The following is a 56,910-nucleotide window of genomic DNA, read 5'->3' on the forward strand; positions in this document are numbered from 1 at the left end:
CAGGTCGACCGGCTGGTGAGCGAGGGCTACGCGAAGGTCTTCGAACGCGACGGCTACGTGGTGCTGCGCCGGTGACCGGCCGCCGGGCCGATCCGGCGTACCCGGCCTACCTGCTCCCGCGAGACCGCTGGGCCGCCTCGGCGTAGGCGCGGTCGAATCCGGCCAGCACCGTCGACCACGAGCCGGTGGTCGGCGCGTCGGCCCGGTTGTGGGCAGTGATGCGCTCACGCAACTCGTGATCGGCGCACAGCCGGGCCAGCGAGTCGGCCAGCTCGCCGAGGTCACGCCCGAGCAGCCCCTCGGTGCCCTGCCGGACGAAGTCGGCCACACCGCTCTGCGCCCGCGCCACCACCGGCAGCCCGGCGGCGCGGGCCTCCAGCGCCGCGATGCCGAACGACTCGCGCGGCGCCGGCGCCACGAACACGTCGGCCGACTCGAGGACCTTGGCGATCTGCTCACGGGTGTGCCGGCCGGGCAGCGACACCCAGCCGGACATGCCATGCCTGGCCAGGTAGCGCTCCATCGACGCGCGGGCCGGCCCGTCGCCCACCACGGTGGCGCGCAGTCGGATGGACGCGGGGACCCGGGCGCGCACCATGCCGAGCAGCCGCAGCAGGCGCACCGGCTGCTTGCGGGGCGCGAGCCGGCCGACGGCCACGATGTGCACCTCCGCCCGCCGAGGCTCCTCCCCCCGGCCCGCCGCGCCGGTGGACGGTGAGGGCCGCCAGCCCGACAGGTCGAGGCCGTTGGACACGACGTGCACCGGCACCCGCGGGCCGGCGACCGCGCGGATCGGCGCCGCCGCCGCGTTGCTCACCGTGGTGGCCACCAGGCCCCAGCGCTGCCAGCCGTACACCAGGCGCAGCAGCCGGTAAGCGCCGCGCGTGACCGGGTCCCACATGCTGTGCACGGTCACCACGCACGGCACCCCGGCTCGTACGGCGGCGCGCACCCCCATCCAGGCGAACGGCGAGACCGCCCCCGCGTGCACGTGGACCACGTCGGGCCGCGACGCGGTCATCCGCCGGGTGAGGTGACCCACTCCTAAGGGGTGCACCGGCAGATCGAACGGCATCCTCGCGACGATCCGGTGCACCCCCGGCCGTGCCTCGCCACGTGTCGCGGTGGCCACCTCGACTTCGTGGCCGGCCTCTCGCTGGGTGCGCACGAGATCGGCCACCTGCACCTCGATACCGCCGAGTCGTGGCAGGTAACAGTCGCTCACGTGAAAGATCCGCACCCTTCCCAGACTAATCTGGGCATGTGCCTCCACGTACCGCTGTGTTCTTCCACGCTCATCCCGACGACGAGGCCCTGCTCACGGCGGGCACCATGGCGATGCTCGCGGCCGAGGGGCATCGCGTGGTGCTCGTGGTGGCCACGGCGGGCGAGCGCGGTCTGGCCGCCATGGAGCCGGGCGACGAGCTCGGCCGCACCAGGCTCGAGGAGCTGTACGAGTCGGCCGCCCTGCTGGGGTGCGCCCGCGTGGAGTGCCTGGGCTACGGCGACTCGGGGCTGAGCCCCGCGGGGGGCGTCGCCGACGAGCGGCCCGACAACGCCTTCATCGACGCCGACACCGAGGAGGCGGCCGGCAGGCTGGCCGCGATCCTGCGGGAGGAGCAGGCCGACCTGCTGTCGATCTACGACCCGGCGGGCGGCTACGGGCACCCCGACCACGTGCAGGTGCACCGGGTGGGCAGGCGGGCCGCGGAGATCGCCGGCACGGAGATCGTCCTGGAGGCGACCGTCAACCGCGATCCGCTGCTCAAGCTGCTGCGGATGGCGGGCAAGGTCTACAGATTCCCGCCGGAGTTCGACGTGCGCACGTTCGAGAGCGCCTACTCGCCGGGCGAGACCATCACCCACCGGGTCAACGTCCGCAGATTCGCGAAGCAGAAGCGGGCCTCGATGTCGGCGCACGCCTCCCAGGCCAGCGGCGGCGAGAGCGACCGCACGCTCGCGGTCATGCTGAAGGTGCCCTATCCGCTCTACCGGCTGGTCTTCGGCACCGAGTGGTTCGTCCGGCGCGATGTCCCGCCCGGCACCCGCCTGCGTCATCCTCTGGACCCGGGGCCGAAATGACACCCCAGGACGATCCGGACCGGCGCGCGGGCGGGCAGACTGGTGGGCCGATGAAGAACAAATGGCTCCAGATCACCTTGTCCGCCCTGTCGCTCGCGCTGGCGGTGGCGCTGGTCGTCTACCTGCCGCAGATCGTCCAGTCGCTCACCGGCAAACCGGTCTCCTGGCAGCAGATCGGCCAGGTGTTCGGCGGACTGGGCGCCGGCATGATCGCGTTGATGGCCGTGGTCTGGCTGCTCAGCCTGCTCGCCTACACGTTCGTGCTCACCGGGTCGCTGCCGGGGCTGACCCACCTGCAGGCCCTCACGCTCAACGCGGCGGGCAGCGCGGTCAGCAACCTGCTGCCGTTCGGCGGTGCGGCGGGGGTGGCGCTGACCTTCGGGATGACCAGGGGCTGGGGGTTCGCCAACCGCCCGATCGTGGTCATGACGCTGGTGAGCGGCATCTGGAACACCTTGTTCAGGTTCATCCTGCCGGCCGTCGGCATCGTCGCGCTGCTGATGGCGGGCGAGGTGCCCAATCCGGACGTGGCCAAGGCCGGATGGGTGGGCGCGGGGTCGATCCTGGCACTGTGCGCGGTCGTCGCGGCCGCGCTCTACTGGGACCGCGCCGCCGTGCTCCTCGGCCGGGCGCTCGACTTCCTGGCCCGCCTGGTGCGCCTCAGGGTGCACGCCTCCGAGGCGCTTCACCGGCTGCGCAAGGACACCGCCGAGATCCTGCGCACCAGATGGCTCGGCCTGTCGCTGGGCATGGTGTTCTTCCTGGGCTTCCAGTGGGCGATCATGGTGATCTGCATGAAGGCCGCCGGGGCCTATCCCGGCCTGGCCCAGTCGATCGCGGTCTTCGCCCTGTCACGCGTGCTGACCAGCGCACTCGTCACGCCCAGCGGCGCGGGGATCATGGAGACCGGGGTGGCGGCGCTGCTGCTCGCGTTCGGGGTCGACGCTCCGCAGGCCACGGCCACCGCACTGCTCTTCGGCTTCTGGACTTACACTATCGAGATCCCGTTCGGCGGCCTCGCGTTGGGTGCGTGGGCGCTCCTGCGCAGACGCAACGGCCGGAGTGCCGCCGCGGAGCCCCCGTCAGCGATCTCGAAGGCCTCCCCGTGACGATCCGAAACAGAACATGTGTCAATCATCCACGGGCCTTGTGCGTGATTCGGAAGCCCGCATAGCGTGGCGGCTGACATGGTGGCGTTCCGGGTTCTGGGGCCAGTCGAGGCGTACGAAAACGACGAACTCGACCTCGGCGGGTTGCGGCAACGGGCCGTCCTCGCCCGACTTCTCGTGGCCAGAGGTCAGGTCGTGCCGGTCGACACGCTCCTCTACGACCTGTGGGACGACGACGCGGCCAAGGGCGCCCAGTCGGGCCTGCAGGTCTACATCTCGCGGCTGCGCCGGGTCCTGGAGCCGGGCCGGCCGCGCGGCGGCCCCAACCGGCTGCTGGTGACGGTCGCCTCCGGCTACGCGCTGCGGGTGGCGGCCGACCAGGTCGACGCGCTCCGGTTCGAGCAGCTCGTCCGGGCGGCCGGCGAGCATCTGGAGGAGGGCGACCCGCCGTCGGCGCGCGGCCGGCTGGAGAAGGCGCTCGGCCTGTGGCGCGGCACCCCCTACTCCGACTTCGCCGACCAGCAGTGGGCCGAGGCCGAGGTCAACAGGCTGACAGAGCTGCGGTTAGTGGCCCGCGAGCGCCACGCCGACACCGGGCTGCGCCTCGGCCTGCCCGCCGAGACCGTGCCCGACCTCGAGGCGCTGACCACCGAGCACCCGTTGCGCGAGGAGGGCTGGCGGCTGCTCGCGCTCGGCCTCTACCGCTGCGGCCGGCAGGGCGACGCGCTCGCCGCGCTGCGCCGGGCCAGGGGCATCCTGGCCGACGAGCTGGGCATCGATCCCGGTCCCGCGCTGCGCAAGCTCGAGTCCGACATCCTGGCCCAGTCGCCCGAGCTGGAGCTGGCGGTGACGCCCCGCTCGACCAGGCCGGTGCCGGTCACCGACACCTGGCCGCCCCGGCCCGCCACGCCCGTGGAGCCGCCGCCGCTGGAGCCCGAGCCGTTCGTCGGCCGCGACGCCGAGCTGGCCCGGCTGACCACCGCCGCCAGCCGCACCGGCAGACTCCAGGTCGCGATCGTCACGGGCGTCGCGGGCGCGGGCAAGACCACGCTGCTGCGCCAGCTGGAGAGCAGGCTCAGCGGTGACGGCTGGATCACCGCGTCGGGCGCCTGCCCCGACTCCAGCGCCACCCCGCCCGGCTGGGCCTGGGTCGAGATCCTGCGCTCGCTCGTCGGGCGCACCGGCGCGGGCGAGTACGCCCACCTGCTGGCTCCCCTGCTCGACGACGCCGACCCCGATCCCGACGACGACGAGGCGTCCGGCGGCTTCCGGCTGCACCGCGCGGTCGGCGGCTATCTGGCCGGGGTGTCGCACCGCGCTCCCGTGCTGATCACGCTCGAAGACCTGCACTGGGCCGACGACCAGACCCTCGCCCTGCTCCGGGCGCTGCCCAGCCTGCTCGCCACCAGCCGGGTGCTGCTCGTGGTGACCTGCAGGGAGAGCGAGCTCGACGACCGCCAGTCCGACGTGCTGGCCGCGCTGGCCCGCCTCGGCCCGCTGCGGGTGGGCCTGAGCGGGCTCGACCCCAAGGCCGTGGCCGAGCTGGTCAGGGCGACGTGCGTGCGCGAGATCGACGAGGACGCGGTCGAGTCGATCGTCGAGCGCACCGGCGGCAACCCGTTCTTCGTCCGCGAGACGGTGCGCCTGCTCGACTCCGAGGCCGCCGCCGACCGGGCCAGCGCCACCGAGGTGCTGTCGCGCGTGCCCTCGGGCGTGCGCGACGTGCTGCGGCGGCGCATCTCGCGGCTGCCCGCCGGGGCGCAGCAGATCCTGCTGCAGGCCGCGGTGATCGGCCGCGACGTCGACGTCGACGTGCTCGTCGACGTCGCCGGCGAGGAGGACACGGTGGTGGAGGCGGTCGAGGCCGCGCTGCTGGCCGGGCTGGTGACCGAGCCGGGCCCCGGGCTGCTCAGGTTCGACCACGACCTCGTGCGCGACACGATCTACTCCGACGCCTCGCGGCTGCGCCGCACCCGGCTGCACGCGGCCGTGGCGGCGGCCATCGAGCGGCGGGCGCCCTCCGACGTGGCGGCGCTGGCCCACCACTACTTCCTCGCCGACGCCGCCGAGAAGGCCGTGCACTACGCCAGGCTCGCCGCCGAGCAGGCCGAGCGGCGTTTCGCGCACCGCGAGGCGGCCACGCTGTGGGAGCAGGCCATCGCGGCGTTCGAGCGCCGGAGCGCGCGCCGGGAGAGCGACGACGGCCACGACCGCGCGAGCGCCGACACCCGCGAACGCCTGCAGCTGATGCTGCGCCAGATCCGGGCGCTCGCGCTGTGCGGCGACATGTCCGCGGCCCGGCTGCTGCGGCGCCAGGCCATGGACGCCGCGCTGCCGCTGGGCGACCTGGAGATCACGGCGCGGGTGGCGGCGTCCCTGGCCGTGCCGCACAAGGGCATGGCGCGCGACTTCACCCGCACCGCGTGGGAGATCGTCGACGTCACCGAGCAGGCGCTGATGGCGCTGCCCGAGGGAGAGCAGACGCTGCGTGCGAGCCTGCTCACCACCCTGGCCCTGGAGCTGGAGGGCTCCTCCTCGCCCGAACGTGGCCGGCAGGCGTCGCTGGAGGCGCTGGAGCTGGCCCGGCAGAGCGGCGACCCGGTGCTGCTCGCCGCCGCGCTCAGCGGCCGGCTCCGCCAGTCCTACGACATCCCGGCGGTCGACACCCGCGAGAGCATCGGCCGCGAGTTGCTGGAGGTCGCGCAGCGCTCCGGGCAGATGGCCACCCAGGCGCTGGCCCACCTGGTGCTGCTGGAGTGCGCCGCCGCCCGCGGTGAGTTCGCGGTGGCCGACGAACACGCCGCCGCCGCCAACGGGCTGGCCAGACAGTATGACCTGTCGGCGCCGGCCGCCGTCTGCGCCTGGTATTCCGGGCAGCGGCTGATGATCGCCGGCGACTACCAGGGCGCCGAGCGGGCCTACCGTGACGCCGCCCGGATGACCGCGCGGGCCGGCATGCTGGAGGGCCGCCAGGACCTCCCGCTGATCGCCAGATTCTGCCTGCACCTGGTCGACGGCCGGGCGGCCGAGACGGTCGACCTGCTCGCCGAGGCCCACCAGCGCGGCGCCAAGTGGACCCTCGACGCCTACGCGCTGGCGCTCGCCTCCGCGGGCCACCTGGCCGACGCCAACGCCGTGGCCGCGACCCGGCCGCCCGTGCGGCCCGACTTCCTCTACGAGCTGGCGATGACGTGGCGGGCGCTGGCCGGGATGCTGCTCGACGACCGGGAGCGGATGGTCGACTGCTACGACAAGCTCAAGCCGTTCGCCGACCGCGTCGCGGGCGCCGGCACCGGGGTGGTGGCGCTGTGGCCGGTGGCGCTGACGCTGGGAGATCTCGCCATCCGGCTGGGCCAGCCCGACGCCGCGCGCGACCACTACACGAAGGCTCTGGAGGTGGCCGAACGGGTCGGTGTGCCCCGCTGGGTGGAGGCGGCGCGCCGGTCGGTCAGCAACTCACCTGGAAACGCCGGCTCTTGACGGTCTTGGCGCCGTCCACGGTCAGCTCGACGCGATACCAGCCCGGGTTGCCGGTGAGCCTGGGGTGCCAGGCGACGGTATCCTGCGACCCGGCGAACCCGGAGTAGTCGACCAGGTAGGCGTCCCAGGTGTTGGTGCCGGGGTGCCAGCGGGACAGCTTCCAGCCGTAGAGCACGGTCCGGTCGGGCGCCGGGTTGACCACGAGGGTGCGGGCCTCGTACGTCTTGACGCATCCCGCCCCGGCCTGCTGCTGGCTGACGCTGATCCGGCCGGCGGCGGCCGGGGCGGCCTCGTAGGAGGCGGGCGCCGTGATGGGCACCGCGCGGGCCGACAGGGTGACGGTCTGCGTAGGCTGAGGAGCGGAGTTGGCGGTGTCGTAGGCGGACAGTCCCACGTAGGCACCGGTGAAGGCGAGGGCCGCCACGAACAGCTTGGCTGTGCTCGCCGAGCCGGTGGCCAGGACCGCGGTGCTTCTCGTCGCCATGATCAACTCTCCTCTTTGTTCATCTATAGAGATAAGCGAGGGTGGTTGAGGTCCGCTTGTCGGCTGCTTGCACCCTTTGCGGCCCGCTCGCGGGCGGGTGTGGCGGCCGGGTAACCGGTGAACTAAGGTAAGGCTGACCTTTGTACAAGAAGGGGGGCGATGTCGTTCATGCGATCGTTCGCGCTGGCTGTACCCGCCCCCACCGAGCCCTTCTGGCTCGGCCTGCCGTACTGGCTCGTGGGTGTCGTCCTGATGATCGCGCTCTTCGGCGTGTTCCAGGTCTACTACTGGGTCGGCCGCAGGCTCGGCGAGCGCCTCTACGACTCGCGCATGGGCGTCAAGCTCGGCCGTGAGCGGATCGCGAAGGTGGAGCGGATCGTCGGCCGGTGGGGGGCGCTGGCCGTCTACGGGTGCTTCTGGGTGCCGATGCTCCGCCACACGCTGCCGTGGGTCGCGGGAGCGCTGCGCGTCTCCTATCCGTGGTACATCGTGGCCAGCGCGCTGGGCTGCGTGACGTGGGCGCCGCTGTGGTGGTTCGGCCTGACCGCGCTGGTGTGGGGCTGGCTGCAACTGGCGGCGCGCTCGCCGGCCGGCGCGGCGGTCGTGGCCGTCGCGGCCGTCGCCGCGGTCGTCGCCTTCTTCGTCTGGCGCAGGAGGCGGCGCACCGAGAAGGCCTTCGTCGCCTGAGGGCCCTGGCCCGATCCGGCCGGTTTTCCGCGGCTTCGGCGCGTGGTGGCGCGTGGTTCGGCCGATCGATCACCGATGACCTGTCACCATGTCGGGCATGCGTATTGGGGGTTTCATCGGCTCTGCCATCCTTGCCCTGGTCCTGTGGATCCCGTCGCCCGCCGTGGCGGCGGACACGCCCGCGGTGGGCGCCGGGGTGGCGTACGTGATCGATTCGGCGGGAACGATCCACTACGGCAAGCGGCAGACCCGCCGGGTGCCGGTCGCCAGCCTGGTCAAGGTGATGACGGCGTACGTGGTGCTCAACGAGGCCAAACTGGGCGACCGGATCACCGTGACCTCGGCCGACGTCCGCCACGCGGTCGCCAACGGGGCCACCACCGCCGCGCTCGCCAAGGGTGAGCGGCTGACGGTCAGGGATTTGTTGTACGGGCTCATGCTGCCGTCGGGCGGCGACGCCGCCAACGCGCTGGCCAGGACGTACGGACCGGGCAAGCCCGCGTTCGTGGCCAAGATGAACGCGGCGGCCAGGCGACTGGGCCTGCGCGACACCCGCTACACCAACGCCGACGGTCTGCCGGCGCCCGCCGGTGGCTACTCGACGGCCGTCGACCAGGTCAGGCTGGCCAAGACGGCCCTGGCGAATCCGGCGTTCCGCACGATCGTGTCGCGCGAGAAGCACGTCGTCCCCCGGACGTCGCTGCACCGCGCGCACACCTGGCGCAACACCAACAAGCTGCTCCAGAGGACCGAGGGCGTGCTCGGCGTCAAGACCGGCTACACGCGGGAGGCGGGTTTCTGCCTGCTGTTCGCGGGCGAGCGGGGTGGCCGCCAGGTGATCGGCGTGCTCCTCGGCGACCAGGACGCCCGGCGCTTCACCACAGCGGAGAAGCTGCTCGACTACGCGGACGACCGGATCTCCCGCGGCTGACCGAGGTCAGGAGCCCGCGACGAGCGGGTCGAGACGGTCGGCCGTCCAGCGCAGCGTGCACGCGAGCCGCATGCGGACCCGCGTCCGCTCGCGCGACGGCCGCACCGGCGCGCCCGGAAGCGCCTCGTGAACCGTCTCCTGGTGGCCCATCGCCGTCTGGTGAGCGAGAACCTGCATGGCTTCCATATCTCCTCCTTAATCCATTAAGAGCTTAATCCATTAAGAACCGCTCGGCAAGGGTTCGATACGGTGGACGGATGGCCAGAGTCACGCTGCAGACGATCGCCGACAGGCTGGGCGTGTCCCGGGCCACCGTCTCCTACGCCTTCTCCCGGCCCGACCAGCTCAGCGACGGCCTGCGACGGCGGATCATGGAGGTGGCCGACGAGCTCGGCTACGGCGGCCCCAACCCCACCGCGCGCTCGCTGCGCCTCGGACGGGCCGGCGCGCTCGGGCTGCTGTTCAGCGAGACCCTGCCCTACGCCTTCGCCGACCCCTACGCCATCGGGTTCTTCCAGGGCATCGCCACGGCTGCCGAGGACGCCGGCGTCGGGCTGCTCATCCTGCCGCTGCCGCACGGCGACCGCCGCAGCGACACCGTGCGCGACGCGGTGGTCGACGCCTTCTGCGTGGTCTCGCTGCCCGACGGGCATCCGGCGCTCGCCGAGGTGTTCGCCCGCAAGGTGCCCGTCGTCGTGGTCGACGAACCGTACGTGCCCGGCCACCCGTTCCTGGGCATCGACGAGCCCGTCGCGGGGGCGCTGGCCGCGCGGGGGTGGCCATGGTGGGCCTGCACGACGACGGCCACACCGGCTGGGCGGGCGTCGCCCGGCAACAGGGCGCGGTCTTCGAGGCCATGCGCCGCCGCCGGAGCGGCTACCAGGCGGCCTGCGAGGAAGCCGGGCTCGACTGGGGGGACGTGCCGTTCTTCGAGGTGGCCCGCAACTCCCGCGAGGCCGGCCGCAAGGCGGGGCACGCGCTGCTCGGCCGCGAGCCGCGCCCGACCGCGATCCTCACCAACACCGACGTGCTGGCGCTCGGCGTCCTCGACGCGGCGGGCGACCTCGGTCTGACCGTGCCGGCCGACCTGTCCGTGGTGGGTTTCTCCGACAGCGCCGCCGAGGAGGCCGGCCTCACCACGATCAGGCAGGCCAAGCAGCAGATCGGCGAAGCGGCGGGCCGTTTGCTCCTGTCACCGCCCGGCGACGCGCCCGAGCGGACGATCTTCCCGCACGAGCTGATCGTCCGCGGCTCCACCGCTCCCCCGCCCGCCTAGTCTCCCGGCGTCCCGTGCCGGAAGGTCTGCGTGCCCGCGCGGTGCACGGCCGCCTTGACCAGGCCGAAGATCGCTCCCTGGATCGCGGCCGCCACGAGGACCTCCGTCCACCCCCGGCCCAGGTCGTCGGCGTCCGGCGCGTCCTCCTCACCGGACACCAGCTTCCACACCTGCTTGAACATCGAGGCCGCCAAGGCGCCGCTCAGCATGCCCATTCCCAGTGACGTGACCTTCTCTACAGACCGCATCTCGCCTCCTTACGACGGCTCTGCCCGTGCCCCGTGTCAGCCTGCTAAACCCCCGTCCGCGACGGCCCTGTCTTCAGACCCGGGGAAGAATCCGCCCTGACGCTGGTTCGTGATCTTTCCCTCAGATACTGGTCTCGCTCGTACGGCGCAGTCAGCCAAGGAGGAACCCAGGTGGAGGCCAAGGGGCCCACGGCCGAGATCATGATCGCTGAGGCCCGCAAGGCGTTGTGGGTGATGGTCGGCTTCCTGGTCGTCATCTGGACCGCGCAGATCGCCAACTGGGCGTCCGGCTACGCGCTGAGCTACCACTACGGTGTGCAGGCGTGGAACCCCGGGAGCCTGCCGGGCATCGTGTCGTCACCGTTCCTGCACTGGAGCTGGGAGCACATCCAGGCCAACTCGGGTCCGCTGTTCATCTTCGGATTCCTGTCCGCGTATCGGGGCGTCACCAAGTTCCTCAGCGTTACGGGACTCATCATCCTGGTCAGCGGCCTCGGCGCCTGGTTCACCTCCGCCCCCGACGGGATAGGAGCGGGCGCGAGCGGCGTGGTCTTCGGCTACTTCGGCTACGTACTGGTGCGCGGCGCGTTCGACCGGCATCTGATCGACATCGTGGTCGGCCTGGTCATGGGCCTGTGCTTCTCCTATCAATTCACCGGCCTGCTTCCCCAGGAGGGCATCGGCTGGCAGGCCCACCTCTTCGGCTTCCTCGCCGGGGTGCTGGGCGGTTGGGTGTTCCGCGACCGTGGCAGAGGTCCGCGGCCGACCGCGGCCTCCCCACGACAGAACCCCAGGGCGGCGCTGCTGAAGGAGCTCGACGATCTCGGCCTCTGACAGAGCTACGACTCGCGCCCTCCACCGGTAGGCGCCGAGCGAGGGCCGCCTCCTCGACGCCGAAAGGAGGCGTCACCTCTGGACCACTTCGTCGTTGGACAGATCGTGTCATCAAACGGATCTTCAGCGAACGCGAGGAGGACCACGATGCCCAAGATCAGGCTGACAGGACGAGCCGTGGCTCTGGTGACGGCGAGCGTGCTGGCCGGCGGGATGCTCACGATCGGCGGAGCGGCCTTGGCGACCGCCATGAACGAGGAGCCGATCAACGCCTGCGTCACCACCGCGACCGGCGCCCTGCGGGTCGTCCCGACGGGAACGGTGTGCGGCGAGGGCGAAACCGCGCTGGACTGGAACCGGCAGGGCCCGCCTGGACAACTCGGCGTATTCACGATCAAGGGGCCGGGCACCAGGATCGCGCCCGGGGAGACAGCTCACCTGCGGGCCGACTGCGGCGGCGCGAACTACGCGATCTCCGGCGGATACCTGGGCGAGCGACCGACAGCGCCGGTGAGCGTGTTCGTCAACACCATCGACCACCAGGACACCAGCGCGTGGCGAGTCGGCATCATGAACCACAGCGAGACGACGACCTACTTCTTCGGGACATACGCGTCATGCGTGCCACTTCCAGCTGCTCAATAAGGATATCGGCCACTCGCCGACGAGCCCGTCCACATATTCGCGCGGAGGTGCCCACGACGGTTGTGTCGTGGGCGCTTCGTTCCACGTCTCCATGTCGTACGCGGCGCCGGCGGTCACCGAGCCCGCCTTCGCGTCCATCCCGCGCCGGCCGTCGAAGGAAGAGCCCTGAGCGGGCGATGGCGTTGCTGCGCCACCAACTCGACCGCCTCCGCCCGTGGCACCGTCACTCTCCGTCGCTCGCATGCTGGTTCAGTCGCTGGTTCAGTCGCTTCGCAGGCATCGTTCGAGGGTCTCGATCGAGAGCGGCCTTGACCCACCGGGCGGCCTGCAGCGCTCCTTGCCGGATGTGCTGGTCGTTCTCCGAACCGTCGACCACGATGTAGCACACGTCGATAACGAGGTTGTCCAGGCGGAACATCACGGTCGTATAGTGCAAGCCTCTCCATTCGGAGCCCGCGTCGTAGGCGAAGGCACCCTGGCCCAGGCTGGAGACGTTCCGCTGTCCCGACACCACGGACTCGAACACCCGATCGACTCCGATGTCCGCCCTGCTCCAGAGAATCTCAGCGCCATCCGCCCGCGCTCGCTTCCAGTCGCGTAACGCCTTTTTCGCCGCCTTGGTGCTGGGGAACCATCGAGACGGTGCCACCTCAAGAGCCCTGCCGTGTGCCGCCCAGTTGCATCTGCCGCTGGCGGTGTCCGCCCGCGCACGGGCTTTCGGGACGAGTTCCTTTACCTGACTGGCTTTGAGCAGGGCGCAATAGTCGATGGGCGAGGAGAACCGGATCTCGGCCGGGGCCTTGGTCGGCGGAACCTTGGACCCCGGGGCCGCCGACTTCGTCGCCCGCGGTTGCTCGGGCGATTCGGAGGTCGGCGTGACGGTGGGCCAGGAGGTATCAGGACTCTCCCCGATGGCCAGCAGGAAGCCCAGCAACACCGCGGGGCTCAGCACTGTGACCACGACGAGCGACCGCTCACGGATCGCGCGCATGCCTGAGCCGATGGCCCTGCCCCAGGAGCGCGGCCCGGCATCCGGCGCGCGCGAGGATGAGGACGTCATGTCCTGTTTCGCGGGCGGCGCTAGGGACGCGGTGCGTTCGATCAGCGTGGACGGCCGGCTTGTGCCGTCGATGAGCGTCCGCTGATCAGGGCCGCCGGAAGCGAGTGGCCGGTCAGCCTCGCCAGGTTCCGGTCTTTCGACGACCCGGGTGAGATCCGGATCGTCCAGACCGACCGGCCGGACGACTCCGGCCCCTTCGACGACCCGGGTGGGATCCGGATCGTCCGGGCCGAGTGTCCGCACCACGTCACCGTGCTCTGGCGCTTCGGCCGGCGGCGTCGGCGGGGCGTCCCGGGAAGGGTGAGCCTCAAGAAGAGCGGAGTCGGCGGCGTCTCGGAGCCCGGCGTCGGCGGATTCCGCGACGGTGGCCGGGGGCGGGGGTGCGAGGTCGCCTGGATTCGCCGGCGGCCGGGTGGCGGGTGTGGCGACGAGGGTGCGCACGACGTGGGCGACGGGTTCGGGCAGCCACCTGGACTCGGCGTAGAGCTCGACGAGCGTGCCACCGTCCGTGGCGCTGTCGGCCAGCTCGTCCAGCAGGCCGGCCGCGCTAGGCCGCCGCTCAGGACTCTTGTCCAGGCACCGGCTCACGATGGAACGCAACCCGGGCGGGAGCGCAGCCAGATCAGGCTCCGCGTGCACGGTGCGATACCACAGCCCCTGCCACGAACCACCACCGAACGGCCCGCTCGCGGAGGCGGTGAACGCCAGCACCGCCCCCAGACAGAACACGTCACTGGCCGGCCCCACCGGATCCCCGGTCAACTGCTCAGGAGAGATGAAACCCGGCGTCCCCACCGCCATACCGGTCCGGGTCAGCTTGCTGCCCTCGACCGCCACAGAAATCCCGAAGTCGATCACCCTGGGCCCGTCCGCGGCCAGCAGCACGTTGGAGGGCTTCAGGTCCCTGTGCACCACCCCCACCGCGTGAATGGACTCCAGCGCTTCGGCGAGCCCGGCCCCCAGCGTGAGCACGGCCTGCTCTTGCCATGGACCATGCTCGGCAACCGCCTGATCCAGGGACAGACCCGGCACGTACGCCGTCGCCAGCCACGGCGGGTCCCCTTCCGGATCGGCGTCCACCACCCCGGCGGTGAAGAACCCGCTCACCGTACGAGCCAGGGCGATCTCACGAGCGAACCGGTGCCGGAACTCCCGATCGCCGGCCAGCTCCGGGTGGACCACCTTCACCGCCACCGCGCGCCCGCTCCGCGACCGACCCAGGAAAACGCGGCCCATCCCACCCGCGCCCAGCCGAGCCTCGATCCGATAGGGCCCCACCCTCCGTAAGTCCTGCGGCTGTAACTCCTCGAACACGGCCACGCGCGCCTCCCCAAGGTTCGCGATCAGCTTGCCTGGAACACCAGGCCGTTCAGATAACCGGGAGAATAACGATCACCAACGCGAAATACCGCAAAGTTCACGTTCGCCGCCGAAAGCCCGGCACTGCGAGGATCAGCGCATCAGGCCGTGGCAGGCGATGGCGGCTGCGGCCACCACGTTGAGCGAGTCGACTCCCGCCTCCATCGCGGCCGGGCTCATCGGGATGCAGACCGGCTCGTCGGCCTCGTGCAGCCACCGCGACGACAGCCCGTCGCCCTCGGAGCCGAGCAGCAGCGCGACCCGGTCCGTGAGCTTGACGGCGTCGAGGGAGGTGGCCGTCTGCTCGGGCGTCAGGGCCAGGCTCCGGTATCCGGCCTCCCGCAGCCGGGCCAGACCGTCGTACCAGTTGTCCATCCGCGCGTACGGGATCGAGAACACCGCCCCCATCGACACCTTCACCGCCCGCCGGTAGAGCGGGTCGGCGCACCGGGGCGACAGCACGACGCCGTGCACGCCCAGCGCGGCGGCGCACCTGAAGATCGCGCCGACGTTGCCGTGGTCGACCAGGTCCTCCAGCACCAAGACGCGCCGGGGCCCCGGCGCGGAGCCGGACAGCACGGAGGTGAGCGAGGGCAGCGGGAGGCGTTCCATCGAGGCCAGCGCCCCCCGATGCACCGGGAACCCGGCGATGCCCGTCATGACGTCGTCACCGGCCACGTACACCTGGGCGTCGCCGAGCACGTCGGCGAGCGGCTCCAGCCAGCGGCCGGTGGTGAGGACCGAGCGGATGGGGTAGCCGGCGGCGACCGCGCGCCTGATCACCTTCTCGCCCTCGGCGATGAACAGCCCGCGCTCGGCTTCGAGGCTCTTGCGCAGCTCGACGTCGCGGAGCCGGGTGTAGTCGGTGAGGCGAGGGTCGCTCGCGTCGGTTACGTACTCAGGCACCTTCAGATACTGCCACGAGCCGCCTGACCTGCCAGCCGAGCGCGTAGCAGCAGAGCACCAGGCAGAGCCCCACCACCGTGCCCGCACCCACCTTGGTGAGCACGCCGGGCAGGCCGAACTCCGGCGCGGGCGGATAGAGCACCGGCCAGAGGAGCGCTCCGGCGACCACGCCGATGTAGGAGGCCGTGAGAACCGTCAGCCGGGCGCGAGGGGAGATCCGCAGGTGGCCGGGCACTCCGCAGGCGGCCATCCGCGACAGCCGGCGCCACGCCCACCAGACCACGAGGGCCAGACCCACCACCGAGGAGCCGTACTGCAGCAGACGGAACAGCCTGATCACACCGAAGACCGAGTAGGACAGCCACTCGCCCCATTCCGCCGGACCGGTGGAGTGGGTGAAGGAGTCCCACAGGACGTGGCTCGCGGCCCCGATCAGCGCGCCGGCGACGATCGGCAGCGGCCGGACCCGGCGCCAGGAGGGCAGCAGGGTCGCGGCGCGGCCCGCGAGCGAGGGCGGCAGGAGCGAGATCAGCGGATCCCTGAGCACCAGGTGGAACAGGGCGAGCAGCACCAGGACCGACAGCAGGTCAATGGTGAGCACACCACGCCAGGCGTGCCAGTCGGAGTAGTCGGGCAGGAACGGCAGGAAGATCGGCAGATCGGGCACCATCGCGCCGATCGCCAGCGCCCACGGGTCGACCAGCCTGCGGATCCGGGACGACGACGCGAGCGGCAGCACGGCGGCGATGTGGGCGGGCGTGAACGGCACGAAACGGCTCCTCCCCCGAAACGATCATTACAGATTACCCTGTCAATCTTTGCCCCTCGCCACTAAAGTCACGCTAAGTAGCGGGTATGGTACGTAACGCTGTCGGCGGCCGGACGCCGCGGATTCGGAGGTTCATGGTGCCTGACCAGCGGGTTCACGCGCATCCGGCCGCGTCAGCCGACTGGCTCCGGGCGGCGCGCACGGCGCGCGCACTGTCGATCGTCACGCTCGTGTGGCTCGGGCTGGAGAGCTCCCTCGGCCTGGCGGCCGGGCTGGCCGCGCACTCGGTGGCGCTGATCGGCTGGGGGCTGGCGGCCCTCGTGGAGGCGGCGGCGAGCCTGATCGTGGTGTGGCGGTTCACCGGCTCGCGCACTCTGTCGGCGAGCGCGGAGCTCAAGGCGCGGCGCGCGGTCGCCGTGAGCTTCTGGGTGCTCGCCCCCTATCTGGTCCTGCACGTCGCGCACGATCTCGACGCGGGCCACCGGGCGGTGCCGACCACGCTGGGCATCGTGGTGACCACGGTCAGCATGGTCAGCATGCCGGCGCTGGGGATGGCCAAGCGGCGGCTGGGGCGGCGGCTGGCCTCTCCGTCGACCGCGGGAGAGGGCACCCAGAACCTCATCTGCGCCATGATGGCGGCCGGTGTGCTCGCCGGGCTGTGGCTCAACACGCTCGGCTGGTGGTGGGTGGATCCGGCCATGGCGGTCGCCCTGGCCATCGTCGCGCTGCGTGAGGGAATGCGGGCCTGGCGCGGTCACGCATGCTGCCACTGACGGTGACTCACCGTGGTTTCTGCACCAAAAGGGCTGTTTTGCCACAGTAACCGCACCGAGTATCGTTCCGACAGTATTGCGGAGTATCTCCGGCTAGGGTCTCCGGAAGGTCATCGACACAGCTAAGAGGACATCGTGGGGCGACACCGCACAGACGAGTTCGATGGCGGCTACCAATCCCAGCAACCAGCACCCCGCAGGCGCGCCACGGGCGGCGGCCGGGGCCGGGTGCTCGTCCCGCTCGCCGGGGCCGTCGCTCTGGCCGTCCTTCTCGGTGTCGCCGCGTTCGTCATCTTCAACCGCGACCACGACTGCTCCGGCGGCAAGCTGGCGCTCCGGGTCGTCGCCACCCCTGACATCCAGCCCGCCCTGAACAAGATCGCCGGCACCTACAACAAGGCCCTGCACTCCATCGACAGCCGCTGCGTCGAGGTGTCGGTGGCCAGGGAGGCGGCGGCCAAGACCGCGAACGCCCTGACCGCGGGCAAGGCCAACGCCGACGTGTGGGTGGCCGACTCCAGCCTCGTGGTGGCCCGGCTGCGCGGTGAGCCCGCCGCCGAGGCCGCGCTGCCCGAGCCGTCCGGGTCGGTCGCCACCTCGCCCGTCGTCCTCGTGACCGCCAAGTCGGCGGCGCCCAAGCTGGCCGGCAGCCTCAAGCCCAGCTGGGTCAGCATGATCGCCGCGGCCAACGTCGCGAACCCGGACGGCCCCGGCAGGAAGGTCCGGGTGCTCGCCCTCGACCCGCAGAAGAACTCCGCCGGGATGGCCGCGCTGCTGGCCGCCGCCGGCTCGGCCAAGCAGGCCGGCCAGGGCAAGGCGCTGGTGGGCGCGTTGAAGGAGCTGTCGGGCCAGTTGGTCTCCGACCCGAACGCGCTGCTGGCCAGCCTCACCGTGAAGTCCGGCAGCAGGGTGCCCGTCGGCGTCACATCCGAGCAGACCGTCTACGTCCACAACACGAAGAAGCCGGACGCCCAGGTGGTGCCGCTCTACCCGGCCGAGGGCACGCTCAGCCTCGACTACCCGATCGTGACCATCACCAAGGACCCGGCCGTCCAGAAGGCGGCGGCGGCCTTCCAGAAGGAGCTCGCCACGGAGTCGGCCCGCAAGGTGCTGCGCGGTCAGGGCTTCCGCACCCCTGACGGGCAGGCCGGCGACGCGCTGTCCAAGGACAAGGGCTTCAACCCCGAGGCCCCGGAGGCGTTGCCCGCGCCCGACGCCAAGACCGTGGCCAGCATGACCCAGACCTGGTCGAGGCTGAACCTCGGCACCCGCATGCTCACCCTGCTCGACGTGTCCGGCACGATGGCCCTGCCCGTGCCGGGCACGAACATGACCCGTATGCAGGCGATCAGCAAGATCGCGTCCGAGGGGCTGGGCCTGTTCCCGGCCGACTCCGAGATCGGCCAGTGGGCCTTCTCCACGCACATGGACGGCCAGGGCAAGGACTGGATCGAGAACGTCTCGGTCGGCCCGCTGAGCGAGACCGTCAACGGAGTGCTGCGCAAGGAGACGCTGAACAGGACGCTGCAGCCCAAGGCCACCGGCGACACCGGGCTCAACGACACGATCAAGGCCGCCTACACGGAGATGTCCAAGACGTACGCCGAGGACAAGATCAATACGATTCTGATCCTCACCGACGGCGCCGGCAACGACGACCCCGACGGCGGCGTGAGCGACGCGCAGATCCTGTCGTTCCTCAAGAAGACGTACAACCCCAAGCGGCCGGTCGCCATCCTGCTCATCGCGTTCGGCCCGGACGCCCCCAAGGGCAAGCTGCGGATGGACGCCCTCGCCCAGGCCACCGGCGGCGAGGCCTTCATCGCCAAGGATGTCCTCCAGGTCCGCGACATCTTCCTGCAGGCCATGGAACGCCGCCTCTGCTCCCCCAAGTGCGACGGGTGACTCTGGCAACTCACATCACTTCTGACACTGTTCTCCCTGGTCATGCCGGTTGAGCATCTATGGCCAACCGGCTCTTTTCCGGCGGCGTCCTAAGCGCGTGGGGTAGCGAACCCAGCCGGGGAGGGACTGCGTGCCTGGATGGCCGAGTGTGGACCGTGCCGCCGATCAGCGGTTGGCGGAGGCGCTGCGGCGTGCCGACGCCGACGCCCCCGCCACGCTGTACGACGCCTACGGGGAGCGGCTCTACGCCTACGCGTTCATGCTGCTGGGAGAGCGGGAGACGGCCGCCGACGCCGTCCATGACGCGCTGGTCACGGCCCAGGGGGCGGTGCGGCGGCTGAAGGAGGACACCCGGCTGCGCGCCTGGCTGTACGCGCTGACGAGGTTCCAGGCCGTGGCGCGGATGGCGCACCGGGGCGGCACCTCGCCGGAGGGTCTGCCGGCTCCCGTGCTGGAGGAGACGGACGACATTGAGCTGTCCGGCCTGGTCCGCGAGACGCTGGGCGAGCTGAGCAGGAACGAGCGAGAGCTGCTGGAGCTGGCGCCGCGCCACGGCCTGACCCCGTCCGAGGCGGGCGCCGTGCTGGGGCTGACCTCACGCCAGGCCGCGAGCCGGCTCGGCAGGGCCCGCGACCATCTGGAGAACGCCGCCGCGGCCGTCATCCTGGCGCGGGTGGGACGCGCGCACTGCCCCGACCTGTCGTCGATGGTCGACTCGTGGGAGGGGCCGCTTACGCCACTGCTGCGCAGGCGGCTGTCCGGGCACATCGGCGGCTGCGAGGTGTGCACCGAGGGACGGCACCGGAAGGTCTCGGCGGGACGGCTGCTCGACCTGGTCCCGGTGGCCTTCCCGCCGATCTCGCTGCGCCACCGGGTGATCGAGACGTGCGGGAGCCCCTCCGGTGACGATACCCGCATGCTGATCATGGATCGGGGCGACGGCTTCGACCGTACGGGCTTCCCGGCGGCGGCCGAGCCCCGTTCGCGACGACGGCGCCGGCCGCGCGGGCTCGCGCCGGTCGTCCTCGCGGGGGTCTGCGTGCTCGCCGCCACCGGCGCGATGGTGATGATCGGCGGCGGCGAGCCCGGCACCGGCACGGCGCTGCACGTCATCCCCTCGCCGCCCGCGTCCTCGCCCGTGGACGGCTTCACCGATCCGTCCGCGGATCCCGAGGAGCCCGCGGCCGAGGACGACGAGCCCACGCCCGGCCCCACCCCGACGCCCTCGGCCACCGGCCCGGACCGGACGCCGGCCACGGTGCGGCCGGTCGCCACGGCGGCGACCACCCGACCGGCCACCGCGCCGCCGGCCACCCGCCGCCCCGTGGCCGGCGCCCGGCTGGGAGCCATCTGCCCCGACGGGATCGACGGCGTGGCCACCGTCCGGCTGACCGCCCGCAATGCCGCCGTGACCTGGACCGCGAGCGCCTCTGCGGGGCTCGGCGTGTACCCGGCGAGCGGTTCGATCAAGGCCGGCCGGTCGGTCTCCGTCTGGGTCACGGTCACCGACCCGGACACTCCCGGCAGCGGGACGGTGTCCTTCGGCTCGAACCGCGGCGGCGGCAGTTGCTCGCTGTCGTGGCGTGGTCATCAGCGGCAGCCCTCGGAGGGGCCGTCGGAGGAGCTGACGCCCACCCCGACCGAGACCGATCCGGTCAGCGACCCGTCGCACAGCTCGGCCGGGGATGCGCACAGTGAGACGGGAAGTCCCTCATGAGGCAACAGTTTTCCCATGAGTGACGCGCATCACCGTAGATCTTCGTTTAAGCGACATATAGGTAGGAGTCGGGCCCTGACTCGATGATCGGGCACCCAATAGGGCATCCTGGTGTACTTGGTGAACGGATCGGGCCGCGGGACGCTTGACCCTGTGTTGTAGGCCACATGGGAAATTCTCGCCTCTCGGTAAACCAATGCGGGTCACCAAGCGTCGGCATTGACGTGCCGGCAGGTGGGTTGGTCCCATGAAATGCGATCAATCGCGCCTTTAACCAGCCAGGAGCCAGGAGACACCATGATCAGGCACCGCCGAGCGCTCGCGTGGCTGCTCGGGCTCGCGTGCATCGCGGGAGCGGTGATCGCGCTCTTCGACATCGAGACGCCTCTCCGCCCTGCCTTGATCTCGCTGTTCCTTCTGGTCGTCCCCGGGGCGGCGGTGGTCGGGTTGCTGCGTGATCGTGACCCGCTGGCCGCGCTCTCCGTGGGGGCCGCCGCCAGCCTGGTGATCAACGTTCTCCTCGCCCAGGCCATGCTGCAGTTCAACGCGTGGTCGCCGCGAGCGGGAGTGGCGACGGTCGCCGTGCTCGGCGGGTTCATGTACGTGCTTCGCGTGTTGTACCGGGGGAAGAACATGCAGACCGAACAGGGGGCCAGGTCAAGGTGAAGATCACGGTGGTTCGCCCCGGAGATCTCGGAGACTCCGAACTCACCCGCTGGCGAGAGTTGCAGAAAGCGGATCCGAGCCTCGACAACCCGTTCCTGTCGGTCGAGTTCGCCGTGGCGATGGACAGGCTGCGCGACTACGTGAGGGTGGCGGTCCTCCACGACGGGTCCGGTGTCGCCGGGTTCTTCCCCTACGAGCGTCACAGCTTCGGCATCGGCAAGCCACTCGGCGGCTTCCTCACCACCTGCCACGGCCTGATCGCGGCCCCCGGGCTGGAGTTCGACGCCCGCGCCCTGCTGCGCGCCTGCAAGCTGACCGTCTTCGACTTCGACCACATGGTCGCGGGGCAGCCGACGTTCGCGCCGTACGAGGCCGACGTCCGCCCGGCGCCGGTCATGGACTTCACCGCGGGCTTCGACGCCTGGCTCGACCAGGTCAGGTCCAACTCCCCCAAGAACCTGAAGACCGTGCGCTACAAGGAGCGCAAGCTCGGCCGGGAGCAGGGCGACCTGCGCTTCGAGTACGCCTCCGCGGATCCCGAGGTGCTGCGCGTCCTGCTCGGCTGGAAGTCCGACCAGTACCGTCGCACGGGGCGGGTGGACAGGTTCGCGCAGCCGTGGATCGTCGAGTTGATCGACCTGATGCACGCCGAGCACTCCAGCGACTTCGGCGGCGTGCTGACCATGCTCTACGCCGGTGACACGCCCGTCGCCGGCCACTTCGGCCTGCGCACCGCCACCACGCTCGTCGGCTGGTTCCCCGCCTACGACACCGAGTACGCCCGCTACTCCCCCGGCATCGTGCACCACCTGCAGATGGCCGAGGCCGCCGCGACGGCCGGCCTGCAGATGGTCGACATGGGCAAGGGCGGCAAGGAGTACAAGGACTGGCTCAAGAGCGGTGTCCTCTACGTCGCCGAGGGCCGCGTGTCGAGGCCCTCCCCGACAGCGGCGGTCCACTGGATGGGCCGGACCCCGTTCAACAAGGCGCGAACAATTGTCCTGGACCGACCGTCTCTCTATAGAGCGGCCGATCGTGTCCTCAAGGGCTTCGGCCGTGTTCGCAGTTCGTTACGCCCCGAGCCAGCCAAGCAAGCAGTGAAGGAACCCACGGGAGCCAACTAGCTCCCACCCCCACCCCAACCAGCGCCACCCCCGGCACAGCAGCAGCAGCACTGAAGCACCGCCCTCACGCCACAGGACCGCTCCACGCACCGTTGGTCGATGTCGCCATTCCCGCAGCACCCGGGTGTGGCCGTCCTCGGCTCGCGTGGAGGAGGTCCCGGAAGGATTTGCCTCACCATGAGTCCCGAGACCACCAAGCACAACGGCAAGATTCAGATCACACCGTTGCGATCGATGCCACCTATTGAGCGTTTCACGCCGGTCACCCCTCACCTGGCCATTTCCCCGACGGTGAGCGTGGTCGTTCCGGCGATGAACGAGGCCGAGAACCTTCCCCACGTCTTCGCCACCCTGCCGCAGTGGATCGACGAGATCATTCTCGTCGACGGCAACTCCGTCGACGACACCGTAGCCGTCGCCAAGCGGCTGCGGCCCAATGTGAAGATCGTCACGCAGACCGGCAAGGGCAAGGGCGACGCCCTGGCCGCCGGATTCGCCGCCTGCACCGGTGACATCATCGTGATGATCGACGCCGACGGCTCCACCGACGGCCACGAGATCATCACCTTTGTCGGCGCGCTGGTGACGGGCGCCGACTTCGTCAAGGGCTCCCGCTACGCCGCGGGCGGGGGCAGCGACGATCTGACCTTCAACCGCAGGTTCGGCAACAAGGTGCTCACGAGCCTGGTCAACGTCATGTACGGCACCCAGTACACCGACCTTTGCTACGGCTACAACGCCTTCTGGGCCCGCCACCTCGACGTGCTCGACCTCGACTGCGACGGCTTCGAGGTGGAGACCCTGCTGAACGTCCGCGCCGCCAAGGGCGGGCTGAAGGTGCACGAGGTGCCGAGCCACGAGCGCTGCCGCATCCACGGCGAGAGCAACCTGCGAGCCGTGCGCGACGGCTTCCGGGTGCTCAAGACCATCCTGCGCGAGTGGCGCCGCCAGCCCACTCCCGTGCAGCCCGAGCCGGCCGCCGCTCCCGCCGCGGACCGGGGCGTCGCATAACAAAGAGGCATAGCCGTGAACACGTCCGTCGTCATCTGTGTCTACACCGAGGACCGGTGGGAGGACATCAGGGAGGCCGTCGAGTCGGTCGAGCGCCAGCGGCGCCGTCCACACGAGCTGATCCTGGTGGTCGACCACAACCCCGACCTGCACCTGAAGCTCAAGCGAGCCTATCCACAGGTCATCGTGGTGGAGAACACCCACGAGCAGGGGCTGTCCGGCGGCAAGAACACCGGCGTGGCCGCGGCCACCGGTGAGATCGTCGCCTTCCTCGACGACGACGCCGTCGCCGATCCCGGTTGGCTGGAGGCTTTGGAGGAGGGCTTCCAGGATCCGGGCGTCGTCGGCGTGGGCGGACGCACCGACCCGTTGTGGGCGTCGCGGAGCAGGCCGCGGTGGTTCCCGTACGAGTTCGACTGGACCGTCGGGTGCACCTACCGCGGCATGCCCGCGGTCCGGGCGCCGATCCGCAACGTGATGGGCGGCAACGCGGCCTTCCTGCGGGAGGTCGTGGCCGAGGTCGGCGGGTTCCACAGTGGCATCGGCCGCAGCGTGCAGGGCCGCAAGAGCCGGCCGCTGGGCTGCGAGGAGACGGAGTTCTGCATCAGGCTGAGCCAGCGCAGGCCGGGCTCGGTCATGTTGTTCGAGCCGCGCGCGGTGATCGGCCACAAGGTGTCGGCGCAGCGCGAGCGGTTCGCCTACTTCCGGTCCAGGTGCTACGCCGAGGGCCTGTCCAAGGCCCTGGTCACCAAGGAGGTCGGCACCCAGGACGGCCTGGCCAGCGAGCGGGCGCACGCGCTCAAGACCCTGCCGCTCGGCGCGCTGCGCGGCGTGGGTGAGGCGCTGCGCGGCGACCTGGGCGGGCTCGGCCGGGCCGCTGCGATCGTGATCGGCCTGGCCTGGACCACCTGGGGGTACGTGGTCGGCACCGCCCGGCTGAAGGCGGTGCGGTCATGACCCGTGTGCCGATCCTGATGTACCACTCGGTCACCGACACCCCCAACGAGGAGACCCGCCCCCATTCGGTGCGCCCCTCCGACCTGGAGGAGCAGCTCGCCTACCTGGCGGAGAGCGGCTTCACCCCGATGACGCTGGGCGACCTGGTGGCGAGCCTGAACAAGACCAGCGCCATGCCCGTCAAACCCATCGTGATCACCTTCGACGACGGCTACGCCGACTTCCACAGTCACGCGCTGCCACTGCTGGAGCGCCACCGCTTCCCGGCCACGGTCTTCCTGACCAGTGGCTGGGTGGCCGACGCGGGTCCCGACGCCGCGGGCCGGGCGCTCGACGACATGCTCAGCTGGGGTCAGGCCCGCGAGATCGCGCAGACCGGCATCGAGATCGGCGGCCACAGCCACAGCCATCCGCAGCTCGACCAGCTGCGCACCGAGGAGCTCCGCCAGGAGCTGCGCAAGAACAAGGGGCTGCTGGAGGAGAAGATCGGCGCCCCGGTCGCCACCATGGCTTACCCGTTCGGCTACTCCAGTGCCCGGGTACGCCGCGAGGTGCGCAAAGCCGGATATTTCGCTGCATGCGCCGTGAGCAACGCGATCGCCGCCGACCGGCACGACATGCTCGCCATCCCCCGGCTGACGGTCGCCGGCAACACGACCATCAGCATGTTCAGACGCGCCGTCGAAGGCAGCGCCGTGCCCCTGATCTACCTGCGCGAACGCGTCCTCACCAAGGGCTACGCGGTCGTCAGGCGGACCAGGTACGGCCTGCGCCGGGTGCGCGGAGATGTCTAGCCTCTGGCGCAAGATCGTCCATGACCTGCGCAGCCCGCTGCTGCGCAACGGCTACGCGCTGATGGCCAACACCGGCATCACCGCCGTGCTGGGCATGGGCTACTGGCTGCTCGCCGCCCACTACTACACGCCCGAGGAGTTCGGCAGGGGCCAGGCGCTGATCACCGCGATGCGGCTGTTCGCGTCGCTGACCGCGCTGGGCTTCGTAGGGGCGCTCGCCCGCTTCCTCCCGGTGGCGGGCCGCCGCACCCCCGAGCTGGTCCTGCGCGGGTACGGGCTCGCGGGGGCGACCGGTGTAGTGGCGGCGACCGGGTTCCTGCTGACGCTGCCGCTGTGGGGCAAGACCTACTCGGTGCTCGGCGGGTTCGGGCCCGGCCTGTTCTTCCTGGCGGCGGTGCTGGTCTGGGCGGTGTTCACGCTCCAGGACGTGGTGCTGACCGGCCTGCGCAAGGCCACCTGGGTGCCGCTCAACAGCCTGATCTTCGGCCTGCTCAAGATGGGCCTGCTGGTCGCCCTGGCCGGGGCGCTGCCCGAGGGCGGCATCTTCGTGTCCTGGATGGTGCCGACGGCGATCGCGCTGATCCCGATCAACTGGTTCATCTTCGCGATCGTCATCCCCCGGCACGTCAAGAGCGCCGAGGCGAGCGCCCGGCCGCCGAGGCTGCGCGACGTGGGCCGGTTCCTGGCCGGCGACTTCCCCGGCACGCTGTCGATCCTGGCGATCGTCTATCTCGTTCCGGTCATCATCGCGACGCAGGTGGGCGAGGCCACGTTCGGCCGCTTCTCGATGGCCCACACGCTGGGCTGCATGATCGAGCTGCTGGCGATGAACATGGCCGTGTCGCTGACCGTCGAGGGTTCCTTCGACCGGGCGCAACTGGCCGACAACTGCCGCAGGGCGCTGCGCCGGGCCTTCCTGATCATCGCGCCGGTGATCGCGGTGACGATCCTCGCGGCGCCGCTGATCCTGACCGTCTTCGGGTCCGAGTTCGCGGCGGAGGGGACGACGCTGCTGCGGCTGATGGCGCTGGCCGTGCTGCCCCGGGTGCTGATCGAGGTCTACCTGAGCGCGCTGCGGGCGCAGAGCCAGGCGCGCACCCTGGCGATCGTCCAGATCGGGCTGGCGGCCACGGTGCTGATCTCGATCGTCGTGCTGTTCCCCTTCGCAGGCGTGAACGCGGTCGGTTACGGCATGCTCTTCAGCCAGATTCTGGTCGCCCTTTTGATCTTCGGAAGTCTCCGCAAAATTCTTAAATTCGGCGAAATCGGGCAGCCAACCGTCGCTCAGGGGTCGCCCGGGGCCCCATGATGGTCAACGTGAGGCAACGGGACGGCGATGGCATGACAACCGGGATCACGGGTTCCTCAGAGCTCAAGGGTGAGGAGGAGCCGGAGGTGCCCTTCGATCCGGACGCCACGGGCATCATTCCCCGGATCACGCTCTCCGGGGAGTCCGGCGACCCCGCCGACGCCGCGTCACCAGACGGTCCGGCCGCCGCGGGCAGTCCGGCCGCTGCGGACGACGGCGACAACGGTTACGGCGACGGCGGCGTGGCGGACTCCGACGTGACGACGGCGATTCGCCTGCCCACCCTGCGCATCGGCGGCCCGCCCACGGTCCCCGACGTCACCGCCTCCTCTTCGACCGGCGCACCCCCCTCCACTCCGTCCGGGACCGCGAAGACGCCTTCCACTCCCCCGGCCGAGGACAAGTCCGCCACTCGCCCAGCCAAGGACAAGTCCGCCACTCCCGTGGTGGAGGACACGTCCGCCAGGTCTACGGCGGAGGGCACGTCTGGGAGCCCGTCGTCCCGCACGGCCGGCTCCCGGGGCGCGACGCCCGTCCAGGACGGCGCGCCCGGCACCTCCCAGGCCGAGGACACCGTCACGCAGGTCCTGCCCGCCACCGGCACGCCCGGCGGCGGCAGCGGGCGGCCTTCCCAGGTCGGCAAGGGCGGTCCTCCCATCCCGGACGCGCCTCCAGGCGACCCGTCACGATCAAACGACCCGTCACGGGCCGAGGACCTGCCCGGCGACACGCTTCCGGCGAGCGGGGCCCCTCGCGCCGATGCCGGGCGGTCGTCAGGTGAGGGCGAAGCCTCTGCCGCCGGCGCGGTAGGAGGCTCGGCTTCGAACGTGGGGGCCGCCTCTGGTGTGGGGGCCGCCAGGGTGGAGGATCCGCCTACGGAGGCGATGCCTGTCGTGGGCCGCCCATCGGGTGGGAGGTCGACGACGGCGCGGGGTGCCGACGCCGGTGAAGAGGACTCCGGCCCTACAGGCGCCGGGCGTAAGGATGACTTCCGCGCCGAGAGTGCGAGGATCTCGGCCGGGGACACGGGCGAGGAAGCGCCCGGAGAGAGTGGGTCCGGGCCGACGGTGGCGTTCCAGAGGGTGCCACAGGCGCCTCAGAGGACGCCTGGGCCGTCTCAGGAGCCTCCTGGCCCCGCAGAGCCTCAGCACGCGTCTCACGAGGCTCCTGCGCCCCAAGCGCCCCAGAGCGCGACGGCGGGCGGGACGGCGGGACGTCAGCGCACGGGGGGGGCGGCGCGGTTGCGGCAGTTGCTGCACAGCGCGCCCACCTGGCTCCCGGTGCTGCTCACCGTCGAGGCCCTCGTCATGTACGTCCTGGCGCTGCGCGCGTCCCCGGGGCCGTTCCGCGGGGTGGATCCGGCGGAGATCAACGGGCTGGGCCTGATCGCGGCGCTGCCGGCGAGCGCGTTCGCGGCCATCCTGATCATGCTCGTGGCGTTCTTCGTCACGGTGGCGCAGTCGACCGACCGTAAGTTCCTGCTGTTGTTCCAGATCGCGGTCATCACGTTCGCGCTGCACGGCGCGGGCGCGCTGGTGGCCGACGAGCCGCGCTTCCCCACGGCGTACATCCACGCGGGGTTCGTCGACTTCATCGGCCGCACCGGTGAGACGGCGATCAACATCGACGCCCGCATGGGCTGGCCGGGCTACTTCGCGCTCTTCGCGTTCGTGACGAAGGCCGCCGGGATCAGCGACATGACCACGATCCTGCAGTGGACGCCGCTGCTGTCCAACCTGCTCTACCTGCTGCCCTTCGTGCTCATCCTACGCCAGGTGGTGGCGACGACGCGGGCGCGCTGGTTCGCGGCGTTGCTGTTCGTGCTGGTGCAGTGGATCGGGCAGGACTACTTCTCGCCGCAGGGCTTCACGTTCGCGCTGTATCTGGCCTTCGTGGCGATCCTGCTGCGCTGGTTCGGGCGGGTGGAGCCGCGCACGAAGCCGGTGCCGCCCAAGGGGCTGCGCAAGCTGCTCGGCCGGCTCGACGCGATGACGCCCGGCGAGATCGCCAACACGGGGATGTTCCGGGCCGACAAGCTGCTGATGCTGACGCTGCTGCTGGCGCTGTTCTTCGCGTCGACGGCCTCGCACCAGATCACGCCGTTCATGATGCTCGGCGTGGTGACCGCGTTCCTGATCTTCAAGCGCACGTCGCTCACCTGGGCGCTGCCGTTCTCCCTCGGCCTGGTGGTGCTGGCCTGGATCAGCTACGAGGCCGTGGGCTTCTGGGCCGGCCAGATCGACACGATCTTCGGCGGACTGGGCAGGGTCTTCGACAACCTGCAGAGCAACACCGGCGACCGCATCGAGGGCAGCGACCCCGCGCACGCGCTGGTGCTCCAGGCACGTCTCGGCATCCTGGTCGTGATCCTCTCACTGGCCGCCACCGGCCTGCTGCGCAGGCTGCGCCGCGGGGTGTTCGACCGGGCGGCGCTGATCCTGCTCTGCGTGCCGGTGATGGCGCTGGGGCTGCAGAGCTACGGCGGCGAGATCGGGCTGCGCATCTACATGTTCGCGCTGCCCGGCGCCTGCCTGCTGGCCGCGTACGCGTTCTTCCCCAACCTGCCCGCCGACAGCGCGGACGTGCGGGAGGAGACGATCCCCATCCGCAGGCGGAACGTCCGCTTCAACCCCGAGGTGACGAGGAAGGTCACGGTCGTCCTCGCGGCGTCCGTCTCGGTCGTGCTGGCCATGGCGTTCCTCGTCGCCCGCTACGGCAACGAGAAGTTCGAACGGGTGACCTCGGGCGAGGTTGCGGCCATGCACTACGTGTACGACCACGACAAGCCGAGCGCGCGGGTGCTCTACCTGGTGCCGAAGGAGGGCCCGGAGGTCACCCCGACACTGCCCTGGGGCGAGAAGGATGTCGAGCTGGTCAACTTCAACGGCCAGGCGCTCGTTCACAAGGATCCGACGCAGATCGCCAGCGCGGTCCAGAAGCTCAAGGAGAGCCCGCGCAACACCTATCTCGTCGTCAGCCGGGGGCAGGTCAGCTACCTGCAGCTCAACGAGGGCTTCCCGGAGGACTGGCACGAGAGGTTCCGGGCCGCGCTGGACGCCTCGCCGGACCTGAAGAAGGTCTACTCCAACAAGGACGCCGCCCTCTACACCTGGAAGACGTTCGTCAGGGGCACCGAGATCCCGGATCCCCAGCCGTACAAGGGGCGGGGCGATCCCACCTCGCCCTGGACGCCGGTGGGCATCGGGGCGCTGGCGGTGACGTGGATCACGTTCTTCGCCTACGAGGTGATCCGGCTGCACGGCCCCGATCGGGCTCGCCGGGCCCGCAGGCGGCTGTTGTACCTGGCCATACCGGCGTTCCTGGTGGCAGTCGGGGTCATCATCGAGCGATTCATCTTTATCGCGATGAATAACTGAATTCACAGGAAACGCTCAGGTTTTGCGGAAGGATGTTCGCCGATGACGGCACAGCGAACACCTCCCGTCCACGTGGACGGGCCGGCGACCAGGATCACGGCCGTCGACTCGCTGCGCGGGTTCTCGCTGCTGGGGATCCTCGTGGTCAACATCGCCTTCCTGGCCTCCGGCTACCGGATGGCCGGGCTGGCGGAGCCGGCGTTCGGCTCGACGCTCGACTGGGCCGTGCGGTGGACCGTCACGATGTTCCTGGAGAACAAGTTCTATCTGCTGTTCTCGTTCCTGTTCGGCTACAGCTTCACCCTGCAGATCGACTCGGCGGCGCGGCGGGGCCTGGCGTTCACGCCGATGTTCCTGCGACGGCTGGCCGGGCTCTTCGTGCTCGGGCTGGCCCATGCCGTGCTGCTCTTCCCGGGCGACATCCTGACCACCTACGCGGTGGCCGGGCTGGCGCTCCTGCTGCTGCGCCGGATCACGCCCAGGACCGCCGTCGTGCTGGCGATCGTGCTGACCTGCGTGCTGGCGGCGGGGTTCGCGCTGCTGGCCGTACTGGCAGGGGCGGGCCTGGACCTGGCGGGGACGGTGTCGCAGGGGACCGCGGAGGCGATCAAGTCCGACGCGTCGCTGGCGGGGTCCGCCGCGCAGATCGTCGCCGAGCACCTGCGCAAGCTGTCGCTCATCGTCGTGCTGCGCGTGCTCTTCCAGGGCCCGGCGGTGCTGGCGGCGTGCCTGATCGGGCTCGCGGTGGGCAAGCTGGGCCTGCTGCGCGACCTCCGGGCGCACACCGCGGCGCTCAGGAGACTGCAGTGGATCGGCTTCACGGCCGGGCTGGGCGGCGCGTTCGTCTACACGCTGTCGGCGTGGACGGGCATGGTGCACAAGTTCGCCGGCGAGGCGGTGGACCTGCTGACCGCGCCGTTGCTGGCCGCCGCCTACGCGGCCACGTTCCTGCGGCTGCTGCCGCGCCTGCCCCGGCTCGGCCGCGCCCTGGCCGCGCCCGGCCGGATGGCGCTGTCCAACTACCTGGCGCAGTCGCTGATCTGCGCGCTCATCTTCACGGGTTACGGCCTGGCGCTGGTGGATCGGATCAGTCCGCCGCTGGAGGTGCTGATCGCGGTGGGCCTCTTCGCGGGCCAGGCGATCTACAGCCGGTGGTGGCTGCGCACGCACAGGTACGGGCCCGTGGAGTGGCTGCTGAGAAGCATCACGTACGCCCGCGCCCCCGGCAAGGCCATCACGGATCCGGCCGAGTTCCCGCCCAGGCGGGAGCGGGCCTGAGCCGGATCGAGGGAGCACGGCCCGGCGCGAGACTGCTCGCCCGACTTGATAGGCAAGTCTTCACTTGCCTATGCTGAGGGCGTGGCGGAAGACATCTTCAAGGCACTGTCCGATCCCACCCGCCGGCACATCCTTGACGAGCTGGTGGAACGGGACGGTCAGACCCTGTTCGAGATCTGCGCGCGGCTGACGGCCAAGCACGGCCTGGGGCTGTCCCGCCAGGCGGTCAGCCAGCACCTGGCCGTACTGGAATCCGCGGGTCTGATCCATGCGCGGCGTCAGGGCCGCTACAAGTTCCACGACGTGAACACCGAACCGCTTGAGCAGATCGTGACCCGATGGCTCAGGCCCGACACACCGGAAGGCACCTCATGAGAATCCACCTGTCCAGCGTCTTCGTCGATGACCAGGACAAGGCCCTGCGCTTCTACACCGACGTCCTGGGCTTCGTGAAGAAGACCGAGGTCCCGCTGGGCGAGGACCGTTGGCTGACCGTGGTCTCGCCGGACGATCCCGACGGGACCGAGCTCCTGTTGGAGCCCGACGGCCACCCGGCGGTGAATCCGTTCCGGAAAGCGCTGGTCGAGGACGGCATCCCGGCCACCGCCTTCGCCGTGGACGACGTGCACGCGGAGTTCGACCGGCTGCGCGGGCTCGGCGTGCGCTTCACCCAGGAGCCGCTGGAGATGGGCCCGGTCACCACCGCGGTCCTGGACGACACCTGCGGCAACCTGATCCAGATCGTGCACCACAAGTAGGGCCCGCTCCGGCGACCGGCGGCGGCTCCACCGTCGCCGGTCAGCCCTGGCCCCGTCCCTCCCACTTGACCTCGTACGGCTTCAAGGTCACCTGCTTGCCGTCGACGGTGGCCGTGACCTCGGCGTCGGCCGTGTTGACCATCACGACCTGACGCTCCTGGGCGAGGACCTTGATCCGCTCGTCGGAGGCCTCGACCTGCTGGAGCCGCACCCCGAGGGGGAACCACCGGGTGAACCCGCTCAGCAGGCCCGCCATGGGCATGTCGCCCTCGTCGGCGGCCGACCACAGGCAGCCCGGGCAGACGCCCTGGCCCTTGGTCTGCGGGTTCCAGTAGAGGGCCGACGTCACGCCGCTCTTCGCGAACTCCATCAGCGCCGTGGCCTGCACCGCGGTGCGCTTCTCCTCGCTCCAGCCGGAGTTGTCGGGCTCGACGTACCATTCGGCCCACCAGACCGGCATGTCGCCGCTCTTCTCGCGCAACCAGGTGGTGATCGCGCCGAACTTGGCCTGGGCGGCGAAGTCGCCGGGGATGTTGCCCTTGTCGTTGGTCATCGAGGCGCCGTCGACCACGATGAAGTCGGCGCCCTTCTTGTGCTGGATCCAGTACTCGATCGCGTCGAGGGCGCGCTGGTCGATGGTGCCCCACGGCCCGGTCAGCTCGGACGCGCCGGCGCCGGACTCGCTCCCGATCGGCACGTACGGCCCACCGACCTGGATGTCGTCGTCGACCTGCTTCAGCGCGGCGTAGACCTTGTTGTACATCTCGGTGTAGCCCTCGGCGTCCCACCGGTTGGAGGTCGTGTCCCAGAAGCCCTTGAACTCGTTCCACACCATGAAGTGCTTGACGGTCGGATACTGCCTGGCCACCTTGGCGGCGAGCTTGGCGTAGTCGTCGAAGTGCTCGCGCTTGGGGGCGACCGTGTGGTTCTTGCTCCAGTCGGTACGGCCGGCCTGCCCGCCCTTCATCCAGTCGGGGGCGCAGCAGAGCGTGATGACCGGCAGGCCACGCGACGAGGAGATGAACTTCATCCGCCGGTCGAGATCGCCCAGGTTGTACTGCCCGGGGCGCGGCTCGGGGTTGCCGACGCCCCAGCCCATGATGTGCTGGTTCTGCAGCATCGGGACCCGGCCGAGCACCCCCTTGGCCTGCTCGGAGATCTGCTTGGGCGCGGTGTCGGCGCTGTACTGGGTGTGGGTGACACCCCACCGGGGCCAGTCCTCGAGGGCGGGTGGCTGCTCCAGGGTGGGGGCCGGCTGCGAGGGCCCGGCCTCGGCCACCTCGCCGCCCCGGAACTCGTCCCTGGAACCGACCCGCATCGCGGCGTAGATCATGATGCCTGCCACGAGCACGACGGCGAGGACGCCGGCGCCCACGGCGATCGGCCACGGTGGCCGCCGCCGGGCATGCCGACCATCGGTGGGAATCACGGGAACCTCCACCCCTCGCACGTACATACAGAGAGTCGGGCGCTGCCGCGCCCGACCTTTATAACCGTATATACGAGACTTGCAAGCTGCTTGCGCTTCAGATTAGGGGGCCGGCGGCCGCTCACCACCCGCCGGGCCTGGAACACCCGCGTAACGGTAGGGCACGGGCTGCCGGCCCGGCTGAACTACCAGCAACGTACCGGGAGATTCGGCATAGAAGGCGGATTCGACCGCCGCGGCCACGTCCTCGGCCGTCAGCAGCGGGAACCCGGCGTTGACGAACAGCTCGCGCGCGTCGGCGACCAGCGGCGTGTCGGTGAAGCCTGGGCAGACCGCGCCGATCCTGACGCCGTCCCTGGCCAGGGGCGCGGCCAGGGCCCTGACCAGCCCGACCACGGCGTGCTTGGTCATCGTGTAGATCGGGTCTCCGTCGTAGCCGACCAGCCCGGCCAGCGAGGCCGTGACCACGATCGCGCCGCCGCCGGAACGCCTGAGCAGCGGGACCGCGGCCGCGACGCCGAAGACCACGCCGTCGACGTTGACGCCGACCGCCCTGCGGTACTGCGCCGCGTCGAACGCGGCGAAGTCGACCCCGCTGGTGATGCCGGCGTTGAGGTGGACCAGGTCGAGCCGGCCGTACCTCTCCTCGGCCAGCGCGACGGCCTCGCGCGACGCCTCCTCGGTGCTCACGTCGGCGGCCAGCGCGACGCCGCTCACCTCCTTGGCGAGCCGCTCGGCGCCCTCGCCGTCGCGGTCGACCAGCACGCATCGGGCGCCGCCGGCGGACAGCCGCCGCGCCACCGCGGCGCCGATGCCGCTCGCCGCTCCGGTGATCAGTGCAACAGTGCTCATCAACGCTCCTGTGGGGTGGTCACGACTGGTCGAGGATCCTGTGCGCACGGGCTACCAGAGTGGGCACGGCCGAACCGATGTGCTCGAACCCATCCCCCACGGTCTTACCCTGCCGGAAGCGGGCGTGGATACCCTCCACGATGACCGCGAGCTTGTAGTTGCCGAACGCCACGTAGAACCCGAGGTCGGAGATGTCCCGGCCGGACACCTTGGCGTAGTGGGCGGCGAACTCGGCGGCGTTGAGGAACCCGGGGGCGAGCGTCACGTCGCCCGCCACCGGGATGCCGGCCCGTTCGTCGTCGCCGGGGTCCTGCCAGTAGGTCAGCGTGAGCCCCAGGTCGGCCAGCGGGTCGCCGAGAGTGGACATCTCCCAGTCGACCACGGCCAGGATCTCGGGCGCGGGAGCCGTCCGGATCAACGTGTTGTCCAGCCGGTAGTCGCCGTGCACGAGGGTGCCGGCCGAGCCGGACGGCATCCGGTCGCGCAACCGGCCGGCGAGCCGGTCGTACTCGGGCAGGTCGGCGGTCTTCGAGCGCTCCCACTGCTGGCCCCAGCGCTGGAGCTGCCTGGCCAGGTAGCCCTCCGGACGGCCGAAGTCGCCCAGGCCCACCTCGCGGTAGTCGACGGCGTGGATGGCGGCCAGCACCTCGGCGAGCCGCTCGGACAGCCGCCTGGTCTCCTCGGGCGTGGGGTCCCCGAGCTCCGCCCTTCTTCGTACGGCCGCGCCCTCGACGTATCCCATCAGGTAGAACGGCGCCCCGATGACGTCCTCGTCCCCGCAGAACGCCACGGGTTCGGGCACCGGCACGGGGGTGGGCGCGAGGGCCGAGATGACCCGCCACTCGCGTCGCATGTCGTGGGCGGTGGGCAGGACGTGCCCGAGCGGCGGGCGGCGCAGCACCACGCGGCGCTCGCGGGCCTCGACGAGGTAGGTGAGGTTGGACTTGCCACCGGAGATGAGCGAGACGGAGAGGGGCTCGCCCGCGTCGGGGACGTTCTTGGCCATCCACGCGGACAGGCGAGGCTGGTCGATCCCGGGAACGGTCATGGACACACATTAGAACGTCACTCGGTCCTGAACGCTAGCTGAGAATTCTGTAACGTTCCGAGGCTGCGTGAACCACCGGCTGAAATACCCCTTACCCTGGGATTACACGTCTCCCCGCATGCTGACATGGGACAACGGCATGCCGACGGTAGGAGCCCATGCGCGTCACACTTGCTCGCCCCAGCGAACTGGGCGCACCCGAGCTCAACCGGTGGCGAGCCCTTCAGGAATCAGAGCCAGGTTTCGACAATCCGTTCCTGTCGCCCGAGTTCACGGTCATCGTCGGCGGGTTGCGCGACATGGTCAGGGTCGCGGTGCTCTACGACGGGCCGGAGATCGTGGGGTTCTTCCCCTTCGAGCGCCATCCGCTGGGCATCGGCAAGCCCGTCGCGGCGGGGCTGACCGACGCGCAGGGCCTGGTCCACGCCAAGGGCGTGGAGATCGACCCGCACCGGCTGATCAGGCAGTGCGGCCTCTCGGTCTACGAGTTCGACCATCTCGTCGCCTGCCAGCCGCTGCTCGACGAGCGGCACGAGCGGCATCCGTCGCCGATCATCGACCTGCGTGACGGCTACGAGAGCTACACCGGCTTCCTACGCGAGCACTCCGGCAAGACGTACAAGACCACGCTGGCCAAGTCGCGCAAGCTGCAGCGCGAGGTCGGCGAGGTCCGCCACGACTACGCGATCACCGGCGCCGAGCCACTGCACACCCTGCTCGCCTGGAAGACCGACCAGTACCGCCGCACCGGCCGCACCGACAGGTTCGCCCACCAGTGGATCGTCGAGCTGGTCGAGCGGCTGCTGGCCACCCGGACCGAGTCCTTCGCCGGTGTCCTCGACATGGTCTACGCCAACGGCCGGCCGGTGGCCGGGCACTTCGGGCTGCGCACCCGCACCACGCTGGCCGGCTGGTTCCCGGCCTACGACACCCAGTTCGCGAAGTATTCTCCCGGTCTCATCCACCACCTGGCGATGGCCGAGCGCGCCGCCGAGTCGGGCATCGAGACCATCGACATGGGCCGTGGCCAGAAGGAATACAAGGAGAAGCTCAAGAACGGCGAGTTCCAGGTCGCGGAGGGCAGGGTGGCCACCGCCGGCCCGGCCGCCGGCATCCACTGGCTGATGCGGGTGCCCGCGCGCAGGACCAGGGCCCTCGTGCTGGCCAACCCGGTGCTGCACCGGACGGCCGATCGCACGCTCAAGACCCTCGGCCGGCTCCGCACCGCCCGTTCGTGAGGCTCATCGCCGAGCGCACGGGCCGCCGGTGCCTGCGCCTCCCGTCCAACCGTCTGGGGCTCTACCTGGCACTGCGTCACTGGTGCAGGCCCGGTCAACGGCTGCTCATGTCACCGGTCTCCGCCGACGAGATCCTCTTCCTGGTGCTCGCCGCCGGCCTGCGCCCGGTGATCGCGACGCTCTCGCCCGGCGACGGCAACATCGACGCCTCCCGGGCCGACCTGTCGCGAGTGGACGCGGTCCTGACGACCAACCTGTACGGCCTGCCCGACCAGATGACCGCCTTCGCCGGAAAGATCGTGATCGAGGACGTGGCCCACGCGCTGGAGACCACGTTCGACGGCCGTCCCCTGGGGACGTTCGGCCAGGCCGGTGTCTTCAGCCTGTCCAAGCACGCGAGCGCCGGCTCCGGCGGGGTGCTCGCCGTCGAGCACTCGGCCGACCTGGAGGCGCTCCGGCAGGCCCGCGACGAGCTCATGGTCCCCGGCTCGCCGCTCAGGCAGGTGTTCGACGTGGTGACGTCCATGGCCCGCCAGACCGCGCTCAAGGCCGACCTGGTCCGCCCGGCCCTCTTCCTGGCCCGGCGGCTCGGGCTGCAGGAGCCGCGTGACGGCTACCGCATCACGCTCAAGGCCGACTCCCTCGACCGGGCGCTGCGGCAGGCGCCGTCCCTGTCGGCGTTCGACCCGTGGGTCCGCGCCGACCTGCACGACTACCGCGCGCGCAGGGGCTACGTCGCGCACTGGTACCAGTCGAGGCGCCTGGCCCAGGTGCCCGCCGAGCGGGCCCGGCGGCTCGACGGGGTGCGCCTGCTCGCCGAGCTGCCCATCGTGGCCCCGGCCGTGCGCGACCACGTCGACCAGCCGTTGTTCCGGGTGCCTCTGCTGGTGCGCGACCGCGACGCGGCGATCCGGGAGCTGGAGCGCCACGGCGTGGCCGTCGGCTACCTGTACGACCCGCCCTACGACGACTACGCCCTCGGCTACACCGAGCCGTCGCCCGATCCGGGCCCGGCCCGCTGGTGGGCCCGCCACGTGCTCCCGATCAACCCGCTCTACGCCTCCCGCGCGCTGCCGATCCTCATGCCCCTGGCCCCGGCGCCCCCGCTCTGACCTCGGCGATCAGGCCGGCGACGATCCGGCAGCCGCGCCGCACCTCGGGCAGCGAGGCGGAGCCGTACCCGATGACCAGACCGGGGCGGCCGGGGCCGAGGTGGTGGCGCTCGGCCGGGTCGAGCAGGACACCGAGCTCCCGGGCCCGCTCGACGATGCCGTCGCAGGTGCCCGGAGGCAGCTCCGCGAACACGTGCAGGCCGGCCGTGTCGCCCCGCAGGCGGCAGACCGGGCCCAGGGTCTCGACGATGACCGTCCGGCGGCGCGCGTACTCGAGCCGCATCCTGCGCAGGTGGCGGTCGAGGTCGCCGCGTTCGAGGAGTGTCGCCACGGCCTCCTGGACCGGGCCGCTGGTGCGGTCGGACAGCTTGGAGCGCAGCGCGGCGACCCTGGCCACTAGCTCGGGCGAGCCGACCAGCCAGCCGACGCCCACGTCGGGCGCCAGCGACTTCGACAGCGTGCCCAGCAGCACCACCCGCGAGGGGTCGAGGCCGTAGAGGGCGGGCAGCGGGGCGACGTCGTAACGGAACTCCGCGTCGTAGTCGTCTTCCACGATCATCGCGCCCGTGGCCCTGGCCCAGGCCAGCAGGCGTTCGCGGCGCGGGATCGGCAGCCGCCCGCCGAGCGGGTACTGGTGCGCGGGGGTGGTGTAGAGCAGGCCGAGGTCGTCGGGGAGGCCGTCGACGATCACGCCGTCCTCGTCCACCGGGCACGGCACGACCTCCGCTCCCCGTGCGGCGAAGACCGTGCGCGCCACGTGGTAGCCCGGCTCCTCGACGCCTGCCCGGCCGCCGCCGCCGAGCAGGGCCAGCGCGCACAGGTCGAGCCCGTTGCCGGTGCCCCGGGTGACCAGGATGCTCTCCGGCTCCACGGCCACCGACCTGGTCCGTCTCAGGTGGCCGGCCAGCAGCTCCCGCAGGCGCGGCAGGCCGTAGGGGTCGGGGCGGTCGCCGGGGGGCAGGTCGCCGGCCTTGCGCCAGGCCCGTTTCCAGGCGGCCCGGTCGTAGTCGCGGACCCAGGGATGGCCGGGCCGCAGGTCGATCGCCCCGGCCGCCAGGCCCGCGACGGGCGCGGGGGCAGGACTCGGCGTGGGGGGCACGGCGGCCGGCCGCCGGTGCGTCTCCAGGGAGGCGACGAACGTGCCCGAGCCGTGCCGTCCCTCCAGCCAGCCCTCGGCGTACAGCTGCTGGAAGGCCTCGGTGATCACCGTACGGCTCACCCCGAGCTGCGCCGCGAGCGCGCGTGAGGACGGCAGCCGCTCGCCGGGCGCCAGGGTGCCCGCCAGCATCGCCTCGCGCAGCCGGCCCGCGAGCTGCGTCGAGAGGGGCACGGCCGACTGCCGGGACAGGGATACGGGCAGGTCGACGAGGCTGCGCACGGAAGTGGTCTCCCATAAGTGGTCAATAGTGGCCCTATAACTTAGAGCCACTCGCTGGCTACCGTCGAATCATGCTCTCCACCACGCCCCGCACCAGACTCGGCCGCGAGAAGCAGCGGGCCGGCACCGATCGCCAGGAACTGTACGACCTGCTCGACACCGGGCTGTTCTGCCATCTGGGCGTCGTGGTGGACGGCTGCCCGATGGTGGTGCCCACCGGCTACGGGCGCGCCGGTGACACCCTCTACCTGCACGGTTCCACCGGAGCGCGGTCACTGCGTGCCGCCGCCGGGGCCGAGGTGTGCGTCACCGTCACCCACGTCGACGGCATCGTGCTGGCCCGGTCGGTCTTCCACCACTCGGTCAACTACCGCTCGGCGATCATCTACGGCCGGCCCGAGCCGCTGACCGGAGAGGAGGAGCGCCTGGAGGGGCTCCGCGCCCTGACCGAGCAGCTCGCGCCCGGCCAGTGGGACTACGCCCGGCGCCCGTCGCCCAAGGAACTGGCGGCGACGGCCGTGCTGGCCCTGTCGCTGGAGGAGGCGTCGGTCAAGATCAGGCGGGGCCCGCCACAGGACGACGAGGCGGACTACGAACTGCCTGTCTGGGCGGGGGTGCTGCCCCTGCGGACGGCCTGGGGCGCGCCGGTGCCCGACCCGGTGCTCCCAGAAGGTATCGACGTACCTGTTCACATCAGCGGCCGAGAGTAGTTCCATAATTCCGGAGCCACCTGGCAAACCCGACCTCCAACTCGTGCGTCTCATCAGGTGGGCCGATTCCTGATGGGAGAGGCAATATGGAGTGGAGCGCCTCCGGTTACACCGAGGTCAAGCAGCTCGGAGCGGGTGTCAGCGGCAGGGTCGTGCTGGCGGTGCACGACGAGACCGGTGTGAAGGTCGCCATCAAGTACCTCGCCGCGGAGCTCCGGCGCGACCCCGCGAAGCTCGCCCGCTTCCAGGAGGAGGCGCGCCTGCTGGTGACCCTGCGCGATCCGCACATCGCCACGATGTGGGAGTACATCCAGGACCGCGACGGCGCGGCCATCGTGATGGAGCTGGTCAACGGCGTCTCGCTGCGCGCCTTACTGCGCGAGAACGGCACCACCGGGCCCGAGGCCGCGCTGGTCGTGCTGAAGGGCTCGCTGCTCGGCCTGGCCCGAGCGCACCGGACACGGCTCGTGCACAAGGACTACAAGCCCGAGAACGTGATCGTCCGCGACGACGGGGTCAGCAAGCTGGTCGACTTCGGCATCGCCGTACGACAGGGCACGGCCTCCCTTCCCGAGGGCACGCCGCCGTACATGGCGCCGGAGCTGTGGGCGGGCCATCCGGCCTCGCCCGCGACCGACGTGTACGCGGCCACGGCAGTGTTCTTCGAGTGCCTGACCGGGCACCGCCCCTACCGCTCGACCGAGCCGAGCGTGCTCGGCTACCAGCACGTGTACGCGCCGGTCCCGGTGCACGACGCGCCCGAGGAGATGCGCGATCTGCTGGCGCGCGGCCTGGCCAAGGACCCGGCCGAGCGGCCGGCCAGCGCGGACGCGTTCGTGGCCGAGTTGGAGGCGACGGCCCGGGCCGCCTACGGCGAGGACTGGGAGGAGCGCGGCAGGCGCCGGCTGGCCGGGCTGGTCGCGCTGCTGGCCCTGCTCCTGCCCGTGCCGCGGCAGCCGCCCGCCGAGGTGACCACCTCACTGGCGAGGACCGTGTTCCGCGGCGCGCGGAACAACGCGGCCCGGGTCGCGATGGGCGCCGGTCTGGCCACCGTGGTGGCGGTCGGCGCGGTGTACGTGCTGGCCAACCGGGACACCCGGCCGACGGCCATCGACATCGCCGCCGCGCCGGAGTCGCCGGGAGCGGCACCGGCCTCCGCGCCCCCGAGCGTGCCGAGCGGGGAGCCGCCGACGGGCGGCCTCCCCTCGCCCGAGGACGGTGAGGGCGACCCCTCGGCCGCGATCCTGCCGGACCGCAGTGACGAGCCGGAGACCACGGGCAGCACGCCGACCGGGACGTCCGGGCCGACCAGCACCAGCAGCACCGGCCCGGCCTCGGCCAAGCCCTCCGTCACGGCCACCGGCACCACCCCGGTGACCTCGGCCAGCCCTCCGGCGAGCGACCCGGCGACACCCTCCGTGACCCCGACCCCGACCCCGACCCCGACCCCCACGCGAACGCCCACCCCGACCCCGACGCCCACTCCGACCCCCACCCCCACTCCGACCCCGACTCCCACGCCGCCGACGTCGGTGGCGGGCATCGGCATCGGCCCGCTCACGCTGAACGACGACGCGGTCGGCGGCGCCACGGTCACCATCCGCGCGACCGGCACCCGCCCGATCACCGCCACCGCCGTGTGGTCGGTCGCCGGCGACCCGGTCCAGCGCCGGCAGGTACGGCTCAGCGGCGACACCTCCTACACCCGCACGTTCAGTCACATGTTCGCCGAGCGGCCCTGTGGCAGGACGGTCACCCTGACCGTCACCACCTCGCCCGCCGCGCCGGGCGGCGCCAGGACCGCCTCGCTGAACGTCCCGCCCTGCCCCACGACCGTGAGCGGGCTGCGGGTGGGGCTGGCCATGGCTCCCTCCCCGGGCACCCGCGCGACCGCCCGGATCCGGGTGACCACGACCGGCACCGACGCGGTCCCGGTCGAGGCCGGTTTCGCGCTCAACGGTGACGGCGTCGGCACCAGGAAGGCGACGCTGTCCGGCCGGACGGCCTACACGCGGACGCTCACCCTCCCGTTCGAGAGCAGGCCCTGCGGCTCCACGATCTCCGTCAGCGTGACCGCCGGAGACCGGAAGGCCACCGCGCGGGCCCGGGTGACCTGTCCCCCAGGTGTCAAACAGGTGTCCATCGTCCGCTCGGCGGTCAACGCCCGCGGGCTCGCCACCGCCGCCGTCGCCGTCTCCACGGTCAACGACCGTCCGGTACGCCTGACCGTCGGCTTCTACCTGGCCGGCCGGCTCACCGGCACCCGGCAGGTGGCCCTGTCGGGCGAGACCTCGTACCTCAGGGTGCTGAACCACTCCTTCGGCGACCTGCCGTGCGGCGTGACCTGGCAGATCAGGGCGGCCACCCGGCCCGGGGCGGCGAACGGCGGCGACACGGCGGCCGGCCGGACACCCGCGTGCCCGCCCGAGAACGAGGAGCCCGACACCGAACAGCCCGCCACGGAGCGCCCGCAGACGGACGAGCCCGCGACCAAGGAGCCGGAGACCCCTGGCACGATCGGCTGACCGGGGGTCCGCATACCGATCGAGATATCCATGCCTGGAACCTGGCGATATCCCGTTAAGCTACGCTCCGTCTGTTGAGGGTGGGGGCCCAGACGACTCCAGAGGAGACCGTTATGCACGGTGATGCGCAGTGGGGGGTCCCCGGGTACAGCTCGGTCCGTGAGCTGGGCAGCGGATCCGCCGGCCGCGTGGTGTTGGCCAGGCGTGACCACGACGGCGCGGAAGTCGCCGTCAAGTACTTGTCCGACGCGCTGAGAGCCGATGTCGGCTTCGTCGCCCGTTTCCGGCACGAGGCCCGTCTCCTCGGCACGTTGCGCAGCCAGCACAACGCCCGGCTGATCGACTACGTCGAGACCGGCGCGGGCGCGGCCATCATCATGGAGCTGGTCAACGGAGTGTCGCTGCGCGAGATGCTGCGCTCCGAGGGGCCGACCGGGCCCGAGGCCGCGCTGGTCGTGCTGAAGGGCTCGCTGCAGGGCCTGGCCGCCGCCCACGCGATCGGCGTCGTGCACCGCGACTTCAAGCCCGAGAACATGATCGTCCAGGGTGACGGCAGCAGCAAGCTGGTCGACTACGGCATCGCGGTGCGGGCCGGCGAGGACGCGAGCGCCGCCGGGACCCCGCCCTACATGGCGCCGGAGCAGTGGTCGGGAGCGTCGGCGGCGCCGTCCACCGACGTCTACGCCGCCACGATCGTGTTCTTCGAATGCCTCACCGGCGCCCGCCCCTACCGCGCGACCAACCTCGCGGCGCTCGCCCGGCAGCACCAGAGCGCGCCTCCGCCCGTCGAAGAGGTGCCTGGGCCGCTGCAGGGGCTGGTCGAGCGAGGGCTGGCCAAGGACCCCGCCGGACGGCCGCCGTCCGCAGAGGCGTTCCTGACCGAGCTGGAGGCCATCGCGACCGAGGCGTACGGAGCCGACTGGGAGGAGCGCGGCCGCCGCCGTCTGGCCAGGCTGGCCGGGTTGCTGCTGATGTTCTTCCCGACCGCGCCGGACGCGCCGGCCGAGGTGCGGACGTCGCTCGCCGAGACCCATTTCGGCACGCCGTCCAAGCTGCTGACCAAGCTCTCGTCCAAGGTCCTGATCGGCACCGCCTGCGCCGGCGTGGTGATCGCGGTCGCGGTGGTGACGGTCAGCGCCTTCGACGACGGCGACACGACCCTGCGGGCGCAGACCTCCCAGGTCACGCCGTCCACGGTCGCGCCCTTCACCGAGGAGCCGACCGAGGAGCCGACGGAGGAGCCGACCGAGGAGCTCACGCCGGTCACCGAGGAGACGACGCCGGAGGCGCCCACACCGGAGCCGACGGCCTCGACCAGCGCCGGGCCGCCCGTGGCGTCCTCGTCGCCGACCCCCCGGCCCACCAGGACCCGCGCGCCCAAGCCGACGCCCACCGCGAGCAAGACTCCCACGAAGCCGGCCGACACCGAGCCGACGATCACGGGCACGCTCGACGAGCCGCCGGTCTCGGCCACCCGGCCGACCACGGCGGCGCCCACCACGGCCGCTCCGCCGACCTTCCGGCCTCCCACGCGGACGCCCGGCACACCCGCGCCGGAGCCCACGCCGACCCGGAGCGACGGCGGTGACGGTGGCGATGGAGGCGACGGAGGCGGCGACACCAGGCCGACCCCGGTGCCCGAGGACACGGGGGCCGGGCGGGCCGCGGCGGCACTGCTCGCGGCCGGGCTGGTGACGTCGGGCGCCGTGCCCGTCACACTTGCGGTGAGGCGTCGTATGGCGGGACGGCACCGGAAGAAGAGTTAGCGACGTCGGGGGGGCGAGGCGATGGACAACGCTCGGAACGGCATCGCCGGCTTCCGGCTCACGGAACACACCTGGATCACCGAGGTCGGCAACTGGATCGACGCGATCTCACCCGACGGGCGCAGGGCTGGGGCGCTGCTGTTCGACCTGAGGGTCATCGGGTCGCCGGGGGTGCGCGATCGGGTGGTGGCGGCGGTCATGACCGACCAGCGGCTGGTGCTGGGCGGCCTGAGCGGCCTGATCCCGGTGGCGGACGTGGTGGCCGCCGGCGACCAGGTGTGGCTGCTCACCGCCCAGGCGGTCAGCCCCACCCTGTTCGACCTGCTCAGCTCGGGCTCGATCGACCCCGGCGGCGCGGCGGCCGTGCTGCTGGAGACGGCGCAGACCCTGCTCGCGCTGCACGCCTCCGGGCTCACGCACGGCTCGGTGCACCCGCGCACCGTGGTCATCGCCTCCGACGGCGCCGCGCTGCTGTCCGAGCGCGGGCTGTCCGACGCGATCCGTGCCCAGGTCTCGCCGCCCGAGCGTGACGCGGCGGCGTGGGCCTCGCTGGCGCGCGGGCTGGCGGCCTCGACCCACGGGGCGCCGCGGGCCCAGGACCTGTTCGAACGGGCGGCGGTGACGGCGACCACCCGCGGCCTGGCCGCCGCCAGGGACGTGCTGGTGGCCGGGCGCGAGGTGCTCCCGGGCGGGGCGATCAGCCGTGACCGGCTGGCCCAGGCGGCCCGCGGCCAGTCGGTGTTCGCGCAGGCGCCGCCGCAGGCACTGCCGCGCGACGAGGGTGACATCGTCACGCTCCTGCACGTGCCGGGCGCCTCGTCCGGGTCGTCCGGGTCGTCCGGGCTTTCCGGGCCGGGGTCGTACGGGTCTGGGGCGTATGGGTCTGGGGGGTCCGATTCGGCGGCGTACGGGTCCGGGTCCCATGGGCCCGGGGCGTACGGGTCCGGGGGGCAGGTGCAGTTCGGGCCGGGGGTCGGCTCCGGTGGCGGCGCCGGCTTCGGTGGCGGCGCGGACACGGGGCCGGGGGGCGGTACGCGGGAGCCGCAGCCGGGCACCACGGCCGAGCGGATCTGGCGGACCGGCAAGGACGAGCAGGCCACCGTCCAGCGGCGCGACCGGACGTCACGGGCCTCGCGCGCCCGTCGGCGCCGGACGATCCTGGCCGCGGCGGTGTTCGCGGCCATCCTGGCCGGGGCGATCCTGGGCTGGCTCCGGCTGAGTGACGGCCCCGAGCTGGCGGTCGTGGCGGTCGACGTCGTCGCGCCGAAGAAGACCCAGGGCTGCGGCAGCGTCGTCCCCATCACCGGCACGATCGTCACCAACGGCGCCCCTGGCGAGGTCCACTACGAGTGGCGCAGAAACCTGGACAAACGGGTTGAGAAGGGCACCCTGCGGACCACCTCCGACCGGACCTCCTACGAGGTGTCGTTAAGGTGGTCGCTGGACGGCAAGAGCACGGTCAAGGCCACGGCGACGCTCCGGGTGCTGTCTCCCGCCCCGGTGATCACGGAGAAGGCGAGTTTCACCTACAAGTGCTGACGCCCGGCCACTACGCCTGGCAACAATGCATATCAAAGCCGTTCTTACTACTCTGGCGAGCATGACCACGCAGACCCCCGCGGGCTGGTACCCCGACCCTTACGGATCGCCCCGACTCCGTTGGTGGGACGGTGATCAGTGGACCGATGCGACTCACCCCCTGGAGCAGGGAGCGCGGCCACAGCAGCAGCCTTCCTCGGGGCCGCAGCCCGACTGGTCGGCCACCCCGGCCAACCCGACGCTCCAGTTCGGCCACCCGGCAGACACCCACGCGCCGTACGGGCAGCCCACCCAGCCCCAGGCCCCGTACGGGCAGCCCAACCAGTCTCAGCCCCCGTACGGGCAGCCCAACCAGTCTCAGCCCCCGCACGGGCAGCCCGCCCAGCCGCAGGCCGCACACGGGCAGCCGCCGTGGGGCGGCGGCCCGCTGCCCGGCCCGGAGTTCGGCCCGCCGCCCAAGCAGGGTAATCCGCTGCCCTGGGTGTTCGGCGGCCTCGCGGCGCTGGTCGTGGTCGCCCTGATCGTGGTGGCCGGGATCTTCCTGATCAACAGTCGGTCGCCGGGCGAGGCGGCCAGACCGGCGCCCACGCGCACCCAGGGCTCCCCTGATCCGGGCCAGCCCTCGGAGCCGGCGCCGACGGGCGAGCTGCCGCAGCCGCAGGACGGCCGCGTCGCCGATCCGCTGGCCGGCCTGTCCTACGAGGTGCCCAGCGACTGGAAGGTGCCCGCCTTCGGCGACATCAACGGCGCCGACCCCGCCCTGCAGCGCTGGTCGAGCGGTGTGGAGGCGACCTCCCAGGAGAACTACGACGGCAGCGGCGGCAACTGGATCGGCAATGTCTACACGGGCCTGCTGCACGAGCTCTACCCGTACGAGGGAGCGCAGGGCCTGGGCACCACGGCGAAGATCGTGGTCGCCGACTTCACCAGGAAGTACTACCAGATCCCGCACGCGACCAAGGTCACGCGGGACGAGGCGCTCAAGATCGGCGACCGGAACGCCTGGGTCATCAGGTTCGAGCTCGACTTCACCGAGGAGTCCAAGGCCAAGGGCTACAAGTGGAACAAGGAGAACGGCGCGGTCGTGATCATGGATCGCGGCGAGGGCGAGCGCCCGGGGCTGCTGTACATGTCGGTGCCGGACAATCTGGGCACCGATGTCGACGATCAGGTGCTGAGCTCGCTCAAGCCGGCCTGACCGGTGGCACTAGGCTGGTGGGGTAGAGCAAGCGGGCGGACGGCTCCGAGCCGCTTGGGCGAGGAGAACGTATGAGTGACTTGCTTGTCTGGATCGACTGCGAGATGACCGGGCTCGACCTCGGTCGTGACGCGCTCGTCGAGGTGGCCTGTGTCATCACCGACAGCGAGCTCAAGCAGGTGGACGAAGGCGTCGATGTGGTCATCAAACCGCCGCCCGAGTCGCTGGAGCAGATGTCGCAGGTGGTCCGCGAGATGCACACGGCCTCGGGGCTGCTGCCCGAGCTGCCGGGCGGGGTGACGCTGGCCGAGGCCGAGTCGCTGGTGCTCGAGTACATCCGGCGCCACGTGCCCGAGCCGAAGAAGGCTCCGCTCTGCGGCAACTCGATCGGCACCGACCGCACGTTCATCTCGCGCGACATGCCCGCGGTCGACGCCTACCTGCACTACCGGATGATCGACGTGTCCTCGATCAAGGAGCTGGTGCGCCGGTGGTACCCACGGGTCTACTTCGCCGCACCCGAGAAGCAGGGCGGACACCGGGCTCTGGCCGACATCACCGAGAGCATCAGAGAGCTGCGCTACTACCGCGCCTCCGTGTTCGTCGCCCAGCCCGGGCCCGATTCGGCGACGGCTCGGGCGCTCGCCGAGCGTGTCACGGGTTAATGAGTGGCGTGAAGACTCCCGAACACCGCTACAATTTTCCTGTGCCGCTACAACGCGGTCCATGGTGGGTGTAGCTCAGGCGGTAGAGCGCCAGGTTGTGGTCCTGGATGTCGAGGGTTCAAGTCCCTTCACTCACCCCATGAACGGCCGGTCCTCAGGGACCGGCCGTTGTCGTTTTCTCCTCAATGTCCCCAAAACATGACTATGCGAGTTATGCTCGCTGTCTACCGCTAACGCCGGAAGCTCGGGGGCCTCGGCGACCTGCCCGTCTGTGTGCCCCCGGAGGCCGGATGAGAGTCGACGACGCAGCGTTCGACAGCATTTTCACGTCCCTGAGCAAACGCGAGGCCGAGGTCATGGACCTGATCGCGACAGGTCAGTCCAACGGCCAGATCGCCCGTCGCCTCTTTCTCAGCGAGAAGACGGTCAAGAACCACGTCAATCGCATCTACGCCAAGCTGGGCGTGGACTCCAGGGTCACGGCCATCGGGCTCTGGCAGTCTCGCAACGGCTGACGGCGGCGGGCGCCGCGATCTCCGTGCTCATTGGGCGTGTTGCCGGACGGCTGTCCAGCCGACGCGCTAGCCTCTCACATCGACATCGCCGCGAGAGCGGCCGGGCCTGCCCCGTGACCTGGCTGATCCCCCGTCGGCCCGCGGCCGCGAAGCGATCGTCAACCTCCGGCGAATGATCAGTGATCATTCGGTAAGGCGTGTGCGCCCCCTGAAGCACCGCGCGTCCGGACACATAGAACGGTTTCGGGTGAACACTCGCCATCATTCCGGGCGAATGTTCTGAGGCCCGAACACCGTCACGGGGAGTCTGACATGGCTGGAAGAATCACGGTACCTATTCTCGTCGCGATGGCCGCCGCGGGCGGGATCACGTTCGCGTCCTCCGGAACGGCGATGGCCTCGGCCGCCCGGACCGCCTCCACGCTGGATCCGAGTCCGTTCCCCTACCCGCCCAAACCCGACCAGCACGCCGAGACCGACTCCGACACCGACACCGACACCGACGGGCACATCGAGTCCCGCACCGACGTCGAGGTCTTCGTCGAGGTCGACGACCTGGACCGCAACCGCTACTGGAGGCGCGGAGGCTGCTCCGGCGGAGCCTGCGGGGAGAAGATCGGGGCCGAGCTGCCGATGACCGGAGCGCCGGTGCAGACCCTGGCGGCGATCGGTGCGGGAATGCTGTTCCTGGGAGCCTCCGGAACCATGATCGCGGTACGGCGTCGCCGATCGTCCAGTGCGAGCTGACAAGCGCCGCCGGTTCGTCACGTTCGGCCTGCTGGTTCCAGCCGCCGGCCTCGTGGCGGCCGGCGGCTGGTCGGCGTACCTCGGCCGTAACGTGCAGGTCGAGCTCCAGGCCACCAAGGACATCCTGGCCGGGATGCGAGAGAGCGAGCCCCGGCAGCTGGGAGAGGCGCTCGCGCGGGCGCGTCTGCACGCGCACGAGGCGCTCCGCCTCACCAGCGGCCCCGACTGGTCGCTGATCTCCCGCTCCCCCGTCGTGGGAGACGGCGCGACCACCGTCCGGGGGCTGGCCGAGGTGGCGGCCGAGCTGACCGAGGTGCTGACCGACGTCCACGGGGCCGGCGCGAAGCTGATGGCGTCCGGCGGGTTCGCCATGGGCGACATACACGAGTTTCTGCCCCACCTCGAGGCCGCGGCGCCCACGCTGGACACCGCCGCCAGCCGGATCGCCGTGGCGCGGGCCCGGCTGGCGGCCACCCCGGCGGACACCGGCCTGGCGACGCTGGACGCGGCCCGCGGCACCGCGCTGCACGAGGTCGACCGGCTCAGTGGCTGGCTCGACCTCGCGGCCGACGCCGGCGCCCTGCTACCGCCGATGCTGGGAAACGACGGCCCGCGCCGCTACTTCCTCGGCTTCCAGACCAACGCCGAGGCTCGCGGCACCGGCGGCCTCGTCGGCGCGTTCGGCATTCTCAAGACCGACCGCGGGAAGTTCGGCATCAAACGGCTCGCCGCCAACAGCGGCCTTGAGCCGATCTCCCGCCCCGTCGTCGACCACGGCCGCGCGTTCCGCTCGCGTTACGGGGAGAGCCCCCTCTACCTGCTGGCCAACTCCAACCTCTCGCCGCACTTCCCGTACGCCGCGCGCACCTGGACCGCGCTGTGGGAACGCCAGACGCACCAGCGCCTGGACGGCGCGATCGCGACAGACCCGGTCGGCCTGTCCTACCTCCTCCAGCTGATCGGGCCGGTCACCCTGCCCGGCGGGGAGAAGGTGACCGCGGACAACGTCATCGACCTCACCGAGCGCACCGCCTACGAGCGCTTCTCGAACCAGTGGGCGCGCAAGAGGTTTCTCATCACGATCGCCACCGCCGTCAGCGAGGCCCTGCCCAGAGCCAGCATCGATCCGGCGGCCCTGATGTCCACCCTGTCCCGGATCGCGGAGGAGCGGCGGATCCAGATCTGGAGCCGCAGGGACGCGGAGCAGAAGCGGCTGGCGGCCACCCCGCTCGCCGGCGAGCTGCCGCGGCGGCCGGAACCGTTCGCCGGGCTGGTGGTCAACAACTCGGGCGGCAACAAGCTCGACTACTACCTGAAGCGCTCGCTCGAGTACGAGCTGGGGCCCTGCCGCGCCGACGGGACCCGCGTCAGCCGGGTACGGGTCGGCCTCTTCAACGACGTGCCGCGCGGGAAGCTGGCCCCCTACGCCTCCGGCCGGCTCGACTCCCCGAACCGTCACCACGCCCGGGGGTCCAACCTGCTGTGGGTCTCGCTGTTCGCCTCGGTCGGCTCGAAGAGCGGCGGCATGAAGATCGACGGTAAGCCCGCGAACCTCTTCCGGGAGGTCGAACGGTCCCACCCGGTCTACTCGACCATGCTGGAGCTGGGTCCCCGGCAGACGAGGACGCTGGAGTTCCTGATGCTGGAGCCGGTCACGGCGGCGCCGCCGCGTGTGCCGGTGCAGCCCCTGGTCCATCCGCAGCGGACCCAGATCATCGAGAATCCGGACGGCTGCGCCTTCGGCGCGGGTCAAGAGGACCGATAGAACGGCAAAGTCCGGCGTGCCGAGGCAGGCGGCCGGACCGGGCGTCCTACCGTCGCCCCCATGGAAGGTACGGGGGACGCCCTGCCGTCGTCGCGGGCCGGGTTTCGCATCCTGTTCGTCTGCACGGCCAACATCTGCCGCTCCCCGCTCGCTGAGCGGCTGGCCCGGTCGGTCCTCGGCCCGCCGTTCCTGGTGTCGAGCGCGGGAGTGCGGGCCGAGCCCGGCAGGCCGATGGCCGAGCCCGTACGGCGGCTGCTGCTGCGCATGGGCGGCGAGCCCGGCGGTTTCGTCTCCCGGCCGTTGACCCCGGCGCTGATGGCGGACGCCGACCTCGTGCTGACGGCCACCACCGCGCACCGGGCCGAGTCGGTCGGGATGTGCCCCGCGGCGGCCGCGCGTACCTTCACCATCGCCGAGTTCGGCACGCTGAGCCAGGCGCTCACCGACGCGGCCGTCATTCGCCCCCGTGACCCCGTGCGGCGCGCGCACACGCTCGTCGAGGAGGCGCGGGCGCTGCGCGGGCTGGTCCGGGTGGACCAGCCCGACATCGCGGACCCGTTCGGCGGCTCGCGCTGGGCCTACCGGAAGGCGGGGCGGCGGATCGCCCAGGCGATCGAGGCCCCGCTCCACCTGTTCACGCGGTGACCGGGGCCTTCGCCTCGGACTTGCTCTCGTACCCGTAGCCGTATCCGTAGCCGTCGTACCGGCTGGACTTGGCGGGCACGAAGTTGAGCACCGTTCCCACGATGCGCGCGTTGATCGACGACAGTTGCTCCGTGGCCCGCAGGATGTGCTCCTGCCGGGTCTTGCCGTAGCGCGCGACGAGCATCACCCCGTCGCAGATCGCGGCGAGCGTCGCGGCGTCGGTGACGGGCAGCAGCGGCGGCGCGTCGAAGATCACGATGTCGAAGGCGTCCGTGAGTTCGTCGAGCACCTGGCGCATGCCCTGCGAGCCGAGCAGCTCGCTTGGGTTCGGCGGGGTCTGGCCGCTCGGCAGCACGTGCAGGCTCGGCTCGCCCCAGGTCTGGATCACATCGGCCAGCCGGGCCCTGCCGATCAGCACGTCCGTCAGGCCGATCCCGCCCTCGATGCCCAGGTAGTCGGGAATGCGCGGGCGGCGCAGGTCTCCGTCGACCAGGAGCACCCGCCAGCCGGTCTGGGCCAGGGTGATCGCGAGGTTGGAGGAGGTCGAGGACTTGCCCTCGTTCGGCAGGCAGCTGGTGATCACGAGCGACTTGGGCTGCCGGTCGACCCCGATGAACTGCAGATTGGTGCGGAGCGAGCGGAACGCCTCCGCGCGGGACGACCGGCCGTCGCGCCGGACGATCAGCGGGTGGCGCCGCGCGTCCCTCTCATAGCCGATGATGCCCAGCGTGGAGCTCTCCGACGTCCGCTGCAGCACGTCGGAGGTCTTGATCGTGGTGTCCAGGCGTTCGCGCAGGATGAGCGCGCTGATCGAGGCGACCAGCGCGACCAGCACGGCGATCAGGAGGTTGAGCAGCGGCACGGGGCTGACCGGTTTCTGGGGCACCTCCGCCTGATCCACCACGGTGACCTTGACGGTCGGCCTGCTGGTGGGGGTCGGCCGCTCGATCTGGTCGATCAGCTTGGCGAACTTGGCGCCCAGGGCGTTGGCCAGTGCCGCGGCGCGGTTGGGATCGGCGTCGCTGACCATCGCGCGGAGCAGCACCGTGCCGGGGACGACCTCGGCTGTGATCCTGGCCTGCAGGCGCGGGATCTCGTCGCCCGTGGCGATCTCGCTGACGAGCCGTCGGCTGGTCAGCAGCGTCGCGTAGGACTGCACGCCCTGCGACAGGGTGCCCACCTGATAGGCGGGCGAGAACGCGCCCTGCTTGTCGTAACTGGAGAACAGCATGGTGATCGTCGCGACGTACTTGGGCGGCATGTTCGCGGTCACGACCAGCGCGGCGCCTACCGAGATGATCAGCGACAGGAAGATGAGCATCCAGTTCTTACGTGCGAGCCGTACCAGGGAGAGCAGGTCCACCTGATCATCGCCGCCTTTCACGGATTCGTGGAGGGTTCTCGACAGGACGGTGCGGCACGTCGGCGTTCACGCTCAGCAGCAGGGTGATGAGGCCGATCGCGGTGCCGGCCGCGACGATGGCGGCGCTCAGCGCGGGCACCCAGCCGAGGACCATGGCGGCGAGGAGCGCGCCGGCGAACGCGGCGGTCAGGGCGAGCAGCAGGGCGACCGAGCGGGCGTCGAAGCCGAGGCGCCGGAGCCGGTGCGACACGTGGTCGGTGCCGCCCGTCAGCGGCGAGCGCCCGGCGCGCAGCCGGGACAGGAACACCACGCCGGTGTCGACGGTCGCGACGAAGGTGGTCAGCAGCAGCCCGGCGACCGCCGTGCCGGGGCCCCGCCCCGTGCTCAGGGCGACCGCCGAGCAGGTGAGGACGAAGCCGATGAACAGCGACCCGGCGTCGCCCATGAACATCCGCGCCGGCGACCAGTTGTGCGGCAGGAAGCCCAGCGCCGCGCCGGCCAGCACGATCAGGAGCAGGGCCAGGGCGGGCTGGTCGAGCAGGAACGCGGCGCCCGCGAGGAAGACGGCGCTGACCGTGGCGACGGCCCCGAGCGAGCCGTCCATGTTGTCCAGCAGGTTGAAGGAGTTGGTCAGCACGACGATCCAGATCACCGTGATCACGCCGTCCGGCCACGCGCCGGTCACGGTGATCTCGACTCCGGCGAGCACGACGCCGATGGCCGACACGGTCTCCACGGTCAGCCTGGTGAGCGCCGGCAGCGACGCGATGTCGTCGATGAGCCCGAGCAGGGCCACCGCCGTGGCGGCCAGCAGGATGGCGGTGATCCGCTGGTCGGCGAAGCCGAGCGCGGCCATGGCGGGCAGCACCGTGGCCAGCGTGATCGCGATGCCGCCCAGGTACGGAGTCGGGCGGAGATGCCGCTTGTGCCCGCCGGGGCGGTCGGTGAACCCCCACCGCAGTGCCAGGTGCTTCAGCGGGACCGCGGCGGTGACGCTGAACAGGCAGGCCACCGAGCCGGCGGCCAGCGCGTATGCGCCGCTCACCGCATCGCCGCCGCGAGTTCCTCGCGGGCCTCCTCGACGATCTCGGTGAGGATCTCGTCGAGCGTGCGTCGCGGGACCCAGCCGGTGAGCTCGCGGATCCGCGTCGTGTCGGGGACCCTGCGGGTCATGTCCTCGAAGCCCTGCCGGTACGCCTCGTGGTAGGGAACGAGCTCGACCCCGGACGTGGACGCGGTGTGCTCGACGACCAGTTTCGCCAGTTCGAGGATGCTCACCTCGTCGGCCGAGCCGATGTTGAACGTCCGCCCGACGGCCGCGTCGTTGCCGAGCAGCCCGATCAGGGCGTCGACGACGTCCGTGACATGGGCGAAGCAGCGGGTCTGGGTGCCGTCGCCGAAGACGGTGAGCGGCTCGCCGGCCAGGGCCTGGCGCACCAGGCGCGGGATGACCATCCCGTAGGCGGGGCTCTGCCGTGGCCCCACGGTGTTGAAGAGCCTGACGACGATCGTGGGCAGGCCGCGTTCGGCGTGGTAGGCGTTGGCCAGGATCTCGTCGACGGACTTCGCCGTGCTGTAGGCCCAGCGGACGACGCCGGTGCTGCCGAGGATGCGGTCGGCGTCCTCGCTCAGCGCTCCGAACGAGTTCTTGCCGTAGATCTCGCTCGTGCTGGCGATCAGGATCTTCTTGCGGTACCTGTGCGCGGCCTCGATGACGATCTCCGAGCCGCGGATGTTGGTCGTGAGGCACCGCAGCGGCTGCTCGACGATCAGCTTGACGCCGACGGCTGCGGCCAGGTGCACGACCACGTCGCACTGGTTGACGAGTTCGTCGACGATGAGTTCGTCCAGGATCGACCCGTGGACGAAACGCATGCCGGGATGCGGCCGCAGGTTGCTGAGACGTCCGGTCGACAGGTTGTCGAGGATCACGACGGAGTCACCGCGGGCGAGCAACGCGTCGGTCAGGTGTGAGCCGATGAATCCGCTGCCGCCCGTGATCAGGTACTTGCATGCTTTACTCACGAGTTTCCCCATTGGTGCGTGAAAACGTGTTCGTTGGCGGTGGAGAGGGACGGGGTCAGGCCTGACTGCCGGCGCTCATGATCACCGCCTTCTCGAACCAGGCCACGGTCCTGCGCAGCCCCTCCTCCAGCGACACCGGGCGCACACCGGGAAACAGCTGGCGCAGCAGCGCGGGTGACGCCTGTGACTCGCGGATGTCGCCCAGGCGGGGCGGCAGGAAGGCGGCCTCGACCGGCCGGCCGAGGACCGACCCGAGGACGTCCTTCAGCTCCAGCAGCGAGATCCGGGTGCCGAAGGCCAGGTTGACCGGCTTCGCGCTGGTCACCCGGCGCACCACCGCCTCCCCGAGGACGTCCGTCACCGACCCCACGAAGGTGAAGTCCCGTGCCTGGTGCCCGTCGCCGTAGATCGGCACCAGCTCGCCCGCCATGGCCTTGGACACGAACGACGGGATGACCGCCGCGTAGGCGTGGTCGGCGGCCTGCAGCGGTCCGTAGACGTTGAAGAAGCGGAAGGGCAGGACGTCCAGGCCGAAGCTGGAGGCGTAGGCCAGCGCGTACGCCTCGGTCGCCAGCTTGCTCACGCCGTAGGGACTGAGCGGCCTGGTGGGCAGGTCCTCGTGCTTGTACGGCTCCGCGCTGTTGCCGTAGACCGACGACGACGAGGCCAGGATCACGTGCGGGCCGGAGACGCGGCACGCCTCCAGCACCCGCAGCGTGCCGGTGGCGTTGACGTCGTGCGAGGTCAGCGGGTCGGCCAGCGAGCGGGGCACCGACGGGCGCGCGGCCAGGTGGACGACGGTCGTGGTGTCGGCCACGAGCCGGGTCAGCAGCTCCGCGTCCAGGATGCTGCCCCGCACGAAGTCGGCCTCGACGCCGTCGAGATTGGCGAGATCCCCGCTGCTCAGGTCGTCCAGCGCGGTGACCCTCTGGATCTCCGGCCGGGAGGCGAGCGCCCTGCACAGGTTCGCGCCGATGAAGCCGGCGCCCCCGGTTACCAGGACTTTCATCTTTCGATCCCTCCTGTAGTGACACGACGATCCCGGCGCAGGCCGCCCAGCGATCGGTACAGGGCCTCGGTGTCGGCGACGAGGCGGTCCACGTCGAACGCGGCGCTCGACCAGGCGATGGCCGCCTCGCCCAGGGCGCGCGCGAGGTCCGGGTCGGTGAGCAGCCGCACCGTGCGGTCCGCCAGCTCCGTCACGTCGGGCGCGGCGAGCAGCCCGGTGCGGCGGTCCTGGACGACCTCGGCGACGCTGCCGACCCGCGTGGCGACGGCCGGGGTGCCGGCCATGGCGGCCTCGATGAGCGTGAGCGGCGTGCCCTCGTTGTCGGAGGTCAGCAGGACCACGTCGGCGGCCGCGTACACCGTCTCCACGTCCTTGCGCCAGCCCAGCAGGTGGAAGGCGTGCCGGAGGGGTTCGACACCGCGTGCCACCTGGTCGCGCAGCTCGCCGCCGCCGCAGATGACGAAGCGGCAGTCGGGCATCCGCTGGAGGATCGTGTTCGCCGTGGCGACGAACCGGTCGGGGCGCTTGACCTGGGTGAGACGGCCGACGTACGCGACCACGGGGGCGTCGGCGGGCAGGCCGAGCTCGCGGCGGGCGGTCAGGCGGTCGGGCACGGGGCCCAGCCGGACACCGGGAGGGATCACGACATACTGCTCGGGCCGCCCGATGCCGGCGGCGAGCAGGTCGTCCCGGACCTTGGCGCCCACGGTGACCAGGCGGTCGGACATGGACGCGAGGAGGCGTTCCGAGCGTACGTAGAGCGCCCGCTTCGCGCCCGAGAAGTAGCCGTCGAGGAGGTGACCGTGAAAGACGTGCACGCCGGCCGAGCCCACTCCCGCCAGCTTGGCGGCCACCCGTCCGAGCGCGCCGGCCTTCGCGGTCCGCGTGTGGACGACGTGGGGGCGGAAGGCGCGCATGGCCGACACCAGCCCGGTGAGGGCACGGACATCGTCGGAGGGCCTGATGGAACGGCCGAGGCCGGCGATGCGGTGCACCCGCACGTCGGAGCGCTTCAGACCGAGGTGGTCGCCCTCGTCGTCGCCGACGTGGCCGGTGTAGAGGCGGTGGTCGAACTCCTCGGAATTCAGGCGCTCGGAAAGTCCCATCACCTGTGTGGCGGGACCGCCGACGTTCAGCCGGGCGATGATTTCCATGACGCGAATCCGACTGTCCGGCTTCATTCGGCTCCTCGATGACAGGTCTGGTTCACGTCCGCGAAGCTAGCTAGGGAATCGGTCAGTTCCGCTCGCGCCGTCTCGGTGGGTGGCGAAATGTTTCCTCGCTCCCTACCTGAGCGTGATCGTCGGGGAGTCGCCGCTTACTCTTCGTACGTCCTGGGCCACATACGGACGGAGTGGACCGCCGGAAAAGGCGTCAGGCCGGAAAGAATGCGCAAGGTGAAGTAATCAGCGGGCCATGGCCATCCTCGGAAAGTGATGTCACGAGGTTCCGGCGCTAGCGTCGTCGTCGCCCGGTCGCTTCCCGGCGATTCGGTTCGAATGCTGGGCATTGGAGCGTCATGCTCAGCGGGACTGAAGGTCGCATTTCATGGAATTTCTCATTGTCGCCGCCGCCGCTGTGACGCTCGTCTGGCTCGTCCACGCGAACCTGGACGCGGCGGTGGCCCGGCGCGTGCTTCCGGTGCTGCTCGGCGCGTTCGTGCTGCGCCTGGTCATCCACGTCCTGGTGATGCGGTCGGGCGTCATCGAGTACGGCGGCGACAATCTGGACTACGAGGCCCGGGCGATGGAGATCGTGGGCTACTGGCGGCTGGAAGGCGTCCAGTTCGTCACGGCCGACGAGATGAGCTCGCTCTTCTCCATCGCGGTGCCGTGCAACGTC

The 56,910-nt window shown here is 71.1% G+C and carries 52 protein-coding genes, 1 tRNA gene and 1 pseudogene (2 of these 54 running past the window's edge); 37 read left to right on the forward strand and 17 right to left on the reverse strand.

The features are described 5' to 3' along the window. Positions 1-75: the 3' portion of a DUF2079 domain-containing protein gene (locus AC5L3X_RS04130; RefSeq protein WP_494855197.1), read on the forward strand. 1,428 nt of this gene lie to the left of the window's left edge; only the last 75 of its 1,503 coding nucleotides appear in the window; the start codon falls outside the window, past its left edge; its stop codon occupies positions 73-75. A gap of 31 nt (positions 76-106) precedes the next feature. On the opposite strand, the gene AC5L3X_RS04135 is transcribed toward AC5L3X_RS04130, so the two are convergent. Beyond that, a complete protein-coding gene (locus tag AC5L3X_RS04135) occupies positions 107-1,240 on the reverse strand; it encodes a glycosyltransferase family 4 protein (RefSeq protein ID WP_494855199.1) in 1,134 nt (377 codons plus the stop codon). Positions 1,241-1,263: 23 nt separating this feature from the next. Between AC5L3X_RS04135 and AC5L3X_RS04140 the strand changes: the two genes are divergently transcribed. The 3 genes from AC5L3X_RS04140 (at position 1,264) to AC5L3X_RS04150 (ending at position 6,671) form a co-directional block, all read left to right on the forward strand. Further along, positions 1,264-2,082, forward strand: a complete 819-nt coding sequence (locus tag AC5L3X_RS04140; RefSeq protein WP_494855201.1) for a PIG-L deacetylase family protein — start codon at positions 1,264-1,266, stop codon at positions 2,080-2,082. 50 nt (positions 2,083-2,132) lie between these two features. Continuing rightward, on the forward strand, positions 2,133-3,191 hold the full coding sequence (locus tag AC5L3X_RS04145) for a lysylphosphatidylglycerol synthase transmembrane domain-containing protein (RefSeq protein WP_494855203.1): 1,059 nt from the start codon (positions 2,133-2,135) through the stop codon (positions 3,189-3,191). A gap of 66 nt (positions 3,192-3,257) precedes the next feature. After that, complete coding sequence (locus tag AC5L3X_RS04150; RefSeq protein ID WP_494855204.1) at positions 3,258-6,671, forward strand: ATP-binding protein; 3,414 nt, start codon at positions 3,258-3,260, stop codon at positions 6,669-6,671. Here the strand turns inward: AC5L3X_RS04150 and AC5L3X_RS04155 are convergent. Further along, complete coding sequence (locus tag AC5L3X_RS04155; protein ID WP_494855206.1) at positions 6,640-7,155, reverse strand: hypothetical protein; 516 nt, start codon at positions 7,153-7,155, stop codon at positions 6,640-6,642. The genes AC5L3X_RS04150 and AC5L3X_RS04155 overlap by 32 nt on opposite strands. 159 nt (positions 7,156-7,314) lie before the next feature. On the opposite strand from AC5L3X_RS04155, the gene AC5L3X_RS04160 reads away from it, so the two are divergent. Together AC5L3X_RS04160 and AC5L3X_RS04165 are read left to right on the forward strand one after the other, a co-directional pair. Beyond that, the gene (locus AC5L3X_RS04160; protein ID WP_494855208.1) at positions 7,315-7,842 is read left to right on the forward strand and encodes a DedA family protein; all 528 of its coding nucleotides are present in this window, start codon (positions 7,315-7,317) and stop codon (positions 7,840-7,842) included. Between the two features lie 97 nt (positions 7,843-7,939). After that, entirely contained in the window at positions 7,940-8,773 is an 834-nt protein-coding gene (locus tag AC5L3X_RS04165) for a D-alanyl-D-alanine carboxypeptidase family protein (RefSeq protein WP_494855209.1), read from the forward strand. A gap of 6 nt (positions 8,774-8,779) precedes the next feature. On the opposite strand, the gene AC5L3X_RS04170 is transcribed toward AC5L3X_RS04165, so the two are convergent. Next, the gene (locus tag AC5L3X_RS04170) at positions 8,780-8,959 is read right to left on the reverse strand and encodes a hypothetical protein (protein ID WP_494855211.1); all 180 of its coding nucleotides are present in this window, start codon (positions 8,957-8,959) and stop codon (positions 8,780-8,782) included. A 71-nt stretch (positions 8,960-9,030) separates the two neighbouring features. Here AC5L3X_RS04170 and AC5L3X_RS04175 point away from each other — a divergent pair. Beyond that, positions 9,031-9,159 (forward strand): annotated as a pseudogene (locus AC5L3X_RS04175) (LacI family DNA-binding transcriptional regulator); the annotation flags it as partial. A gap of 395 nt (positions 9,160-9,554) precedes the next feature. Then, on the forward strand, positions 9,555-10,049 hold the full coding sequence (locus AC5L3X_RS04180; RefSeq protein ID WP_494855212.1) for a substrate-binding domain-containing protein: 495 nt from the start codon (positions 9,555-9,557) through the stop codon (positions 10,047-10,049). Here AC5L3X_RS04180 and AC5L3X_RS04185 read toward each other — a convergent pair. Continuing rightward, positions 10,046-10,297: a DUF4235 domain-containing protein gene (locus tag AC5L3X_RS04185; RefSeq protein WP_494855213.1), complete on the reverse strand. Its 252-nt coding sequence runs from the start codon at positions 10,295-10,297 to the stop codon at positions 10,046-10,048. The two genes, AC5L3X_RS04180 and AC5L3X_RS04185, sit on opposite strands and share 4 nt — an antisense overlap. 171 nt (positions 10,298-10,468) lie before the next feature. Between AC5L3X_RS04185 and AC5L3X_RS04190 the strand changes: the two genes are divergently transcribed. Together AC5L3X_RS04190 and AC5L3X_RS04195 are read left to right on the forward strand one after the other, a co-directional pair. Then, complete coding sequence (locus AC5L3X_RS04190; protein WP_494855214.1) at positions 10,469-11,131, forward strand: rhomboid family intramembrane serine protease; 663 nt, start codon at positions 10,469-10,471, stop codon at positions 11,129-11,131. A gap of 147 nt (positions 11,132-11,278) precedes the next feature. After that, positions 11,279-11,776 (forward strand): hypothetical protein, encoded by a 498-nt coding sequence (locus AC5L3X_RS04195; protein WP_494855215.1) that lies wholly within the window; start codon positions 11,279-11,281, stop codon positions 11,774-11,776. 223 nt (positions 11,777-11,999) lie between these two features. Here the strand turns inward: AC5L3X_RS04195 and AC5L3X_RS04200 are convergent, their stop codons facing one another. The 3 genes from AC5L3X_RS04200 to AC5L3X_RS04210 all read right to left on the reverse strand — a co-directional run bounded on the left by AC5L3X_RS04200 (position 12,000) and on the right by AC5L3X_RS04210 (position 15,870). After that, entirely contained in the window at positions 12,000-14,156 is a 2,157-nt protein-coding gene (locus AC5L3X_RS04200) for a serine/threonine-protein kinase (RefSeq protein ID WP_494855217.1), read from the reverse strand. A 132-nt stretch (positions 14,157-14,288) separates the two neighbouring features. Next, the gene (locus AC5L3X_RS04205) at positions 14,289-15,101 is read right to left on the reverse strand and encodes a TrmH family RNA methyltransferase (protein ID WP_494855218.1); all 813 of its coding nucleotides are present in this window, start codon (positions 15,099-15,101) and stop codon (positions 14,289-14,291) included. Beyond that, positions 15,094-15,870 carry a DUF4184 family protein gene (locus tag AC5L3X_RS04210; protein ID WP_189123519.1) on the reverse strand — a complete coding sequence of 259 codons (777 nt, stop codon included), beginning with the start codon at positions 15,868-15,870 and terminating at the stop codon, positions 15,094-15,096. Before AC5L3X_RS04210 ends, AC5L3X_RS04205 begins: the two co-directional genes overlap by 8 nt. Positions 15,871-16,004: 134 nt before the next feature. On the opposite strand from AC5L3X_RS04210, the gene AC5L3X_RS04215 reads away from it, so the two are divergent. The 9 genes from AC5L3X_RS04215 to AC5L3X_RS04255 all read left to right on the forward strand — a co-directional run bounded on the left by AC5L3X_RS04215 (position 16,005) and on the right by AC5L3X_RS04255 (position 26,126). Next, positions 16,005-16,643, forward strand: a complete 639-nt coding sequence (locus AC5L3X_RS04215) for a cation efflux transmembrane domain-containing protein (protein ID WP_494855220.1) — start codon at positions 16,005-16,007, stop codon at positions 16,641-16,643. A 135-nt stretch (positions 16,644-16,778) separates the two neighbouring features. Beyond that, positions 16,779-18,548 (forward strand): substrate-binding and VWA domain-containing protein, encoded by a 1,770-nt coding sequence (locus tag AC5L3X_RS04220; protein WP_494855222.1) that lies wholly within the window; start codon positions 16,779-16,781, stop codon positions 18,546-18,548. A 130-nt stretch (positions 18,549-18,678) separates the two neighbouring features. Further along, positions 18,679-20,265, forward strand: a complete 1,587-nt coding sequence (locus tag AC5L3X_RS04225) for an RNA polymerase sigma factor (protein ID WP_494855224.1) — start codon at positions 18,679-18,681, stop codon at positions 20,263-20,265. Between the two features lie 297 nt (positions 20,266-20,562). Beyond that, positions 20,563-20,931: a hypothetical protein gene (locus AC5L3X_RS04230; protein WP_189123516.1), complete on the forward strand. Its 369-nt coding sequence runs from the start codon at positions 20,563-20,565 to the stop codon at positions 20,929-20,931. An 8-nt stretch (positions 20,932-20,939) separates the two neighbouring features. Further along, positions 20,940-22,055, forward strand: a complete 1,116-nt coding sequence (locus tag AC5L3X_RS04235; protein WP_308015941.1) for a GNAT family N-acetyltransferase — start codon at positions 20,940-20,942, stop codon at positions 22,053-22,055. Positions 22,056-22,232: 177 nt separating this feature from the next. Continuing rightward, positions 22,233-23,066: a glycosyltransferase family 2 protein gene (locus tag AC5L3X_RS04240; protein WP_189123514.1), complete on the forward strand. Its 834-nt coding sequence runs from the start codon at positions 22,233-22,235 to the stop codon at positions 23,064-23,066. Positions 23,067-23,081: 15 nt separating this feature from the next. Next, positions 23,082-24,023, forward strand: a complete 942-nt coding sequence (locus AC5L3X_RS04245; protein ID WP_189123513.1) for a glycosyltransferase family 2 protein — start codon at positions 23,082-23,084, stop codon at positions 24,021-24,023. Continuing rightward, positions 24,020-24,817 (forward strand): polysaccharide deacetylase family protein, encoded by a 798-nt coding sequence (locus AC5L3X_RS04250; protein ID WP_494855227.1) that lies wholly within the window; start codon positions 24,020-24,022, stop codon positions 24,815-24,817. The genes AC5L3X_RS04245 and AC5L3X_RS04250 overlap by 4 nt, the downstream gene beginning before the upstream one ends. After that, on the forward strand, positions 24,810-26,126 hold the full coding sequence (locus tag AC5L3X_RS04255; protein ID WP_494855228.1) for a lipopolysaccharide biosynthesis protein: 1,317 nt from the start codon (positions 24,810-24,812) through the stop codon (positions 26,124-26,126). Before AC5L3X_RS04250 ends, AC5L3X_RS04255 begins: the two co-directional genes overlap by 8 nt. Positions 26,127-26,352: 226 nt before the next feature. Here AC5L3X_RS04255 and AC5L3X_RS04260 read toward each other — a convergent pair whose 3' ends face one another. Then, positions 26,353-26,769: a hypothetical protein gene (locus tag AC5L3X_RS04260; protein WP_494855230.1), complete on the reverse strand. Its 417-nt coding sequence runs from the start codon at positions 26,767-26,769 to the stop codon at positions 26,353-26,355. Positions 26,770-27,367: 598 nt separating this feature from the next. On the opposite strand from AC5L3X_RS04260, the gene AC5L3X_RS04265 reads away from it, so the two are divergent. From AC5L3X_RS04265 to AC5L3X_RS04280, 4 genes are all read left to right on the forward strand, one after another. Next, positions 27,368-29,503, forward strand: a complete 2,136-nt coding sequence (locus tag AC5L3X_RS04265; protein WP_494855232.1) for a hypothetical protein — start codon at positions 27,368-27,370, stop codon at positions 29,501-29,503. A gap of 42 nt (positions 29,504-29,545) precedes the next feature. After that, the gene (locus AC5L3X_RS04270) at positions 29,546-30,781 is read left to right on the forward strand and encodes a DUF418 domain-containing protein (RefSeq protein ID WP_494855234.1); all 1,236 of its coding nucleotides are present in this window, start codon (positions 29,546-29,548) and stop codon (positions 30,779-30,781) included. Between the two features lie 81 nt (positions 30,782-30,862). Beyond that, positions 30,863-31,156, forward strand: a complete 294-nt coding sequence (locus AC5L3X_RS04275) for an ArsR/SmtB family transcription factor (protein ID WP_189123507.1) — start codon at positions 30,863-30,865, stop codon at positions 31,154-31,156. Then, positions 31,153-31,539, forward strand: a complete 387-nt coding sequence (locus AC5L3X_RS04280; RefSeq protein ID WP_494855236.1) for a VOC family protein — start codon at positions 31,153-31,155, stop codon at positions 31,537-31,539. Before AC5L3X_RS04275 ends, AC5L3X_RS04280 begins: the two co-directional genes overlap by 4 nt. Positions 31,540-31,579: 40 nt before the next feature. Here AC5L3X_RS04280 and AC5L3X_RS04285 read toward each other — a convergent pair whose 3' ends face one another. From AC5L3X_RS04285 to AC5L3X_RS04295, 3 genes are all read right to left on the reverse strand, one after another. Further along, positions 31,580-32,968, reverse strand: coding sequence for a GH39 family glycosyl hydrolase (locus AC5L3X_RS04285; protein ID WP_494855238.1), 1,389 nt, complete (start codon positions 32,966-32,968; stop codon positions 31,580-31,582). Positions 32,969-33,070: 102 nt separating this feature from the next. Further along, positions 33,071-33,820 (reverse strand): SDR family oxidoreductase, encoded by a 750-nt coding sequence (locus AC5L3X_RS04290; RefSeq protein WP_189123504.1) that lies wholly within the window; start codon positions 33,818-33,820, stop codon positions 33,071-33,073. 19 nt (positions 33,821-33,839) lie between these two features. Continuing rightward, complete coding sequence (locus tag AC5L3X_RS04295; RefSeq protein ID WP_494855239.1) at positions 33,840-34,868, reverse strand: phosphotransferase family protein; 1,029 nt, start codon at positions 34,866-34,868, stop codon at positions 33,840-33,842. A gap of 158 nt (positions 34,869-35,026) precedes the next feature. Between AC5L3X_RS04295 and AC5L3X_RS04300 the strand changes: the two genes are divergently transcribed. Both AC5L3X_RS04300 and AC5L3X_RS04305 read left to right on the forward strand, forming a co-directional pair. Next, positions 35,027-36,106, forward strand: a complete 1,080-nt coding sequence (locus AC5L3X_RS04300; protein ID WP_494855241.1) for a GNAT family N-acetyltransferase — start codon at positions 35,027-35,029, stop codon at positions 36,104-36,106. After that, positions 36,103-37,218, forward strand: coding sequence for a DegT/DnrJ/EryC1/StrS family aminotransferase (locus AC5L3X_RS04305; protein ID WP_494855242.1), 1,116 nt, complete (start codon positions 36,103-36,105; stop codon positions 37,216-37,218). The genes AC5L3X_RS04300 and AC5L3X_RS04305 overlap by 4 nt, the downstream gene beginning before the upstream one ends. Here the strand turns inward: AC5L3X_RS04305 and pdxR are convergent. After that, positions 37,187-38,596, reverse strand: a complete 1,410-nt coding sequence (pdxR, locus tag AC5L3X_RS04310; RefSeq protein WP_494855244.1) for a MocR-like pyridoxine biosynthesis transcription factor PdxR — start codon at positions 38,594-38,596, stop codon at positions 37,187-37,189. The genes AC5L3X_RS04305 and pdxR overlap by 32 nt on opposite strands. 71 nt (positions 38,597-38,667) lie before the next feature. On the opposite strand from pdxR, the gene AC5L3X_RS04315 reads away from it, so the two are divergent. The 11 genes from AC5L3X_RS04315 to AC5L3X_RS04365 all read left to right on the forward strand — a co-directional run bounded on the left by AC5L3X_RS04315 (position 38,668) and on the right by AC5L3X_RS04365 (position 50,671). Continuing rightward, entirely contained in the window at positions 38,668-39,306 is a 639-nt protein-coding gene (locus AC5L3X_RS04315; protein WP_494855245.1) for a pyridoxamine 5'-phosphate oxidase family protein, read from the forward strand. An 86-nt stretch (positions 39,307-39,392) separates the two neighbouring features. Continuing rightward, positions 39,393-41,831, forward strand: coding sequence for a serine/threonine-protein kinase (locus AC5L3X_RS04320; protein WP_494855246.1), 2,439 nt, complete (start codon positions 39,393-39,395; stop codon positions 41,829-41,831). Between the two features lie 113 nt (positions 41,832-41,944). Beyond that, positions 41,945-43,597, forward strand: a complete 1,653-nt coding sequence (locus tag AC5L3X_RS04325) for a serine/threonine-protein kinase (protein WP_494855247.1) — start codon at positions 41,945-41,947, stop codon at positions 43,595-43,597. A 21-nt stretch (positions 43,598-43,618) separates the two neighbouring features. Next, positions 43,619-45,136, forward strand: coding sequence for a protein kinase family protein (locus AC5L3X_RS04330; RefSeq protein WP_494855248.1), 1,518 nt, complete (start codon positions 43,619-43,621; stop codon positions 45,134-45,136). Between the two features lie 61 nt (positions 45,137-45,197). Then, positions 45,198-46,334, forward strand: a complete 1,137-nt coding sequence (locus tag AC5L3X_RS04335) for a DUF2510 domain-containing protein (protein WP_494855249.1) — start codon at positions 45,198-45,200, stop codon at positions 46,332-46,334. Between the two features lie 71 nt (positions 46,335-46,405). Further along, a complete protein-coding gene (gene orn, locus AC5L3X_RS04340; protein ID WP_189123496.1) occupies positions 46,406-46,999 on the forward strand; it encodes an oligoribonuclease in 594 nt (197 codons plus the stop codon). Positions 47,000-47,063: 64 nt separating this feature from the next. After that, a tRNA-His gene (locus AC5L3X_RS04345) sits at positions 47,064-47,139 on the forward strand. A 150-nt stretch (positions 47,140-47,289) separates the two neighbouring features. Continuing rightward, positions 47,290-47,514 carry a helix-turn-helix domain-containing protein gene (locus AC5L3X_RS04350; RefSeq protein WP_189123495.1) on the forward strand — a complete coding sequence of 75 codons (225 nt, stop codon included), beginning with the start codon at positions 47,290-47,292 and terminating at the stop codon, positions 47,512-47,514. 312 nt (positions 47,515-47,826) lie between these two features. Next, positions 47,827-48,261 (forward strand): LPXTG cell wall anchor domain-containing protein, encoded by a 435-nt coding sequence (locus AC5L3X_RS04355; RefSeq protein WP_494855251.1) that lies wholly within the window; start codon positions 47,827-47,829, stop codon positions 48,259-48,261. Continuing rightward, a complete protein-coding gene (locus tag AC5L3X_RS04360; protein ID WP_494855253.1) occupies positions 48,251-50,026 on the forward strand; it encodes a DUF4012 domain-containing protein in 1,776 nt (591 codons plus the stop codon). The genes AC5L3X_RS04355 and AC5L3X_RS04360 overlap by 11 nt, the downstream gene beginning before the upstream one ends. Positions 50,027-50,086: 60 nt before the next feature. Further along, positions 50,087-50,671, forward strand: coding sequence for an arsenate reductase/protein-tyrosine-phosphatase family protein (locus tag AC5L3X_RS04365; protein ID WP_189123492.1), 585 nt, complete (start codon positions 50,087-50,089; stop codon positions 50,669-50,671). Here the strand turns inward: AC5L3X_RS04365 and AC5L3X_RS04370 are convergent. Genes AC5L3X_RS04370 through AC5L3X_RS04390 form a run of 5 tightly spaced genes read right to left on the reverse strand, consistent with a single transcriptional unit; the run spans position 50,661 to position 56,222 of the window. Next, on the reverse strand, positions 50,661-52,034 hold the full coding sequence (locus AC5L3X_RS04370; RefSeq protein ID WP_494855255.1) for a tyrosine-protein kinase domain-containing protein: 1,374 nt from the start codon (positions 52,032-52,034) through the stop codon (positions 50,661-50,663). The genes AC5L3X_RS04365 and AC5L3X_RS04370 overlap by 11 nt on opposite strands. 4 nt (positions 52,035-52,038) lie before the next feature. Next, positions 52,039-53,079 carry an MraY family glycosyltransferase gene (locus tag AC5L3X_RS04375; RefSeq protein ID WP_494855257.1) on the reverse strand — a complete coding sequence of 347 codons (1,041 nt, stop codon included), beginning with the start codon at positions 53,077-53,079 and terminating at the stop codon, positions 52,039-52,041. Next, positions 53,076-54,059, reverse strand: a complete 984-nt coding sequence (locus AC5L3X_RS04380; RefSeq protein ID WP_225262448.1) for an NAD-dependent epimerase/dehydratase family protein — start codon at positions 54,057-54,059, stop codon at positions 53,076-53,078. The genes AC5L3X_RS04375 and AC5L3X_RS04380 overlap by 4 nt, the downstream gene beginning before the upstream one ends. Before the next feature lie 55 nt (positions 54,060-54,114). After that, positions 54,115-55,068, reverse strand: coding sequence for an NAD-dependent epimerase/dehydratase family protein (locus AC5L3X_RS04385; RefSeq protein ID WP_189123488.1), 954 nt, complete (start codon positions 55,066-55,068; stop codon positions 54,115-54,117). Beyond that, positions 55,065-56,222 carry a glycosyltransferase gene (locus AC5L3X_RS04390; RefSeq protein ID WP_494855258.1) on the reverse strand — a complete coding sequence of 386 codons (1,158 nt, stop codon included), beginning with the start codon at positions 56,220-56,222 and terminating at the stop codon, positions 55,065-55,067. Before AC5L3X_RS04390 ends, AC5L3X_RS04385 begins: the two co-directional genes overlap by 4 nt. 394 nt (positions 56,223-56,616) lie before the next feature. On the opposite strand from AC5L3X_RS04390, the gene AC5L3X_RS04395 reads away from it, so the two are divergent. Continuing rightward, on the forward strand, positions 56,617-56,910 hold the 5' end (the start) of the coding sequence (locus AC5L3X_RS04395; RefSeq protein WP_494855260.1) for a hypothetical protein. Its footprint extends 999 nt past the window's final position; 294 of the gene's 1,293 nt are visible here — the first part of the coding sequence; it begins with the start codon at positions 56,617-56,619; the stop codon falls past the right edge of the window.

The sequence above is a fragment of the Nonomuraea sp. CX421 genome (assembly GCF_059358955.1).

What these genes read in the sequence shown, in the direction of transcription:
- AC5L3X_RS04180 (WP_494855212.1), top strand. Translation starts at nt 9,555, where the DNA reads ATGGTGGGCCTGCACGACGACGGCCACACCGGCTGGGCGGGCGTCGCC.
- AC5L3X_RS04215 (WP_494855220.1), top strand. Translation starts at nt 16,005, where the DNA reads ATGGTGCCTGACCAGCGGGTTCACGCGCATCCGGCCGCGTCAGCCGAC.
- AC5L3X_RS04295 (WP_494855239.1), bottom strand. Translation starts at nt 34,868, where the DNA reads ATGACCGTTCCCGGGATCGACCAGCCTCGCCTGTCCGCGTGGATGGCC.
- AC5L3X_RS04390 (WP_494855258.1), bottom strand. Translation starts at nt 56,222, where the DNA reads ATGGAAATCATCGCCCGGCTGAACGTCGGCGGTCCCGCCACACAGGTG.
- AC5L3X_RS04155 (WP_494855206.1), bottom strand. Translation starts at nt 7,155, where the DNA reads ATGGCGACGAGAAGCACCGCGGTCCTGGCCACCGGCTCGGCGAGCACA.
- AC5L3X_RS04185 (WP_494855213.1), bottom strand. Translation starts at nt 10,297, where the DNA reads ATGCGGTCTGTAGAGAAGGTCACGTCACTGGGAATGGGCATGCTGAGC.
- AC5L3X_RS04290 (WP_189123504.1), bottom strand. Translation starts at nt 33,820, where the DNA reads ATGAGCACTGTTGCACTGATCACCGGAGCGGCGAGCGGCATCGGCGCC.
- AC5L3X_RS04335 (WP_494855249.1), top strand. Translation starts at nt 45,198, where the DNA reads ATGACCACGCAGACCCCCGCGGGCTGGTACCCCGACCCTTACGGATCG.
- AC5L3X_RS04250 (WP_494855227.1), top strand. Translation starts at nt 24,020, where the DNA reads ATGACCCGTGTGCCGATCCTGATGTACCACTCGGTCACCGACACCCCC.
- AC5L3X_RS04325 (WP_494855247.1), top strand. Translation starts at nt 41,945, where the DNA reads ATGCACGGTGATGCGCAGTGGGGGGTCCCCGGGTACAGCTCGGTCCGT.
- AC5L3X_RS04160 (WP_494855208.1), top strand. Translation starts at nt 7,315, where the DNA reads ATGTCGTTCATGCGATCGTTCGCGCTGGCTGTACCCGCCCCCACCGAG.
- AC5L3X_RS04165 (WP_494855209.1), top strand. Translation starts at nt 7,940, where the DNA reads ATGCGTATTGGGGGTTTCATCGGCTCTGCCATCCTTGCCCTGGTCCTG.
- AC5L3X_RS04355 (WP_494855251.1), top strand. Translation starts at nt 47,827, where the DNA reads ATGGCTGGAAGAATCACGGTACCTATTCTCGTCGCGATGGCCGCCGCG.
- AC5L3X_RS04300 (WP_494855241.1), top strand. Translation starts at nt 35,027, where the DNA reads ATGCGCGTCACACTTGCTCGCCCCAGCGAACTGGGCGCACCCGAGCTC.
- AC5L3X_RS04330 (WP_494855248.1), top strand. Translation starts at nt 43,619, where the DNA reads ATGGACAACGCTCGGAACGGCATCGCCGGCTTCCGGCTCACGGAACAC.
- AC5L3X_RS04365 (WP_189123492.1), top strand. Translation starts at nt 50,087, where the DNA reads ATGGAAGGTACGGGGGACGCCCTGCCGTCGTCGCGGGCCGGGTTTCGC.
- AC5L3X_RS04195 (WP_494855215.1), top strand. Translation starts at nt 11,279, where the DNA reads ATGCCCAAGATCAGGCTGACAGGACGAGCCGTGGCTCTGGTGACGGCG.
- AC5L3X_RS04230 (WP_189123516.1), top strand. Translation starts at nt 20,563, where the DNA reads ATGATCAGGCACCGCCGAGCGCTCGCGTGGCTGCTCGGGCTCGCGTGC.
- AC5L3X_RS04145 (WP_494855203.1), top strand. Translation starts at nt 2,133, where the DNA reads ATGAAGAACAAATGGCTCCAGATCACCTTGTCCGCCCTGTCGCTCGCG.
- AC5L3X_RS04315 (WP_494855245.1), top strand. Translation starts at nt 38,668, where the DNA reads ATGCTCTCCACCACGCCCCGCACCAGACTCGGCCGCGAGAAGCAGCGG.
- AC5L3X_RS04170 (WP_494855211.1), bottom strand. Translation starts at nt 8,959, where the DNA reads ATGGAAGCCATGCAGGTTCTCGCTCACCAGACGGCGATGGGCCACCAG.
- orn (WP_189123496.1), top strand. Translation starts at nt 46,406, where the DNA reads ATGAGTGACTTGCTTGTCTGGATCGACTGCGAGATGACCGGGCTCGAC.
- AC5L3X_RS04350 (WP_189123495.1), top strand. Translation starts at nt 47,290, where the DNA reads ATGAGAGTCGACGACGCAGCGTTCGACAGCATTTTCACGTCCCTGAGC.
- AC5L3X_RS04270 (WP_494855234.1), top strand. Translation starts at nt 29,546, where the DNA reads ATGACGGCACAGCGAACACCTCCCGTCCACGTGGACGGGCCGGCGACC.
- AC5L3X_RS04240 (WP_189123514.1), top strand. Translation starts at nt 22,233, where the DNA reads ATGAGTCCCGAGACCACCAAGCACAACGGCAAGATTCAGATCACACCG.
- AC5L3X_RS04320 (WP_494855246.1), top strand. Translation starts at nt 39,393, where the DNA reads ATGGAGTGGAGCGCCTCCGGTTACACCGAGGTCAAGCAGCTCGGAGCG.
- AC5L3X_RS04280 (WP_494855236.1), top strand. Translation starts at nt 31,153, where the DNA reads ATGAGAATCCACCTGTCCAGCGTCTTCGTCGATGACCAGGACAAGGCC.
- AC5L3X_RS04255 (WP_494855228.1), top strand. Translation starts at nt 24,810, where the DNA reads ATGTCTAGCCTCTGGCGCAAGATCGTCCATGACCTGCGCAGCCCGCTG.
- AC5L3X_RS04385 (WP_189123488.1), bottom strand. Translation starts at nt 55,068, where the DNA reads ATGAAAGTCCTGGTAACCGGGGGCGCCGGCTTCATCGGCGCGAACCTG.